The 56,748-nt window shown below is 72.6% G+C and carries 49 protein-coding genes (3 of these 49 running past the window's edge); 26 read left to right on the forward strand and 23 right to left on the reverse strand.

Translation table 11 applies throughout. The features are described 5' to 3' along the window. A protein-coding gene (locus tag Val02_RS06250; RefSeq protein WP_239152462.1) for a type I glutamate--ammonia ligase crosses the window boundary here: on the forward strand, window positions 1–2 show a 2-nt sliver of it. The gene continues 1,345 nt to the left of window position 1, outside the view; only 2 of the gene's 1,347 nt are visible here; the start codon falls outside the window, past its left edge; the stop codon is cut by the window's left edge — 2 of its three bases fall inside, at window positions 1–2. Further along, window positions 1–1,069, forward strand: partial view of an amidohydrolase family protein gene (locus tag Val02_RS06255; RefSeq protein WP_239152464.1) — the 3' portion only. Its footprint begins 11 nt before the window's first position; only the last 1,069 of its 1,080 coding nucleotides appear in the window; the start codon falls outside the window, past its left edge; its stop codon occupies window positions 1,067–1,069. Before Val02_RS06250 ends, Val02_RS06255 begins: the two co-directional genes overlap by 13 nt. A gap of 22 nt (window positions 1,070–1,091) precedes the next feature. Further along, window positions 1,092–2,873, forward strand: coding sequence for a thiamine pyrophosphate-requiring protein (locus Val02_RS06260; RefSeq protein ID WP_203897915.1), 1,782 nt, complete (start codon window positions 1,092–1,094; stop codon window positions 2,871–2,873). Between the two features lie 32 nt (window positions 2,874–2,905). Here Val02_RS06260 and Val02_RS06265 read toward each other — a convergent pair whose 3' ends face one another. Further along, window positions 2,906–3,844: a quinone oxidoreductase family protein gene (locus Val02_RS06265; RefSeq protein WP_203897916.1), complete on the reverse strand. Its 939-nt coding sequence runs from the start codon at window positions 3,842–3,844 to the stop codon at window positions 2,906–2,908. A gap of 106 nt (window positions 3,845–3,950) precedes the next feature. On the opposite strand from Val02_RS06265, the gene Val02_RS06270 reads away from it, so the two are divergent. Further along, window positions 3,951–4,994, forward strand: a complete 1,044-nt coding sequence (locus Val02_RS06270; RefSeq protein WP_203897917.1) for a helix-turn-helix transcriptional regulator — start codon at window positions 3,951–3,953, stop codon at window positions 4,992–4,994. A 37-nt stretch (window positions 4,995–5,031) separates the two neighbouring features. Here the strand turns inward: Val02_RS06270 and Val02_RS06275 are convergent, their stop codons facing one another. From Val02_RS06275 to Val02_RS06295, 5 genes are all read right to left on the reverse strand, one after another. Beyond that, window positions 5,032–5,490, reverse strand: coding sequence for a hypothetical protein (locus Val02_RS06275; RefSeq protein ID WP_203897918.1), 459 nt, complete (start codon window positions 5,488–5,490; stop codon window positions 5,032–5,034). Between the two features lie 2 nt (window positions 5,491–5,492). Beyond that, the gene (locus Val02_RS06280; RefSeq protein ID WP_203897919.1) at window positions 5,493–7,796 is read right to left on the reverse strand and encodes a molybdopterin oxidoreductase family protein; all 2,304 of its coding nucleotides are present in this window, start codon (window positions 7,794–7,796) and stop codon (window positions 5,493–5,495) included. A 40-nt stretch (window positions 7,797–7,836) separates the two neighbouring features. Further along, the gene (locus Val02_RS06285) at window positions 7,837–8,601 is read right to left on the reverse strand and encodes an LppU/SCO3897 family protein (RefSeq protein ID WP_203897920.1); all 765 of its coding nucleotides are present in this window, start codon (window positions 8,599–8,601) and stop codon (window positions 7,837–7,839) included. Window positions 8,602–8,680: 79 nt separating this feature from the next. Continuing rightward, window positions 8,681–9,949: a Na+/H+ antiporter NhaA gene (nhaA, locus tag Val02_RS06290; protein WP_203897921.1), complete on the reverse strand. Its 1,269-nt coding sequence runs from the start codon at window positions 9,947–9,949 to the stop codon at window positions 8,681–8,683. Between the two features lie 68 nt (window positions 9,950–10,017). After that, window positions 10,018–11,997 (reverse strand): SGNH/GDSL hydrolase family protein, encoded by a 1,980-nt coding sequence (locus Val02_RS06295; RefSeq protein WP_203897922.1) that lies wholly within the window; start codon window positions 11,995–11,997, stop codon window positions 10,018–10,020. Window positions 11,998–12,035: 38 nt separating this feature from the next. On the opposite strand from Val02_RS06295, the gene Val02_RS06300 reads away from it, so the two are divergent. The 4 genes from Val02_RS06300 (at window position 12,036) to Val02_RS06315 (ending at window position 15,640) form a co-directional block, all read left to right on the forward strand. Next, window positions 12,036–12,629, forward strand: a complete 594-nt coding sequence (locus Val02_RS06300; RefSeq protein ID WP_203897923.1) for a CG0192-related protein — start codon at window positions 12,036–12,038, stop codon at window positions 12,627–12,629. 102 nt (window positions 12,630–12,731) lie between these two features. Then, window positions 12,732–13,430, forward strand: coding sequence for a hypothetical protein (locus Val02_RS06305; protein WP_203897924.1), 699 nt, complete (start codon window positions 12,732–12,734; stop codon window positions 13,428–13,430). Between the two features lie 11 nt (window positions 13,431–13,441). Continuing rightward, window positions 13,442–13,849, forward strand: coding sequence for a hypothetical protein (locus tag Val02_RS06310; RefSeq protein ID WP_203897925.1), 408 nt, complete (start codon window positions 13,442–13,444; stop codon window positions 13,847–13,849). A 135-nt stretch (window positions 13,850–13,984) separates the two neighbouring features. Continuing rightward, window positions 13,985–15,640: a hypothetical protein gene (locus tag Val02_RS06315; RefSeq protein ID WP_203897926.1), complete on the forward strand. Its 1,656-nt coding sequence runs from the start codon at window positions 13,985–13,987 to the stop codon at window positions 15,638–15,640. 4 nt (window positions 15,641–15,644) lie between these two features. On the opposite strand, the gene Val02_RS06320 is transcribed toward Val02_RS06315, so the two are convergent. Beyond that, window positions 15,645–17,249, reverse strand: a complete 1,605-nt coding sequence (locus tag Val02_RS06320; RefSeq protein ID WP_203897927.1) for a HAMP domain-containing methyl-accepting chemotaxis protein — start codon at window positions 17,247–17,249, stop codon at window positions 15,645–15,647. Window positions 17,250–17,907: 658 nt separating this feature from the next. Between Val02_RS06320 and Val02_RS06325 the strand changes: the two genes are divergently transcribed. Genes Val02_RS06325 through Val02_RS06335 form a run of 3 tightly spaced genes read left to right on the forward strand, consistent with a single transcriptional unit; the run spans window position 17,908 to window position 20,207 of the window. After that, a complete protein-coding gene (locus Val02_RS06325) occupies window positions 17,908–18,393 on the forward strand; it encodes a pyridoxamine 5'-phosphate oxidase family protein (protein WP_203897928.1) in 486 nt (161 codons plus the stop codon). 9 nt (window positions 18,394–18,402) lie between these two features. Further along, complete coding sequence (locus Val02_RS06330) at window positions 18,403–19,257, forward strand: amidohydrolase family protein (RefSeq protein WP_203897929.1); 855 nt, start codon at window positions 18,403–18,405, stop codon at window positions 19,255–19,257. Further along, window positions 19,254–20,207: an aldo/keto reductase gene (locus Val02_RS06335; RefSeq protein WP_203897930.1), complete on the forward strand. Its 954-nt coding sequence runs from the start codon at window positions 19,254–19,256 to the stop codon at window positions 20,205–20,207. Before Val02_RS06330 ends, Val02_RS06335 begins: the two co-directional genes overlap by 4 nt. Window positions 20,208–20,231: 24 nt before the next feature. Here the strand turns inward: Val02_RS06335 and Val02_RS06340 are convergent, their stop codons facing one another. Next, window positions 20,232–20,984: an SDR family NAD(P)-dependent oxidoreductase gene (locus Val02_RS06340; protein WP_203897931.1), complete on the reverse strand. Its 753-nt coding sequence runs from the start codon at window positions 20,982–20,984 to the stop codon at window positions 20,232–20,234. 134 nt (window positions 20,985–21,118) lie between these two features. After that, window positions 21,119–21,601: an RICIN domain-containing protein gene (locus Val02_RS06345; protein ID WP_203897932.1), complete on the reverse strand. Its 483-nt coding sequence runs from the start codon at window positions 21,599–21,601 to the stop codon at window positions 21,119–21,121. Window positions 21,602–21,850: 249 nt separating this feature from the next. On the opposite strand from Val02_RS06345, the gene Val02_RS06350 reads away from it, so the two are divergent. Continuing rightward, entirely contained in the window at window positions 21,851–24,316 is a 2,466-nt protein-coding gene (locus tag Val02_RS06350) for an ATP-binding protein (RefSeq protein ID WP_203897933.1), read from the forward strand. Window positions 24,317–24,388: 72 nt separating this feature from the next. Next, window positions 24,389–27,103 (forward strand): AfsR/SARP family transcriptional regulator, encoded by a 2,715-nt coding sequence (locus tag Val02_RS06355; RefSeq protein ID WP_203897934.1) that lies wholly within the window; start codon window positions 24,389–24,391, stop codon window positions 27,101–27,103. On the opposite strand, the gene Val02_RS06360 is transcribed toward Val02_RS06355, so the two are convergent. Then, window positions 27,092–27,820, reverse strand: a complete 729-nt coding sequence (locus Val02_RS06360; protein WP_203897935.1) for an AfsR/SARP family transcriptional regulator — start codon at window positions 27,818–27,820, stop codon at window positions 27,092–27,094. The genes Val02_RS06355 and Val02_RS06360 overlap by 12 nt on opposite strands. A gap of 134 nt (window positions 27,821–27,954) precedes the next feature. Between Val02_RS06360 and Val02_RS06365 the strand changes: the two genes are divergently transcribed. Genes Val02_RS06365 through Val02_RS06375 form a run of 3 tightly spaced genes read left to right on the forward strand, consistent with a single transcriptional unit; the run spans window position 27,955 to window position 31,110 of the window. Continuing rightward, a complete protein-coding gene (locus tag Val02_RS06365; protein WP_203897936.1) occupies window positions 27,955–30,150 on the forward strand; it encodes an NACHT domain-containing protein in 2,196 nt (731 codons plus the stop codon). Window positions 30,151–30,190: 40 nt separating this feature from the next. After that, window positions 30,191–30,649, forward strand: coding sequence for a hypothetical protein (locus Val02_RS06370; RefSeq protein WP_203897937.1), 459 nt, complete (start codon window positions 30,191–30,193; stop codon window positions 30,647–30,649). 2 nt (window positions 30,650–30,651) lie between these two features. Then, window positions 30,652–31,110, forward strand: coding sequence for a hypothetical protein (locus tag Val02_RS06375; protein WP_203897938.1), 459 nt, complete (start codon window positions 30,652–30,654; stop codon window positions 31,108–31,110). 54 nt (window positions 31,111–31,164) lie between these two features. Here Val02_RS06375 and Val02_RS06380 read toward each other — a convergent pair whose 3' ends face one another. The 6 genes from Val02_RS06380 to Val02_RS06405 form a co-directional block, all read right to left on the reverse strand. Next, on the reverse strand, window positions 31,165–32,499 hold the full coding sequence (locus Val02_RS06380; RefSeq protein WP_203897939.1) for an LLM class flavin-dependent oxidoreductase: 1,335 nt from the start codon (window positions 32,497–32,499) through the stop codon (window positions 31,165–31,167). Beyond that, on the reverse strand, window positions 32,496–33,224 hold the full coding sequence (locus tag Val02_RS06385) for an ABC transporter ATP-binding protein (RefSeq protein WP_203897940.1): 729 nt from the start codon (window positions 33,222–33,224) through the stop codon (window positions 32,496–32,498). Before Val02_RS06385 ends, Val02_RS06380 begins: the two co-directional genes overlap by 4 nt. After that, window positions 33,200–34,018: an ABC transporter permease gene (locus Val02_RS06390; protein WP_203897941.1), complete on the reverse strand. Its 819-nt coding sequence runs from the start codon at window positions 34,016–34,018 to the stop codon at window positions 33,200–33,202. Before Val02_RS06390 ends, Val02_RS06385 begins: the two co-directional genes overlap by 25 nt. Window positions 34,019–34,020: 2 nt before the next feature. Further along, window positions 34,021–35,052: an ABC transporter substrate-binding protein gene (locus Val02_RS06395; protein WP_203897942.1), complete on the reverse strand. Its 1,032-nt coding sequence runs from the start codon at window positions 35,050–35,052 to the stop codon at window positions 34,021–34,023. 105 nt (window positions 35,053–35,157) lie between these two features. Beyond that, window positions 35,158–36,210, reverse strand: a complete 1,053-nt coding sequence (locus Val02_RS06400; protein WP_239152466.1) for a threonine aldolase family protein — start codon at window positions 36,208–36,210, stop codon at window positions 35,158–35,160. Continuing rightward, window positions 36,207–37,421: a sensor histidine kinase gene (locus Val02_RS06405; RefSeq protein ID WP_203897943.1), complete on the reverse strand. Its 1,215-nt coding sequence runs from the start codon at window positions 37,419–37,421 to the stop codon at window positions 36,207–36,209. Before Val02_RS06405 ends, Val02_RS06400 begins: the two co-directional genes overlap by 4 nt. 203 nt (window positions 37,422–37,624) lie before the next feature. On the opposite strand from Val02_RS06405, the gene Val02_RS06410 reads away from it, so the two are divergent. From Val02_RS06410 to Val02_RS06420, 3 genes are all read left to right on the forward strand, one after another. After that, a complete protein-coding gene (locus tag Val02_RS06410; RefSeq protein WP_203897944.1) occupies window positions 37,625–37,780 on the forward strand; it encodes a hypothetical protein in 156 nt (51 codons plus the stop codon). Between the two features lie 103 nt (window positions 37,781–37,883). Further along, window positions 37,884–39,041 carry a sensor histidine kinase gene (locus Val02_RS06415; RefSeq protein WP_203897945.1) on the forward strand — a complete coding sequence of 386 codons (1,158 nt, stop codon included), beginning with the start codon at window positions 37,884–37,886 and terminating at the stop codon, window positions 39,039–39,041. Beyond that, window positions 39,038–39,700: a response regulator transcription factor gene (locus tag Val02_RS06420; RefSeq protein WP_203897946.1), complete on the forward strand. Its 663-nt coding sequence runs from the start codon at window positions 39,038–39,040 to the stop codon at window positions 39,698–39,700. The genes Val02_RS06415 and Val02_RS06420 overlap by 4 nt, the downstream gene beginning before the upstream one ends. 330 nt (window positions 39,701–40,030) lie before the next feature. Here the strand turns inward: Val02_RS06420 and Val02_RS06425 are convergent, their stop codons facing one another. The 3 genes from Val02_RS06425 to Val02_RS06435 form a co-directional block, all read right to left on the reverse strand. Then, a complete protein-coding gene (locus tag Val02_RS06425; RefSeq protein ID WP_203897947.1) occupies window positions 40,031–42,214 on the reverse strand; it encodes an MMPL family transporter in 2,184 nt (727 codons plus the stop codon). Window positions 42,215–42,374: 160 nt separating this feature from the next. After that, entirely contained in the window at window positions 42,375–43,493 is a 1,119-nt protein-coding gene (locus Val02_RS06430) for a 5-methyltetrahydropteroyltriglutamate--homocysteine S-methyltransferase (RefSeq protein ID WP_203897948.1), read from the reverse strand. A gap of 34 nt (window positions 43,494–43,527) precedes the next feature. After that, a complete protein-coding gene (locus tag Val02_RS06435) occupies window positions 43,528–44,658 on the reverse strand; it encodes a hypothetical protein (RefSeq protein WP_203897949.1) in 1,131 nt (376 codons plus the stop codon). A gap of 153 nt (window positions 44,659–44,811) precedes the next feature. On the opposite strand from Val02_RS06435, the gene Val02_RS06440 reads away from it, so the two are divergent. Both Val02_RS06440 and Val02_RS06445 read left to right on the forward strand, forming a co-directional pair. Further along, a complete protein-coding gene (locus Val02_RS06440) occupies window positions 44,812–45,813 on the forward strand; it encodes a hypothetical protein (RefSeq protein WP_203897950.1) in 1,002 nt (333 codons plus the stop codon). A 26-nt stretch (window positions 45,814–45,839) separates the two neighbouring features. Beyond that, entirely contained in the window at window positions 45,840–46,844 is a 1,005-nt protein-coding gene (locus tag Val02_RS06445) for a glutathione S-transferase family protein (protein ID WP_203897951.1), read from the forward strand. Here the strand turns inward: Val02_RS06445 and Val02_RS06450 are convergent. From Val02_RS06450 to Val02_RS06460, 3 genes are read right to left on the reverse strand one after another with little or no spacing between them, the layout of a single operon-like run. Continuing rightward, window positions 46,833–47,660, reverse strand: a complete 828-nt coding sequence (locus tag Val02_RS06450; RefSeq protein WP_203897952.1) for a phosphatidylinositol-specific phospholipase C/glycerophosphodiester phosphodiesterase family protein — start codon at window positions 47,658–47,660, stop codon at window positions 46,833–46,835. The two genes, Val02_RS06445 and Val02_RS06450, sit on opposite strands and share 12 nt — an antisense overlap. A gap of 39 nt (window positions 47,661–47,699) precedes the next feature. Next, window positions 47,700–48,179: a hypothetical protein gene (locus Val02_RS06455; protein ID WP_203897953.1), complete on the reverse strand. Its 480-nt coding sequence runs from the start codon at window positions 48,177–48,179 to the stop codon at window positions 47,700–47,702. Between the two features lie 27 nt (window positions 48,180–48,206). Next, on the reverse strand, window positions 48,207–49,142 hold the full coding sequence (locus tag Val02_RS06460) for a DUF1152 domain-containing protein (RefSeq protein WP_203897954.1): 936 nt from the start codon (window positions 49,140–49,142) through the stop codon (window positions 48,207–48,209). A gap of 95 nt (window positions 49,143–49,237) precedes the next feature. Between Val02_RS06460 and Val02_RS06465 the strand changes: the two genes are divergently transcribed. Continuing rightward, window positions 49,238–50,245 carry an RNA polymerase subunit sigma-70 gene (locus Val02_RS06465; protein ID WP_239152468.1) on the forward strand — a complete coding sequence of 336 codons (1,008 nt, stop codon included), beginning with the start codon at window positions 49,238–49,240 and terminating at the stop codon, window positions 50,243–50,245. Between the two features lie 17 nt (window positions 50,246–50,262). Here the strand turns inward: Val02_RS06465 and Val02_RS06470 are convergent, their stop codons facing one another. After that, window positions 50,263–50,847: a dihydrofolate reductase family protein gene (locus tag Val02_RS06470; protein WP_203897956.1), complete on the reverse strand. Its 585-nt coding sequence runs from the start codon at window positions 50,845–50,847 to the stop codon at window positions 50,263–50,265. 558 nt (window positions 50,848–51,405) lie between these two features. Here Val02_RS06470 and Val02_RS06475 point away from each other — a divergent pair. From Val02_RS06475 to Val02_RS06490, 4 genes are all read left to right on the forward strand, one after another. Next, on the forward strand, window positions 51,406–51,741 hold the full coding sequence (locus tag Val02_RS06475) for a hypothetical protein (RefSeq protein WP_203897957.1): 336 nt from the start codon (window positions 51,406–51,408) through the stop codon (window positions 51,739–51,741). 65 nt (window positions 51,742–51,806) lie between these two features. Beyond that, on the forward strand, window positions 51,807–54,797 hold the full coding sequence (locus Val02_RS06480; RefSeq protein ID WP_203897958.1) for a TIM-barrel domain-containing protein: 2,991 nt from the start codon (window positions 51,807–51,809) through the stop codon (window positions 54,795–54,797). 141 nt (window positions 54,798–54,938) lie between these two features. Continuing rightward, on the forward strand, window positions 54,939–55,706 hold the full coding sequence (locus tag Val02_RS06485) for a nitroreductase family protein (protein ID WP_203897959.1): 768 nt from the start codon (window positions 54,939–54,941) through the stop codon (window positions 55,704–55,706). Further along, window positions 55,699–56,748, forward strand: the 5' portion of a protein-coding gene (locus tag Val02_RS06490) for a family 43 glycosylhydrolase (protein ID WP_203897960.1). It continues 252 nt past the right edge of the window; only the first 1,050 of its 1,302 coding nucleotides appear in the window; the start codon lies at window positions 55,699–55,701; its stop codon lies off the right edge, out of view. Before Val02_RS06485 ends, Val02_RS06490 begins: the two co-directional genes overlap by 8 nt.

A 56,748-nucleotide genomic window follows, 5' to 3' on the forward strand; every position in this document is an offset into this window, starting at 1 on the left:
GATCGACGCGCACTGCCACCGGGTCCTCGCCGGCGACCTCGACCGGGCGGCGTTCGAACGCGCCTGCACCGAGGCCGACCTGCCCGCGCCGGCGGGAGTGTCCTATGTGGACGGCCAGCTCGGCCTGGCGGTGCGGCGCTGGTGCTCCCCGGCGCTGGGCCTGCCCGCGCACGCCCCGGTCAAGGAGTACCTGGAACGCCGCGCCGCGTACGGCTGGCGCGCCGCCACCGGCACGCTCATGCACGCGGCCGGCCTGACCGAACTCCTCGTCGACACCGGCCTGGATCGCGCGGACCTCGTCGACGACCGCACGTTCGCCCAGCTCTGCGGCGCGCGCGTGCGCGAGGTCGTCCGGCTGGAACGGGTGGCCGAGCTGATGGACTGCGGCGCCGGCGACTTCGCGTCCACCCTCGCGGAAACGCTGCACGCCCGCACCCGCGGCGCGGCGGCCGTGAAGTCGATCATCGCCTACCGGCACGGCCTGCACATCCCGCCCGAGCGCCCGTCGGCCGCCGAGGTGACCCGCGCCGCGGGGGAGTGGCTGCGCGGCGGCCGGGGTCGGCTGACCGATCCGGTGCTGCTGCGGCACATCCTCTGGTCGGGTGTGGACCTCGGGCTGCCGCTGCAACTGCACACCGGGTTCGGCGACCGGGTCCTGGCGCTGCGGCACGCCGATCCCGCGCTGCTGCAGCCGTTCCTCGCGGCGCTGGACCCGAACGGCCCGCCGATCGTGCTGCTGCACTGCTACCCGTACCACCGGCAGGCGGGCTGGCTGGCGCAGGTGTTCCCGCGGGTGCACGTCGACCTGGGGCTGACGATCGGCCACCTCGGTGTGCGCGGCGACGCGGTCCTGGGCGAGTTCCTCGAACTGGCACCCTTCGGCAAGGTGCTCTTCTCCACGGACGCGTACCTGCTGCCGGAGCTGTACCTGGTCGGGGTCAAGCAGTTCCGGCACGGGCTGCGCAAGCTGCTCGACGGGTGGCGGGCGGACGACGCGCTGTCCGCGGCCGACGCGGCCCGTCTGGAGGAGCGGCTCACGTCCGGCAACGCGCGCCGGGTGTACGGCTGACGATCGGGGGTAGGTGGCCGCCATGGGCGAGCGGACGGTCTCCGATCTTGTGGTGGAGCGGTTGCGGGAGTGGGGGGTCGACCGCGTCTTCGGGTATTCCGGGGACGGGATCGACGGGGTGATCGGCGCGCTGCGGCGCGCGGGGGAGCCGGCGTTCGTGCAGGCGCGGCACGAGGAGACGGCGGCGTTCATGGCCGTCGGGCACGCCAAGTACACCGGCGGCGTCGGCGTGTGCCTGTCCACCCAGGGGCCCGGCGCGGTGCACCTGCTCAACGGCCTCTACGACGCGAAGCTCGACTCCAAGCCGGTCGTCGCCATCGTCGGCCAGCAGATGCAGTCCGTGCTCGGCAGCGCCTACCAACAGGAGATCGACCTGGTGCGGCTGTTCGGCGACGTGTGCGCGCAGTTCGTCCAGGCGGCGCACGATCCGGCGCAGGTGCCGATGCTGCTGGACCGGGCGTTCCGGGCGGCGCTCGCGACCCGCAGTCCGACCTGTGTGATCCTGCCGCACGACGTGCAGACCGCGCCCGCGCCCGATCCGGGCGCGCACGAGCACGGCGTCGTGGCGACCGCACCCGGGCTCCGGGCCGCCGTCGTGGTCCCGCACACCGACGACGTGCGGTCCGCCGCCGAGCTTCTCTCCTCGGGGGAACGGGTTGCCGTGCTCGTGGGTCAGGGCGGATACGGCGCCGCCGACGAGATCGTCGAGCTGGCCGAACGCCTCGGCGCCGGCGTCGCCGCGTCCCTGCTCGGCAAGCCGGTGCTGGACGAGCGGCTGCCGTTCCACTGCGGAGTGATGGGCCACCTCGGGACGACCGCGTCGGCCGAACTGATGCGCGCCTGCGACACCCTGCTCATCGTCGGCAGCAACGACCCGTGGACGGAGTTCTACCCGGCGCCGGGGCAGGCCCGCGCGGTACAGATCGACATCGACGGACGGCGGCTCGGCATCCGTTACCCCGTCGAGGTGCCGCTGCTCGGCGACGCCGCCACGACGCTGCGGGCGTTGCTGGCGGCGGTGAAGCCCCGCGAGAACGCGCAGTGGCGGGAGAAGGTGACCGGCTGGGTCCGCCGCTGGCACGAGATCGCCGCGGCGCGCGCCACCGCGCCGGCCGAGCCGCTCAACCCCCAGGGCGTCATCCGCGCCCTGAACGACCGCCTGCCCGCCGACGCCCAGGTCTCCGTCGACGTCGGCTCGGTGACCTACTGGTACGCCCGGCACCTGCGGCTCCCGCCCGGCGTGCCGGCGCACCTGTCGAGCACGCTCGCGTCGATGGGTTCGGCGGTGCCGTACGGGCTGGCGGCCAAGCTCGCCCGTCCCGACCGGCCGGTGGTGGCCCTCGCCGGCGACGGTGCGATGCAGATGAACGGCCTCGCCGAACTCATCACGGTCGCCGCGCGCTGGCGGGACTGGGCCGACCCCCGCTTCGTGCTGTGCGTGCTCAACAACCGCGACCTGGCCGAGGTGAGCTGGGAACAGCGCGAGACGGAGGGCGAACCGCGCTTCGCCGCCTCGCAGGACCTGCCCGATGTGCGCTACGCCGAGTGGGCGGCGCTGCTGGGCCTGCGCGGCGCGCGGGTCTCCACAGTGGACGAACTGGAGTGGGCCTGGGACGAGGCGTTCGCGGCGGACCGCCCGATGGTGATCGACGCCTGGGTGGATCCGGCGATCCCGCTGCTGCCCCCGTTGCAGCCGGACGAGAAGATCGCCCCGATGCTCGACGCCCTGCGGTCGGAGCCCGGCCCGCTGGCCGAACGCGCCCTGGCCCACCTCCGCCGCGAACGCGCCGACGAAGGCTTCTGACCCGCGCGGGCTCGGGCGCGACCGCTTCCCGGTCAGGGCACGAGGGCGTGCTTCCCGCCACCCGGATGGCGCCCGCTGAGGAGGTTGAGCACGTCCCCGGCAGCCGACAGGGGATGCGTTCCGGCGATCGGCACCACCAGCGAGCCGGCCGCGGCGAGGGCGATGATGTCGGCTCGCGCCGCACGCTCCCGGGCCGCCGGCCAGGTGCCGATCGAAAACTCCATGTCCTCGTCGAACGCGCGCGGGTACGCCGCGCACGTCATGACCCGCCGCCGGTTTCGCACCAGCGCGAACGAGACGTCCAACGCCTCGTCCGTGCCCGCGCAGTCCAGGGCGACCTGGACTCCGTCCGGCGCCAGTTCCCGCACGCGGGCCTCGAGCCCGTCGCCGTACTCCACCGGCTCGCCACCGAACCGCCGCACCACCTCGACGTTGTCCGCGCCGCAGGTGCCGATGACCCGCGCGCCCAGCATCCGGGCCTGTTGCAGGATGCTGACCCCGATGCCGCCCGACGCGGCGTGCAGGAGCACCGTGTCACCGGCGGCGACCTCCGTGACGCGGAGCATCTTCGCCGCCGACGTTCCGCACAGCAGGAGGTTCGCGGCCTCCGGGAAGTCGATGGTGTCCGGTTTCCGGTAGACGTCATCGGCCCGGATCGTGACCCGTTCGGCGAATCCGCCGACGGTCCGGAAGGCCAGCACGGGATCGCCGACGGCGCCCCCGCCCGAGGCGATGGCGGTGTCGGGGCCGATCGCCGAGATCACTCCGGCGACCTCGTATCCGAGCGGATGCGCCGGGAACAGGGGCGCGTTCGCGAGCGGGCCGAGGCAGGCCAGGAAGTCGGCCTGGTTGACGCCGGCGGCGCGTACGTCGACGGTGACCTCACCCGGCCCGGGAGCCGGTACCTCCACCTCGACGGCTTCTACGGCGACCGGCGCTCCCGGCTTCGTGGCGACGATTGCCACGCTCATGCGCGTTCCTCGATTCCTGGTCGGCGGCCCCGGCTCGGGCACCGGACCAGGCTAGAAAAACGGCAGGCGAAGGGCCCTCCCACAATTGTGGGATAGCGTGCGACGAGTGAGATCATCATCCGTCGAGCGCGAGGCGGTGCGCGACGTCGAGAACCTGTGCCGGATGGACCTCGACTCCGCGCAGTTGCAGCGCCGCATCGGTGCCCGGTTGTCGCGTCGGCTCAATGCCGATGCCTTCTGTTTCGGCACCATGGACCCGTCGACGCTGCTCGTGACCGGCCACGTGACCGAAGGCATCCCGCCGGAGGCGGCCACGGCCGCCGCGCACAACGAGTATCTGGTCGACGACGTTCTCAAGTTCGCCGCGCTGGCCCGCGCCGACGTGCGTGCCGGCGTACTCAGCGTGGCCGTCGGTGGGAATCCGCGGCGCAGCCACCGGTACCGCGCACTGATGCCGCTCATCGACGCCCGGGACGAGCTACGCGCGACGTTCGTGGTCGGCGGGCTGTGCTGGGGCGGCATGTCCCTGTATCGCGGCGGCCGGCGACCCACCTTCTCCGCGGCCGATGCCGCGCTGTTGCAGCGGCTGTCCGCCACGATCGGCGCGGCGCTTCGTACCGCCGCGCACCGTCCGGCGACCGGCGCCGCACGCGGTCCCGCCGACGCGGGCGTGCTCGTCCTCGACCACGATCTCCGGCTCGTCACCGCGAATCCGGCCGCGCAGCGGTGGATCGAGGAACTCGGTTCGTCGGGACTACCCATCGCCGTCCTCGACGTCGCCGCGCGGGCACAGAAGTCCGCGGCCTACGGGCGCGTCCGGGACCGGTCGGGACGGTGGATCTCCGTGCAGGCGTCACCCCTCACCGGCGACCGCCCGGCGTCCATCGCCGTTCTCATCGCCCCGGCGCCGACCGCCGAGGTGATCGAGATCCTGCAACTCGCGTACGCGTTGACCCGCAGCGAGCGGGCCGTCCTGGAACAGGTCATCAGCGGCGCCTCCTCGCGGACGATCGCCGGCCGGCTGTTCATCACCACGGCGACCGTGCAGGACCACCTGAAGGCGATCTTCGCGAAGGTGGGCGTGCGGAGCCGGGGCGAACTGGTGGCGCGCATGCTGGACGGCGGCTTCCGGACCGTTGCCGCGGGATAGGCGCACCTGCCGTACGCGGGGCCGGGTGCCGCGGCCGTCAGTCGGCCACGACGAGTGCCTGCGGGGCGGCCTGCTTCATCCGGCCGCGCAGCCAGGAGAGCTGGATCGCGGTCTCCGGTCCGCACTCGGACGTCACGGCAAGGAGTTCGCGGTCGCGGGCGCCCTGCGCGGCCTGCGCCACGACCGTCCAGCAGATGTCGCACTCGGCGGCCATCAGGTACAGGTCCTGCAGGTCGCGCAGCAGCCCGAGGCCGCCGGTGCGGGTGCCGCGGAACAGCTCGGAGTGGAGGCGTTCGGGCTCGTCGGGGGCGTCCTCGGCGTACCTGCGGGCGAACGGCTCCAGCCGGCCGGCGTGCGCGTCGCAGACCCGTGCCTGGTCGTGGCACAGGTGGAAGATGTCCGGCTCCTCCTTGTGGTCCTCGGCCACCTGACGGAACGCCTCCGCCAGCGCGTTCTGCGAACGGTGCAGCAGGCCGAGATAGTGGGCCAGGTGCACGGCTACCCCTTCCCGATCCGCACGGCCGCCACCTTGAACAGCGGCTGCTTGGACACCGGATCCCACGCGGTGACGGTCAGTTCGTTCGCGGCGACGCGGCCGGGGGCGTCGAAGCAGCCGTAGTGGAACGGCACGAACACCGTGCCGGGGCGCACGTCGGCGATCCGCGCCGGAGCGAACATCTCGCCGCGCGGCGACGTCACGCGCACCCGGTCGCCGTCGCCGATGCCGAGCCGCGCGGCGTCGTCGGCGTGCAGTTCCACCCACACGTCGGGGGCGGCGGCGTTCAGCTCCGGCGCGCGGGCCGTCTTGGTGCGGGTGTGGAAGTGGTATACGGTGCGCCCGGTGGTCAGCATGAACGGGTACTCCTCGTCCGGCACCTCCGGCGCGGGCCGGTAGTGCGCGGCGTGCAGGAAGGCGCGTCCGCGCGGTTCCTTGGCGCGGTACTCCTGCGCGGTGTGCTCGGCCCCGGTCGACAGGTCCTGCCCGTAGGTCTCGCAGTAGTCCGGGTCGGTGTGGAAGATGCCCTCGGTGTAGAGGCGTTCGGTGCCGTGGGGGCGGTCGGCGGTGCACGGCCACTGGATGCCGGTGCCGGCGCGCAGCTTCTCGTAGGTGATGCCGGTGTAGTCGCAGGGCCGTCCGGCCGAGCAGCGCTTCCACGCCTCGAACGCACCCTCGGCGTCCCGCCAGCCGATCAGCGGCCGGCCGTCCCGGTCGCGGAAGTCCATGCGGGCCGCGTAGTCGAGGAAGATGTCGAGGTCGGCGCGGGCCTCGCCGGGCGGCTCGACGGCCTTCTCGCTCAGGTGCACGGTGCGGTCGGCGTTCGTGAAGGTGCCGAGCTTCTCGCCCCAGCCGGCCGCCGGCAGCACGACGTCGGCCAGTTCGGTGGTCTCCGTGCGGTACAGGTCCTGCACCACCACCATCAGGTCCGCCGAGGAGAGCGTGCGCCGGATCCGCGCGAGTTCGGGGAGGGAGACCGCCGGGTTCGTCGCCGATATCCAGAGCAGTCGGATCGAACCCTGTTCGGCGTAGCGGAAGATCTGCATCGCGTGCGTCGGTGGGGCCCAGTGCGGGATGGTCGTCCCGTCGACGTTCCACAGCTCGGCGAGCTGCCTGATGTGGGTGGCGTTGGCCCAGTTGCGCAGCCCGGGCAGGTCCCCGTCGGCGCCGGTCTCGCGGGTGTTCTGTGCGGTCGGCTGGCCGTTCATCTGGTAGAGGCCGGCGCCGGGGCGGCCGAGCATGCCGCGGATCAGGTGCAGGTTGTTGACGGCGCACGCGGCGGCGGTCGCCTGGTTGGACTGGTAGAAGCCCTGCAGCACGGTCGAGAGCAGCCGGTACGCGCCGCCGACCAGCTCCGCGGCGCGTTCCAGGTCAGCGGCGCGCAGGTCGCAGATCTCGGCCACCCGTGCGGGTGTGTAGGAGTCCACGACGCGGCACAGCTCCTCGAACCCGATCGTGTGCGCGCGCACATACGCCGGATCGGACTGTCCATTGTGGATGATGAGCCGCAGTATGCCGTTCACCAGAGCGAGATTGGTGCCGGGACGCGGGGCGAGGTGCACGTCCGCCTCGCGCGCGACGGGCGTGGTGCGCGGGTCGACGGCGAGCATGGCCGGTCTCGCGCCGCCGCGCCTGCGGTCGAGCATCCGCGCCCACAGCACCGTCTGCGTCTCGGCGACGTTGTGCCCCCAGAGCGCGATCGCGTCGCAGTGGTCGACGTCGGTGTACGAACCGGGCTGCCCGTCGGTGCCGAAGCTCGCCTTCAGCGCGGCCGCGGCGGTCGCGGTGCACAGGCGCGTGTTGCCGTCCATGTGCGGCGTGCCGAGGCCGGCCTTGCCGATGACCGCGAGGGTGTAGTACTCCTCGAGGAAGAGCTGGCCGGAGGTGTAGAACCCGAACCGCCCCCAGCCGCCCGGCCTCGCCAGCAGCTGCTTCGAACGTTCGACGATGCGGCCCATCGCCGTGTCCCAGTCTGTCTCGACGAGCCGGTCGCCCTCGCGCACGAGCGGTCGGGTCAGCCGGTCCGGGCTGTGCACGGACCGCCAGCCGTAGAGGTCCTTCGGGCCGAGCCGCCCGCGGTTGACCCGGTCGGTGGCCACGCCCCGCACCCCGACGATCCGCCCGTCCCGAACCCCGATGTCCATGGCGTCGCCGTTGGAGTGCAGGACCGAGGCGGAGCGGAACCAGGCGTCCACGCCGGCCGGGCAGTTCTCGTCGACCCGGATCGGCCACCTCTCGCCCGGGCCGTACGGGGTGCGTTCCCCCCACGGATCGCGGATGCGTTCGGTCCCGTCCGAAACGGCCATAGCGGCCGCCTTACCCGGCGGCCGCCGGCTTACTCGTGGATCAGAGCTTCTTCATGCAGAAGACGTAGGACGAGCTGACCTGCATGATGCCGTTGCGGTAGTACGTGACGGTGTAGTGCGTGTTGTAGCCCGACACGTTCTGGCACGGTGTCGGGTCGATCGTCCCGTACAGGCGCTTGAGCACCTTGTAGTTGCCCTTGACGCAGTCCGCCGGGATCATGTCCGGGTCCTGGTCGCTGCCGTTGTTGTGCAGGCAGCCGCCCTCCTTGACGTCGTCGAGCGACGGCTTGGTGGGCGAGGGCGGCGGCGGGCTGGTCGACGGGCGCGCCGGGGTCGGCGACACCGGCAGCGACGGCGGCGCGTAGCTGAACGTCGGCGATGCCGTCGGGGTGGAGCCGGCGGCGGCCGTGTTCTTCGGCTTGTCGTCGTCGCCACCGCCGAACGAGCGGTATCCGCCGTAGCCGCAGCACGCCACCACGAGCAGCACGACGACGAGGGCGAGCGTCAGGCTCGCCCTGTTGGTGCCGGGCCGCTGCGGCGGCGGCGCGTTGTACGGCGGCCCCGGGAACGCGCCCGGCTGCTGCTGCCCGAACGGGTCGCCCGGCGGCGGGAACTGCCCCGGCTGGCCGCCCGGCGGCGGGAACTGGCCGGTCGGCGGCGGGAACTGCGCCGACTGGTCGCCCGGCGGCGGAAAGTACTGCCCCGGCTGCTGGCTCTGCTGCGGGCCGAAGTAGGTGTGCAGCGAGTCCATCGTGTTGTCGTGCGGCTGATCGTCACGGCCCGGCTGTGACGGCGGAAAAGTCATGGTCGGACACCCCCCGTTGGTCCGCGCAGGAGTGTATCCACACCTGTCGAGCGATGCGCGACCTGGTCCGGGGCCCGCGTCAGGGCTTTTCGGTCTGGTAGACGTCGGGGATGCCGTCGCCGTCGAGATCCAGTTCCTCGACGGCGCACAGGGCGCGGTAGCGGCGGTTGCGCAGCCGCAGGATCACCCCGGCGAGCACGGCCGCGAGCAGCGAGCCGATCAGCACGCCGACCTTCGCCTGCGCGTCGCGCGCGGTGCCGGTGCCGAACGCCAGTTCGCCGATCAGCAGCGACACCGTGAAGCCCATGCCGGCCAGCACCGACACCCCGACCACGTCCCACCAGCCCAGGTCCGGTGACAACTGCGCCCGGGTGAACCGGTGCATCAACCAGGTCGAGCCCAGCACGCCCACCGTCTTGCCCAGGATCAGCGCCAGCACCACCGACACGGTGATCGTGTTGAGCACACCGGTCGACCCGGCACCGACGACCGTCACGCCGGCGGCGAAGAACGCGAACACGGGCACCGCGAAGCCCGCCGACACCGGCCGCCAGAAGTGTTCGAGCCGCTCCGCCCGTTCCATGTCGGACATCGGGACCGCAAACCCGAGGAGGACGCCGGCGATCGTGGCGTGCACACCCGACTCGTGCACGAGCAACCACGCCGCCACCGCGAGCGCCGGCAGCAGCAGGCGCACCGGCCCGCGCCACCGCAGCACCACCGCGAACGCCGCCACCGGCACGAGCGCCAGGAGGAACGCCAGCGGCCGCAGGCCGTCGGTGTAGAAGATGCCGATCACCAGGATGCCGAGCAGGTCGTCGACGATCGCCAGCGTCAACAGGAACGTCCGCAGCGCCGCCGGCAGATGCGTGCTGATCACGCCGAGCACCGCCAGCGCGAACGCCACGTCCGTGGCCGTCGGCACCGCCCAGCCGACCAGCGCGTCGGTGGATCCCCGGGCCAGGTGCACCGCTACGTAGATCCCGGCGGGGCCGGCCATCCCGCCGACGGCCGCGATCACCGGCAGCGCCGCGCGGCGCGGGTCGCGCAGGTCCCCGGCCACGAACTCGCGCTTCAGCTCCAGACCGGCGAGGAAGAAGAAGATCGCGAGCAGCGCGTCGGAGGCCCACGCGGCGAGCGTCAGGTCCAGGTGCCAGGCCGCCGGGCCGACCCGCAGCGCGGCCAGGTCGTGGTACCCGCGCTGCCACGGCGAGTTGGCCCAGCCGAGCGCCAGCACGGCCGCGACCAGCAGGAACACGCCGCCGATCGTCTCGGTGCGCAGGATCTCGCCGATCCGGCTGACCTCGGGCCAGGATCCACGGGTGAGAAGGGGAGTGCGGCGCGGCATCGGGCTCCTCGGGCAGGCAGCGTGAACTCAACCGCCGACCAGACTTCCCGGCACACCTGACCGACAGCCTACCGGGGAGCGGGCCCGTTTTCCCGGTAGGCGACCTTTTCGCGGGCCCCGACCCGGTGCCTGCGGCGCCACGCGAACAGGCCGACCGCGCCGGCGAAGGCGCCCCCGGCGGTGAGCACCCCGAGCACCCCGTACTGCAGCAGCATCTGTCCGACCTGCCGGACCGCCCAGCGCTGCCCCTGCGCCCGGCACCCGTCGCCGGTCAGCGCGAAGAGGCCGCACGGGGTGACGTCGCGCGGCTCCGCCCGGGTGGCCTGCGCGGCGCCCGCCCCGCTGCGGGCCGGCATCGGCTGCGCCGCGTACCAGGTGCGGAAGGCGCGCAGCAGCGCCGCGTGGCCGCGTTCGTTGGGGTGCAGGCTGTTGTTGAGCCAGTTCGCCGGGTTGAACCGCTGCTCGGCGATGCCGCTGACCGAGCGCAGCGCGAGGAAGTTCAGGCCGGGGCGGTTGCGGTTGTCCGGGTCGCACAGCTGCAGATGGGCGTCGCGCAGCGCGTGCCGCATCGGCTCGGCGAAGAAGAAGCCGGCCCGGTCGGCCGCCGCCCGCACGGTGTCGTTGAGGCTCGTCGCGAACCGGCGGATGAAGGCCCGTTCGGACGGGTTCAACGCGACCTGGTCGCAGCGGGGGTTGTCGGCGATCGGCTCCGGATACGGCACCACGACCACCGGCGTGTCGGGGAAGGCGGCGTTCACCGCCCGGTACATCACGTCGAGCCGCGCGCCGAGCTGGGCGAGCGCGTCGGTCCAGAGGCGTTCCTTGTCGGTGCAGGTGCCGGGGGCTATGCACATGAGGCTGATCGTCACGAAGCCCGAGTCGTTGCCGCCGACGCTGAGAACGACCATCCGGGGGGCGGTGAAGCGGGCGGCCTGGTCGAGCTGGGTGCCGTCCTCGCCGGGCTGGGGCTCCGGGTCGGGGTAGACGTCCGACGGGGTGCCGCTCGGCATGATGTTCTCGGTACGGGCGCCGGAGCACGCGAGGAACGCGAGCCGCCAGTCCAGTTCGACCGCGGCGCGGGCCACCCACGACGTGGGCGAGCGGTGGCAGGTGTTGCGGCCGCCCTCGTCTGTGCCGTCGAAGTAGGTCGACGCGCCCTCCCCGGACAGGTACGAGTCGCCCATCGCGATCACCGCCGGGTCCGCCGTTCCCGGGCGCAGTTCCGGGGGAACGTCTTCGTGCGGCGGCGTGATCCCCATCAGCGCCACGACGGCCAGGACGATGGCGATCTCGGCCTGGGTGCTGGAGACCAGCGCGACGACCGACAACCCGAGCACGACCAGCGCGGCCGGCACCCACCACGAGCCGGCGAGCAGGTACGCCACCGTGGCCGCCGCGACGAACACGGCCGCGCCGGTCGGGCCGATCCACGGGCGCGGCCGCTCGCACAGCGCCCGGATCGCCCGCTCGGCGAGCACCGCCAGCCCGGGCGGCAGCAGCACCAGCACCGCCGCGAGGATCAGCAGCGCCCCGACCAGCGGCTGCCCGACGAACCGCAGCGCGAGCACACCGAGCACCAGCAGCACCGCGCCGGCGACCGCGATCCGCGACGCCCACGGCAGCGGCCGCACCCGCAGGCGCCCGACGCGCAGCTCCTCGTGCTGCCGGGCCGCGCTCACGCCCGCGCCGGCCGCGAGATAGAACGCCAGCGCCCCCACCACACCGAGCCCGCCCCGGTGCGTGAACGCGAAGAGGGCGAGGCACACCGCGGCGACGGCGGCGAGCGCCAGACCGGCCGGGGCCGGCACAGTCCACTGTCGATGGTCGTCGAGGCTGTCCACGTACTGGCCGCGCACCCACAGCGTGGCCATCGCGATGAACACCACGAACGCCAGCTGCGTCACCGGCGTCGGCACCCCGGCACGGGCGAGGAACAGCAACACGATGACGGCGACCGCGAAACAGATCGTGCGGCGCAGCGGACCGTACCTGTCGACCATGCCCAGAACGGTCCCACCGCCGCGCGGCCCGACGCGATCCCGTTCCACCGTCCGAGGCTGTCCGGTTGCGGACCTACGATGGGGCGATGGCGTTGTTGCACCGGGCCACGCTGAGCCCGACGAAGCTCGAACTGATGACGGACTGGCTGCCCCGGCAGGACTGGTGGGCCGGTGGTCCGATCGGGCGGGTGGCCTCGTACCGGTTTGACGACCCGGATGGCGAGGTGGGTGTCGAGACGACGCTGACCCGCGGCGGCGACGCCGTCTACCAGGTGCCGCAGACCTACCGGGCGGCGCCGCTGCCGGACGCCGAACGTTGGCTCGTCGGCACCTCCGAGCACTCCGTCCTGGGCAAGCGGTGGATCTACGACGCGGCCGGCGACCCGGTGTACGCGGCGGCGCTGGCCCGTGCCGTGCGCACCGGCGAGGGCCAGGCCCGCGAGTACTTCGAGGAGAACGGCGTGCGCGAGTACCGGCCGTCGTCGCTGGAGATCGCCGTCGGGGAGCCCGGGACGGCGCTTCCGTCCGATGTGGACGGTGTCACCCTCGTGGTCGACGGGCTGGAACTGCTCGTGGTGCGCCGCCTCGATCCGGCCGGCGCGTTGTCCGGTGCGGTGCTCACCGGCACCTGGACGGGGCAGGAGGAGCCGGTCGCGCTGGTCTACGGCCGCCGCCTCTGAGCCCTCCGTCGACCGTCCTCATCGGACGGTGGTTGCACCGTCCGATGTCATCCGGGCCGTCCTTCTCCTGACCGGGCGGCCGCGCCGCTACAGTCCCGCGCTATGACCGCGCCGCACACCGGTTCGCCGCCGGCCGGGGGCCTGTGGGCGCGGGCCGCCCCGCTGGCACCCGACTCGGTGCTGCGCGCCCTCGCGGCCGCGTGCGCGGACACCGAGATCGCCGGCCGGCCGGTCGTTCGGCTGCGCCTCGCCTCGGGACAGGTCGAGACCGGGCGCCTGATCCGGGTCGGCGTCGAGCGCACCGACGAGGTGGTGGTGCTCGGCCTTCCCGCCGAACGCCATCGGCCGCCGGACGAGGCGCTGTACGTGCGCGTGCGTTCGGTCGTGGCGGTCGGGGTGCTCGAGGCGGAGCAGCACCGCGACGTGCTGAGCGGCGGCACGCTCGCCGCACCCGTCACCGGCGAACCCGTCACCCGCCTCGCGCTGCGCCGGCGATACGCGCCGACCGCCGAACTCCCGCTGCGGCCGGACTGGGACACGTGTCCGGACACCCCGGAGGCGCTCGCCAACCTCGCGGCCGTGTTGGAGGCCGTCCGCACGGCCGCCGACGCGGTACGAGCCGACGCGCTCGGCCGGCAGGCGTGGGCGGCGGTCGGGGCCGTTCGGCTGGCGCACCGGCCCGGGGAACCCCTCACCGTCCGGCGCGGGCCGGACGGGCTCACGCTCGCCGTGGACCTGATCGCGGCGCTGCCCCGCCACCTCACGGACGAGGTCACGCGGGGAATCGAATCCGTGCTCTGAAGGGATTTCGCATGGGACTGGCCGAACGTCGGGCGGCGGAGAGGTTCCGCACCGAGGAGTTCCCCGGCTGGAAGAGCAAGCTCGACGAGGCGGCGCACTTCCCGGTGCCGGTCGACGTCGAGTGGTCCGAGCTGGCGAACAACGAGTTCCACGAGCAGTACACCGACCTGTTCGCCCGGGTCTACTTCGGGCCGCTGGTGCGCGCGCTCACCGCGATCACCGTGGACGACCTGGGCATCGAGGCGCTGCGCGAGGGGCTGAGCCGGATCGTCGTGCGCAACACCTACACGTACGCGAGCGAGACCGGGTTCTCGTTCGCCGACGGCGTGCTGACGATCGACCACCGCGGCGACGCGAACATCGACCACGAGGACGACCGGGCCAAGTGGCTGCAGCAGCTCCTGGAGAAAAACCTGTAGCGCCCGTTCCGCGGGACCCGGGGCGCGCATCCCGCGGTGAGTCTTTCGGGTGTTTGTAACCGGAGACATCCCGTCGATCTCCCACGCTGGCGATACTTGGCCGTCGGTTGCCCGGCGCCTCGAGGGGAAGTCGTGATGCGCGTCGACGTACTGATCGTCTCGGCGTTGCCGGTGGAGTTCGAGGAGGCGCGTGCCGCCGGCTCGGCACCGCCGCCGGCGGGCTTCGGCATCGCCGACTGGGTCGAACGCGACCGCGACGGCCCCGCGCCCTACCTCCTCGGCCGGGGAGTGCGAGCGGGCGGCCGGCGGGTGACGGTGGCGCTCGCGCGTCCGGCGCGGATGGGCGGCCGGACGGTCGGCGCGCTGACCGCCGTGCTGGCCGAACGGCTGCGGCCCGCGTGCGTCGCCCTGTGCGGCGTGTGCGCCGGAAACCCGGCGATCGTCGGCCTGGGCGATGTGGTGGTCGCCGAGATCGCCTACGCGTACGACGAGGGCCGGCAGACCGCCGACGGGCTGGTCGCCGACCATCGCCAGACGGCTCTCGACCCGGGCTGGCTACGGGCGGTTCAGGACTTCTCGCCGGCCGGACTGCCGAGCCACGGGCCGGCGGACGACCACGAGGCGACGACTTGGCTGCTGGAGCAGCTCCTGCACGGGAGACAACCCGGTGGGCATCCGGCCCGGGACAGGTTCTTCCCGGGCGGCGCGTGGGCCGGTCGGCTGGCGGCGCTGGCGGAGGAGGGCGTCGTCGCGCGGCGGGATGCGGACTGGGTGCTGACCCCGCACGGTCGCACGGTGGCGGAGCGGGCCCTGCACGACGACGCGCGGGGGCCGGGTCGCCTGCCGTTCGCCGTGGTGGCGGGCCCGATGGCCAGCGGCAGCGCGGTGGTCCGCGACGGCGCCACCTGGGAACGGATCGGCGGCATGGGCGTGCGCACGGTTGCCGGGCTGGAGATGGAGGCGGCCGCCGTCGCGACCGTGGCGCAGCAGCAGCGGATCGGGCACTGGCTGGTGGCCAAGGGCGTGAGCGACCACGCCGACCGGGCCAAGGACGACCGCTACCGGCGGTTCGCCGCCCGGGCCTCCGCCGAGGTGCTCTACGCGCTGCTGGGCCGGTTGATGCCGCAGCCGCAACGGCCGGTCCGGTGGGCCGCGGCGGCGTCGGCCGGTGTGCTGGCCGTCGGGCTGGTCGCCGGCGGGTCGGCCTTCGGCGCACACCTGTCATCCGACGACCGGGGTGGCGCCCCGGCGCCGTTGGTCTCGCGCACGGCGTCGGACGCCGCGCGGTCCGCGCCGTCCGCCTCGTATCCGGCGGTGCCGTCCGCCTCGTCCACGGCGCGCGGCCCGGACCCGGCGCCGGGTGCGCCCACCGCGGGCCCGCCGTCCGGCAGTCGCACGGGCGGTGCCGGGCCGACGGGCGGTGCCGGGCCGACCGGTGGTGCGCCCGCCACGGGCCGGTTCCACGGCGCGATCCTCTTCGACGAGAAATGGTTCGGCTGGACGCTGGCGACCGGACAGTCGATCGACGGCACGGTCACCGGCTGGTCCGCCGGGTTCCAGGTCTGGCTGTTCGCGCGCGCGGAGAACACCGACGAGGTGATCGCGCAGGGCCCGTGCACCGTCGACGGTGGCCGGTGGACCTGCGCGAATCTCCAACTGGACGGCCCGGCGGGCACCCGGGAGCACCTCGACGTCGTCGTCGCCTCCGACGCCGAGGCCGCGAACTACGCGGGCCGCTCGACGGTGCCGCGCACCGCCGCCGGCGACGCCACCCAGATCTACAAGGGCTGAGCGATCACACCCGGAAGGTTTCGACCGCCTTACGGAGTTCCCGCGAAATGTCGGCGAGGTCGACGGCCGCGTCCCGGGTCGCTGTCGCGGCGTCGCGGGCGCTGCCGGTCGCGGCGACCACCTCGCTGATCTCCGCGGAGATCTGGGAGGTACCCATCGCGGCCCGGTTGAGGTCGCCGGACATCGTGCCCGTGGTGGCGCTCTGCTGCTCGACGGCCGAGGCGATGGTGTTCTGGTAGTCGCTGATCCGCGCGATGACCTGGCTGATGCCGGAGATGGAGTGGACGGCGGTGCGGGCGTCCTGCTGGATGGCCTCGATGCGGCGGCCGATCTCCTCGGTCGCCTTGGCGGTCTCCTGCGCCAGGTCCTTGACCTCGCCGGCCACGACAGCGAAGCCGCGGCCGCTCTCGCCGGCGCGGGCCGCCTCGATGGTGGCGTTGAGGGCGAGGAGGTTGGTCTGGGCGGCGATCGCGGTGATCACCTTGACGACGCTGTCGATCTCGGCGGAGGAGTTGCCGAGCTTGACCATCAGGCTCTCGGCGTCGGCGGCCACCCCGACGGCCTGGGTGGCGACCTCGGCGGCCTGGGTGGCGTTCGCGGAGATCTCGCCGATCGAGGCCCCCATCTCCTCGGCGCCGCCGGCCACGGCGTGCACGCCGGCGGTGACGCTGCCCGCGGCGGTGTCGATCGACGCCACCCGCGACGAGGTGTGCTCGACCGTGGCGGTCAGGTCGCGGCTCGCCCCGGCGAGATCCTCCGAACGGGCGGAGAGGCCGGCGCTGGTGGCGGCGAGGGTGCTGACGGTGGCGCGCATCTTCGTGGTCGCCTGGTGCAGCGCCCGGGACATCTCGCCGATCTCGGTCTGTGACGTGTCGGCGGGGCGTTCGGTCAGGTCGCCCTCGGCGACGGCGGTGAGGCGGTCGCGGAGTTCGCGCATGCGACGGGCGAGACTGTGCGCGACACCGAGGGCGAACGCCCCCGCCAGCAGCACGCCGAGCACCAGGAACACGCCGGTGTACAGCCGTGCGCCCGCCGATGCGGCCTTGACGTCCTCGGCGGCCTGCTGCGCGTGGGTGAGCGCCAGTTGCTTGGCCGCCTCCAGGTCCTTGACCGCCTGGTTGGTGGCCGGGTTCAGTTTGGTGGTGCGGAAGTCCTGCCACTCCACCAGCCGTCCCGACTCCTTGATGCCGGCGGACTCCTTGCTCAGCGCGAGGTAGTTCTTCCAGGAGGCCTCGAAGGTGCGCATCGCGTCGCGCTCCGGGCCGGTCACGGCGAGGCTGTTGTACGCGGCGATCTTCTCCGTCACCTCGGCCCGCAGGGCGGTGGTCTCCTTGGCGTAGTCCGCCGCCTTCGCCGGGTCGGCGGCGGTCAGGTTGGACAGGCTGGACCAGCGCTGGTGCCACACGAGTTGGTGGATGTCGTCGATCGTGTGCAACGGCTTGAGCGACTGGTCGTACACCGCCTCCGTGCCGGCCGCGATGCGGTTGATCTGCACGATGCCCACGGTGCCGATCGCGGCGGCGGCCGCCAGAGCGAACCCCGCCGTCATGAGCAGAGTGGTGCGGATGCTGCGCCCGCGCAGCACGCCGGAGACAAGACCGTTCACCATGCGAGAACATTCGGCGGTGTCGGCCGTCACTTGATCGAGGTCAGTTCAAGAGGACGTATCGGTTGGCACCCGCTGCCGCCGACCGGGGGACAGCAGGCCGCATCGCCGGCAGTTCGACGTAGCGGTGCAGCAGTGCCGCACAGCCCAGGCACACCAGCAGGAACGCCAGCACCGCCGCCGGTCCGTGCCGGCCGGTGAAGCCGTTCGGGTGGTCGAGCAGGCGCAGGGCGGCGCCGATGAGCCGGCCACCAGCCAGGTGAACGCGAAGACGCCGGTCGGCGGGTGGCAGGAGTTCCTGCAGCGGCCACCAGCGGATCGACGGGCAACCCCCAGCACAGCAGCGCCACGAGCACCACGGCCCACATGACCGCGTGGCTCCGGAAGATCTTCGCGAGCCGCCGCCATGACCCGCATCGTTCCCACGTGGTATCCGAAGACCAGCATCGCGGCGATCCAGCGCAGACCGGTCAGCGACGGCAGCCGGGCCGGGAGAGCGGACGCGTCCTGCTGGGGCGCGGCGGGGAGCACGGCGGTCATGAGTACGAGACAGTAACGTCCGGCTATCTGCCGGTTCGTCCGGAGTCGCTCGCGGGGTGCCGGGCGCCACAGCCTGTGGCAGAGTCGGGGAGGTGATCTCACCCGACGCGGGCCTCGACCGGTGACGGATCTCCTCGCGCACGCCCGCGACCTGCTGGCGCGCAACCGCTACCTCACCCTCGGGACCGCCGATCCCGACGGCCGTCCGTGGCTGAGCCCCGTCTACTTCGCCGCCGCCGACGAGCGCGAGTTCGTCTGGTGCTCCGAGTCCGACGCCCGCCACTCCCGCAATCTGGTCGAACGCCCCCGGGTCAGCGTCGTCGTCTACGACTCGACGGTGCCGGCCTACCACGGGCGGGCGGTGTACGCGACGGCCACGGCGCGCGAGGTGCCGGACGACGGCCTCGACCGGGCGTTGGACATCTACCCCGGCCCGCCGGAGCGTGGGGGCGTGTCGTTGACGCGGGCGGACGTCACCGGTGCGGAGCCGTACCGGATGTACGTGGCGAGCGTGTCGCGGTTGTGGGTGCTGTGCCCGCGCGAACCCCGGACGCCGTGTGCGTTGCACGGCCTGTCGAAGGATCACCGGGCGCTCGTCGAGCCGTAGCGTGGTGCCATGAGGATTGACGCGCATCACCACGTGTGGGAGTTGGCGAGGCATCCACAGGAGTGGATGAGTGCCGACGAACGTGCCGTCATCGGGCGGGACTTCGCCACCGCCGACTGGGCGGCCGAGGCGGGGCCGTGCGGGATCAACTCGGGCGTTCTCGTGCAGACCGTCGCCGATCCGGCCGAGACGCCGGACCTGCTGGACATCGCCGCCGCCGAGCCGGGCACCGTCGGGGTCGTCGGCTGGGTGGCGTTCGAGGGGGAGCCGGCGAACGCGCTCGACGCGCTGCTCGATCACCCGCACGCGCAGTGGCTGGTCGGCGTGCGCGATCTGACCGACGCGCGGGCCGCGGACGGGTTCCTGATCACCCCCGCCGCGAGCCACGCCGTCGCCGCGGTGGGCCAGCGGTCCCTGACCCTCGATCTCCTTGTCCGGGAACGTCATCTGCCCGCCGTCGCCGTCGCCGCTTACGCCCACCCGGGCACGCGTATGGTCATCGACCACCTCGCCAAGCCCGACCTCGACGTCCTGCCCGCGGGCGAGTGGACGGCACTGATGCGCCCCGCCGCGCACGCGCCGAACGTGGCGGTGAAGTTCTCCGGGTTCGCCACCCAGGTGCGCGAGCTCAAGTCGGCCGGTGCGCAGGTGCGCGACTATCTCGACGCGGCGTTGACGCTGTTCGGGCCGGATCGGGTGATGTTCGGCAGCGACTGGCCGGTGTGCACGGTCGGCGCGCCGTACCCGGAGGTCGTCGCCGCCGTCGAGGACGCGGTCGGCCGGCTCGCCGACGGGGAGCGCGAGGCGTTCTGGTGGGGAACGGCCTCCGACTGGTACCGGCTCGACGCGGGAGGCCGCCGATGAGGACCCGCCCCGGCCCGCACGGGCTCGCCCTCACCGAACTCGGCCTGGGCACCGGCCCGCTGGGCAACCTGTACGAGGCGATCACCGAGGCGCGGGCGGCGGAGACCGTCGCCGCCGCCTGGGACGCCGGGATCCGCCACTTCGACACGGCACCGCACTACGGCATCGGACTCGCCGAACGCCGCCTCGGGCGATGGCTGGCCGGTGTGCCACGCGAGGAGTACGTGCTCTCCACGAAGGCGGGCCGGATCCTGGAGCCCAACCCCGAGCGCGATCCCGGGCCGGACCCGGGCGGCTTCGTGGTCCCCGCGACGCACGTGCGCCGCTACGACCTGAGCCGGGACGGCATCCGACGTTCCCTGGAGGAGAGCCTGCAGCGGCTGGGGGTCGACCGCGTGGATGTGCTGTACCTGCACGATCCGGACGGTCGGGAGGACGAGGCGCTGCGCACGGCGTTCCCCGCGATGGTCGAACTACGCCGAGAGGGCACGGTGCGCGCGATCGGCGCGGGCATGAACCACGTCGGACCCCTCGCGCGTTTCATCCGCGAGTCCGACCTGGACGTGATCCTCTCGGCGGGCCGCCTCACGCTGCTGGACCGCGGCGCCGAGCCCGAACTCCTCCCGCTGGCCCGCGAGCGCGGGGTCTCCGTGGTGATCGGCGGGGCCTACAACTCCGGCATCCTCGCGACGCCGCGACCGCGGCCCGACGCCCGCTTCGGCTACCGGCCGGCCGACGACGCGGTGCTGCGGCGGGCATCGGCGCTGGCGGACGTCTGCGAACAGGCCGGCGTCGACCTGCCGACGGCGGCGCTCGGGTTTCCGCTCGCGCACCCCGAGGTGGCGTCGGTGCTGGTCGGGGCGCGCAGCCCGGCGGAGGTGCGCGAGGCGGTCGACCGCTGGTCCACGCCCGTCCCGCCGGACCTGTACGCGCGGCTCGCTCCGTCCTGAAGCGCGGCCCGGGCGGCGGCGTGGCTACGACCGGGCGGGGACGCGCAGGCCGGTGAAGCCGCCGTCGACCGCGAGCAGCGTGCCCGTCGTCGACGAGGAGAGCGGGCTCGCCAGGTAGGCGATCGCGTGCGCCACCTCCTCGGCGGAGACGAGCCGGCCCATCGGCTGGCGGGCGACCAGGGCCGCGAGGGCGGCGTCGCGGTCGTCGGCCACCTCCAGCAGGCGCTGCACCCACGGCGTGTCGGCGGTGCCGGGCACCACGGCGTTGACCCGGATGCCGTCGTGCAGGTGGTCGGCGGCCATCGCCAGGGTCAGCGCGGCGACCGCGCCCTTGCTGGCGCTGTACAGCGCCCGCTGCGGCACCCCCACCGGCGCCACGATCGAACAGGTGTTGACGATGGCGGCGGCCGGCGAGGTGCGCAGGTGCGGCAGCGCGGCCGTGGTGGTGCGGGCGATGCCGACGACGTTGACATCGAGGACGCGGTGCCACTCCGCGTCGTCGTTCGCGGTCACGTCGCCGGCCGCGCCGATGCCGGCGTTGTTGCACAGGATGTCGATGCGGCCGAGCCGGTCGACGACGGTGGCGATCGCCGTCTCCACCGTGCCGCGGTCCCGCACGTCGCAGGCCACGGCGAGGTCGGCGGTCTTGTCGTCGTCCGGGTTCAGGTCGAGGCTCGCGACCGTGGCGCCCTTCTCCCGCAGGATCGTCGTGGTCGCCGCGCCGATACCGCTCGCGCCACCCGTCACCACGGCCACCAGTCCGTCGAACTCCGCCATCGCGCGCCTCCAGCCTTTTCGGATCAACCTACCTGTTCAGGCGCATCAGGTCAGCGATCTCGATCAGTTGCTGGGCGGTTACCGGGGCCTCCGGTCGGGTAGGCGTCGTAGTCGGTCGGGATGACGCGGTGGGATCAGGTCCTGACGATGACGAAGCGCCAGGTCTGGTAGGGGCTGTCGTAGGCCCGGTCGTTCATCCGTACGCCGTGACTCGCGCTCCCGTCGAGGGCTTTGTCGAAGCCGTAAGCGTCGTTCATCAGTGACGGCATGCCCCCGAAGGACCAGATCTGCCACGGCTTCTTGTTGCACGGCAGCAGGCGCGCGCCCGACGAGACGCTGCCGTCCAGGCACATATCCGAGTAGGCCTCGTTCCTCAGCGCGATCGGTTCGAGGTCGTAGGGGTCGTGAAATGCGGGGGTCCAGCGCTGGTACTTGCTGGTCGTGCTGCACGTCATCATGCGAACGCCCTGCGAGGCGCTGCCGTCGAGGCACAGGTTGCTGCCCCCGTTCTTCAGCCAGTCGCCGCCCGGAACAGCCGCGGCCGGCTGGACGACGGCCAACTGGGTCGCAACGATCGCGACGAAAGCGGCGATCGCGGTGAGGATACTTCTGCGCACGTCGTTCCCTTCAACAGTCGGCCCCGGATGCCGGGTGGCCGATGAGCCGTGCCGCGATCCTGCTGCGGCGGGCGCCGGCGGGACACGGACTCCACACGAATCCAAACGCGGATGACCGAGCGGGATCTCACGCATGGTGACGGCGCCGATGCGGCATCCCGGTGGTTCGCGGCGCCCGGACACGAGAGCGGCAGCACGTCCCGCGCATCGATCCATAAGATCTTGGCGCGACCATGGGGGTGACGTTGTATGGCCGACGGGCCGCATGCCGACCTGCCGGACCCGGGCGCCGCCGGCACGGTGGAGGAGCTGACGTCCTGCCTGCGCGCGTTGAAGGTCTACGCGGGTGACCCGTCGTTCACGGTGATCACCGAGCGGGTCAACCGCGACCGGCGGGCCGACGGCCGGCCGGCCAACGAGGACGCCGCGCGGGGCACCGTGGTGGACTGCTTCAAGGCCGGGCGCAGGCGTCTCGACCCGGAACTCGTCGTCGCCGTCGTCCGGGCGCTGCACGGCGATCCCGGCTACGTCAACCAGTGGCGGCAGGCGCTGCGTGTCGCGGCCGGCCAGAGGGCGGCCGCTTCGCAGGTACGGGTCTTCGACGCGCTGCCACCGGAGCTGGCGGAGTTCACCGGGCGCCGGGCCGAACTCGCCGGCCTGGACACCCTGATCGAAGACCCGGCCGACCTGATCCTGTCGATCGAAGGTATGCCCGGGGTGGGCAAGACCCAGCTCGCCGTGCGGATGGCGCACCGGATCCTGCGGCGCCGGCCGACCACCCGGGTCCTGTACGTCAACCTGCGCGGGTTCCATCCCGATCCGGTGCAGCCTTCGGCCGATCCGGCCGCCGTGCTCGACGCGTTCCTCCGGCTGCTCGGCGTCCCCGGCAACCGGGTCCCGCACGAATCCGCGGAGCGGCACGCACTCTTTCGCGACCGGCTGGCGGACAGGCCGACCCTCCTCGTCCTCGACGACGCCGCCGACGAGGAGCAGGTGCGTCGGCTGCTCGCCGATGTTCCCGGTTGCATCACCCTGATCACCAGCCGGCGCCGCCTGGCACGTCTCACGTCGACGACGGCGGCGGTGCACGCGTTCCCGCTCGACGTGTTCACCGTGGACGAGACCTGGGAGTACCTCGTCCGGGCCGTCCCCCGGATCACCGTCGGCGTCGACCCGTCGGCCGTCGGCCGGCTCGCGCAGCGCTGCGGTGGCCTGCCGCTGGCGCTGCGCCTGGTGACCGGACACATGCGCGGCACACCCGGATGGACGGTGACCGACCACGCCGACCGGCTCGACGAGCGGCACGCGGCGCGGCGTATCGACTCCGGGATCGGCGTCGCTCTCGCGCAGTCCTACCAGAGCCTGCCGCCCGGTCACCGGTCGCTGTTCCGGATGCTCGCTCTCCACCCGGGGCCGGACCTCGACCGCTGTGCCGCCGTGGCGCTCGCCGATCTCGCGCCGGCCCGGGTCGACGCGCTGCTGCATCATCTGGAACGCGAACATCTGGTGCGTCCGGCAGGAGAGGGCCGGTTCGTCATGCACGATCTGGTGCGCGCCTACGCCGCCGAACGCGGTGTCGACGAGGACAGTTCCACGCAGCGTCGGGACGCGTTGGGCCGCCTGCTCGACCACTACACGTCCGCCACGATCGCCGCGATGGACACGTTGCATCCGGCCGACGCGGGCATGCGGCGCCGGCCGGAGACCACGGTCGCCCCGATCGTGGCGTTTCCCGACGCCGCCGCGGCGAAGGACTGGCTCGACACGGAGCTGCCGGTGCTGGTCGCCGTCTCCGACCATGCCGCGGAGCACGGCCTGCGGCGGCACGCCGTCGACCTGTCCGTCACCCTGTTCCGGTATCTCAGCGAACATCCCGACGAGGCGCTGCGGATCCACGGCAACGCACGCGACGCCGCCCGCGCCGCCGCCGACGCCGCAGATGAGGCCGCGGCCCTGGTCGGGCTCGGTGCCGCACGCTGCATCCGCGGCGATCACCGGGCCGGGGCCGGTGAACTGCGCGCGGCGCTCGGCCTGTTCCGTTCCGTCGGTGACCGCCTCGGCGAGGCACGCGCCCTGATGAACCTCGGCAGCGCCACCCTCTGGCAGGGCGACCACGCGATCGCGCTGGAGCACATGACCGCCGCGCGCGCCCTTTTCGAGTGCCTCGGCGCGACCCAGGGTGTCACCCACACCCTGACGAACATCGCGTACATCGAGTCGCTCCTGGGACGCCACACGTCCGCGGTGGAGCACCTCGCACAGGCGATCGTCGGGTACCGCGGCATCGACGACGTCGCGGGGGAGGCGATCGCGCTGACCAACCTCGCAAACGCCGAGAACGCGTTGGGCGAGACCGAACGCGCCGTCACCCACTTCCTCCGCGCCGCGGGCGCCAGCCGGCGGGTCGGCGATCGCACCAACGAGGCCGACGCGCTGGAGGGACTCGCGGGCACCTACCTCCGACTCGGCGATCCCGCGCGCGCCGTCCCGCCCCTACGTCGCGCGCTCGACCTGTGCCGCCGGGTCGGCTACCGGCGCGGCGAGGCCAACTCCCTCACCCTGCTCGGCGACGTGGCGCAGCACACCGGCGACCGGGCCGCCGCCATGGGGTACTACCTCGAATCGCTGGCTGTCGCGGGGATCGACCCCGCCCAACGGGACCGTGCCGAGGCCGGGCTCCGGCGGATCCTCGGCGGCTTCCCGCAAGCCGCCTAGGTGTACTGCCCAGGCAGGTTGCAGAACGATTGCTGACAGCGGCCGCGCAACGGCTGTGCGAGTCTCCCCCCGATGCTGGAGTGTCGGGTCCTCGGCCCGGTGGAGGTGCGCGTCGACGGGCGGCCCGTCGACGTCGGACACGCGCGCCAGTGCTGTGTGCTCGTGGCGCTGCTCGCCGACGCCGGCCGGTGCGTGCCGCCCGAACGGCTGGCGCACCGCGTGTGGGGCGACGAACCGCCGCCACGGGCCCGCAATCTGCTCTCCGGCTACGTGTCGCGGCTGCGCAAGACCACCGGGATCGACGTGGCGCGCGAGGGCACCGGCTACGTCGTGCGGGTCGACGAGTTCGACCTGAGCCGCTTCGACACGCTCCTGGCGCGGGCCCGGGCGGAGGCCGATCTCGCCCGGTACGACGAGGCGCTGGCGCTGTGGCGCGGCGAGCCGTTCGCCGGTCTGGACACCCCGTGGATCCGGGCGTGGCGCGAGGCCCTGACGGCGCGGCGGTTCGCGGCCGAACTGGACCGCACCGACCTGGTCCTCGCCGAGGGCGGCCACGCCGAGGTGGTCGACCGGCTCGCGGCGCGGATCACCGCACACCCGCTGGACGAACGCCTCACCGGCCAGTACATGCTCGCGCTGTACCGCTGCGGCCGGCAGGCCGACGCGCTGCGCGCCTACGAACGGCTGCGCCACGACCTCGCCGAGGAACTGGGCGCCGACCCCGGCCCGGCGCTGCGCCGCCTGCACCGCGGGATGCTGCGGGCCGATCCCGGCGTCGACCCGCACACGCTGCCGGTGCCCCGCCAACTGCCGGCCGCCCCGCGCGGCTTCGCCGGCCGCACCCGCGAACTCGCCGCCCTCGACGCGATAGCGGCCGCCGGTGCCGCCGGGGACGCCGTGGAGACCTCCGGCGGGGTCGTGTGCGTGGTCTCCGGTTCGGCCGGCGTGGGCAAGACGACGCTGGCGGTGCGCTGGGCCCACCGGGTCGCGGACCGGTTCGTCGACGGGCAGCTGCACGTGGACCTGCGGGGGTTCGACACCCGGGAGGCCGTCGCGCCCGACGAGGCGGTGCGCGGGTTTCTGGAGGCGCTCGGTGTCGCCGCCGAACGCATGCCGACCGGCCCGGACGCGCGCGTCGGCCTGTACCGGACCCTGCTGCACGGCCGGCGGATGCTGCTGCTGTTGGACAACGCCCGCGACGCCGCCCAGGTGCGGCCGCTGCTGCCCGCGGCACCCGGCTGTCTGGTGCTGGTGACGAGCCGGCGACGGCTGGCCGACCTGGTGCGCGCCGACGGGGCGTTCCCGCTGACGCTGGAGCTGCTCAGCGGCGCCGAGTCGGAGGACCTGCTGGCCCGCCGGATCGGTGCGGCCCGCGTGGCCGCCGAACGCGACGCCGTCGACCGGATCGTCGAGCGCTGCGCGCGCCTGCCGTTGGCCCTGGCGGTGGTGGCCGCCCGCGCAGCGGCGCACCCGGGCTTCACATTGGCGGCGCTGGCGGCTGAACTCGTTCCCCGGGAAGGGCTCTACGACGTGCGGGACGTCCTCGCGTCCTCCTACCGCGCGCTCGACGAACGCTCGGCCCGGCTCTTCCGGCTCTTCGGCGCGCACCCGGGCCCGGACCTGTCGACGCACGCCGCCGCGAGCCTGGCCGGACTGTCCACAGTGGAGATCCGGCGACTGCTGGCGACGCTCAGCGACGCGCACCTGCTGACCGAATACCTACCCGGTCGCTACACCGCCCACGACCTCCTGCGCGACTACGCCCGCGAGTTGTTGCTGTCCACTGTGGACAGCGAACCGGCGCGCCGGGACGCGACCGCCCGCGTGCTGGATCACTACCTGCACAGCGCCTGCGCCGCCGCGCTGGCCCTGCACCCGCACCGCGACCCGATCCCGTTGCCGCGCAAGGGATCCGGCGTGACGGCCGAGGCGCCCGGCTCCTACGCCGAGGCGACGCGGTGGTTCGCCGCCGAGCACCGCGTGCTGCTCGCCGTCGTCGAACACTGCGTGCGCGCCGGCGCCCACGAGCACACCTGGCGGCTCGCCTGGGCGATGTGGACGTTCCTCGACCGGACCGGCCGCTGGCAGGACCTGTGGGAGCTGGGCCGCGCGGCGGTCGACGCCGGCCGCGCGCTGCACGACCCGCACGCCGAGGCGGTCAGCCATCGCCTCCTGGCGCGCGCCACGATGAACCGCGACGACCTCGACGCCGCCATCGGGCACCTGAGCGCCGCGCTCGCCCTGTACCGGCGCACCGGCGACCTGGCCGGCGAGGCCAACACGCACAACAACCTCGCCGTCGTGCGGGAGGCACAGGGCCGCTACCGAGACGCCGGCGAGGAGAACCTGCGGGCCCTGCGCCTCTACACCGAGACCGGCAACGCGCGCGGCGGCGCCATGGCGCTGAACATGGCCGGCCGCTACGACTCGCTCTGCGGCGACCACGGGTCGGCGGTGGGACGCTGTGAGACGGCGCTGTCGATGTTCACGGCGCTCGGCGACCGGATCGGCGAGGCCATCGCCCGCGCCACGCTCGGGCATGTGCTGCACGGGCTCGGCAAGCACGACCGGGCCGTCGACTGCCTGCTGCCGGCCATCGCCGGCTTCGAGGCGCTGGACGACCGCCACCACGTCGCCGAGTCGCTCGTGGTGCTCGGCGACGCGCACCACGCCATGGGCGACCGGGACGCCGCCGAGCGGGCCTGGCGGCGGGCCCGCGCGATGCTGACCGAGCTGCGCCACCCGGACGCCGAACGGGTCGCGCGGCGGCTGGCCTCAGCCGGCTGAGGGCGACCGGACGCCGACGGGCTCCTCGCGCAGCACCGCCACGTGCAGGCGGCGGGTCGGCGCGGTCGGGACGGTGCCGAGTTCGTCGGCGAGGGCGCGGCGCAGCCGCTCGTAGGCGCGCAGCGCGCCGGCCGGGTCGCCGCCGGCGAGGCAGGCGCGCATGAGCGCGCGGGTGGCCCGTTCGTCCAACGGGTCCGTCGCGAGGACCGCGTCGGCGGCCGCGCGCGCGGTCCGCGCGGCACCGGCCGCCAGCGCGGCGTCGGCCGTCCCGAGCAGGGCGTCGCGCAGCAGCGCCGCGTGCCGGTCGCGGGCGCGCGCCAGCCAGTCCACATCGGACACCCACGGCAGCAGCGGCCCGCGCCCCAGCAGTTCGGCCGCCTCCCGGGCGCCGCCGCGCTCCAGCAGCGCCACCGCCTCGTCGAGATCGGTGCCGACCGCGGTCGACAGCCGGTACCCGTGCCGGTCCCCGAGGACGGCGTCCGTGCCGATCGCCGCCCGCAGCCGGCTCACGAGAGTCGCCACGTTCGCCCGCGGATCCCGTGGAACGTCATCGGCCCACAGACTGTCCACAATGGAGTCACCCGGCACCAGCACGCCCCGCCGCACGGCCAGCATCGCCAGCAGCACCCGCGCCTTCCGGCTCCCGAGCGCCGTCTCGACGGCCGACCCGTCCCGCCACACCTCGAACGTCCCCACCAACCGCAGCCACGTCGCCATGCCGCCACGGTGCCCCGCATCGATGGGACGGCTGTGGAATGCCGATGGAACGGGCCCCGACTGTCGTTGATCGTCCCGCCGAACTGCCGCAACGGGTGGTGCGTGAGCCGGCCGCCGCTGGCGATGATGCACGCATGGCGATCCGCTGGCGACGGCGCGCGCTGCTGGCCGGCGTGGCGCTGCTCATCGCCGTTCCCACGATGCTGTTGTGGACCGAGGACGGCCAGAACGTCGCGGCAGCCGCCGGACTGTCGGTGGCGGTCGCGAGCGTCGTCGTCAGCTGGGCGGCGTGGCGCCATCCGCGGACGGCGTCGGCGGAACCGCTCGACGCGGCCGCGACCGCCCTTGCCGGCGCGCAACTGCGGCAGTGGACCGCCGAACAGCGCGCCCGGCAGGTCCTCGACCCGTATCCGCTGCCGGTGCGGTGGAGCGTCTCGGCGCGGGCGCGTGAGGTGATGGCCAGTTGGTCCTCGATCCGCGGCGCACCCGGTGCCGCCCCGATGGCGCTCGACGGCTCGTACGACACGATCGCCGATCTGTTCGCCGGCGCCGACGCACCCCGCCGGCTGGTCGTCCTCGGCGAACCGGGCGCCGGCAAGTCGATGCTCGTCCTGCACCTCACCGTCGAACTGCTGCGCCGGCGCACCCCCGACGCGCCGGTGCCGGTGCTGCTGACGGTCGCCGGCTGGGATCCCGCGACCCCGTTGGAGGAGTGGATCGCCGAACGGGTCGCCGCCGACCACCGCTCGCTGGCGCGGCCGATGCGGGCACCCGACGGCACCGAACGCAGCACCGCCCGCGAACTGCTCGCGACCGGCCGGATCCTGCCCGTTCTCGACGGGCTCGACGAGATCGCCGCCGGCCGGCACGAGGCCGCGCTCGCCGGGATGGCCGCCGCCGGCACGCACGTCGTCGTCACCTGCCGAACGGCCGCCTACGAGGCGGCGGTCGACGCCCACGGACCGCTGCCCGCCGCCGCCGTGATCGAACTGCTGCCACTGCGCCCCTCCGACGTCGCCCGGTATCTCGTCGACGGGACCGACCGGCCGGTGCCGCGCTGGAACCCGGTGCTCGCCCACCTGGCCGACGGCGCCGCTACGCCGCTCACGCACGCGCTCACGACGCCGCTGACGGCCTGGCTGGCCCGCGCCGCGTACCGGCACCGCGGCACCGACCCGGCGCACCTGCTGCACGCCGGCGCGACCCGCCACGACCTCGAACGCCACCTGCTCGGCCTGTTGATCCCGGCGGTGTACGGGATCGGCACGGCGTCGTGGCCGGCGCGCACCCCGGAGGAGATCGTGGTGATCCGGCGCCGGCTCGCCTGGCTCGCCCGCCACCTCCAGGAACGCCGCACCTACGACCTGGCGTGGTGGGAGCTGCACCGGGTCTTTCCGCGTCCGGTCGCGGCCCTGATCACCGGCGTCGCCTTCGGCTCGGCGGTCGGCGCGCTGGGCCTGCTCGGGCTGGTGATCGCCGGCTCCTCGAACCAGCCGCTGATCGGCATGCTGGCGCTGCTCATGGCGGGGCACGGGAGCGGCCGGCTGATGCGCTGGACGGTGATCGTCTACCTGGGTGTGCTCCTGGTGTCGTTCGACTTCGTGATCGTCGCGACGCAGGGCGAGCACACCCCGTTCGTGGCGGTGGTGGAGTTCGCGGTCGGCTGCGTCGCGGGTGTCGCGGTCGGCTTCTCCGTCTCCGCGCCCCGCCGGATCGTGCTCACCCCGCGCGGTGCGGCGCAGGGCCTCGGCCTGCTGCTCGGCGGGGTGGCGGTCGTCCTGGCCGGCTTCGCGCTGGCCGAGCGGGTCACCGGGTTGCTCGGCGAGGAGCGGACCTTCGTCGGCTTCGTCCTGCGCGGCTTGTCGGGCCTGGTGCTGAGCTATCTGCCCTTCGTGCTGCTGATGTCGCGGTTCGCCCGCGGGCTGGTCCGCGCGGCGGACGACGGACAGCGGGCGGTCACCCCGGCGCGGCTGCTCGCGGAGGACCGCGCGGCCGGGCTCCTGCTGACGGTCGCGGTGGCGTCGGTCTTCGCCGTGCTGATGGCCGGTCAGGTGCAGCTGTCCACGTCCTCATACTGGATCTACGCGGTGCTCCTCGCGGCGACCAGGTGGGTGGTGGTCGCGGTGGTGTTCTGGCTGGCGGTGGCGACGCTGAGTCCGTGGGGGCGGTTCACCGTGCTGCGGGTGCTGCTCGCCGCGCGGGGCCGCACGCCGCTGCGGCTGATGGCGTTCCTGCGGGAGGCGCACGATCGCGGCGTGCTGCGCCAGTCCGGCGGGGTGTACCAGTTCCGGCACAGCCGCATCCAGGATCACCTCGCCGGCGACCCGTGAGGGGCGGAAAACTGTCGGACCCCTTCGATAGCTTCCGGCCATGGGGATTCTGACCGATTACTTCGTGGCCACGCCCGAGGTGGCCGCCACCCTCGCCGATGCCGGCCCGCACGAGGCCGACCTGCCCAAGCTGGAGCTGAAGGGCGTGGATCCGGCCGTTCTGGGCAGCACGCTGTGGGCGGTCATCGAGGGCGTGCCGGTCGTGGCGCCCTACAGCGCGCCGTTCGACCTCGACCGGTACGACGCGATCGACGAGTGGCTCAACGACTCCGACGACGACACGCACGCGCTCGTGCAGCTCGACGACGGCTTCGTGCGGGCGCTCGCCACGCTGCCGGACGAGCGGGTCGCGCCGGTCGCCGCGCTGTGGGGGACCGCAGAGGAGTGGGGCGGGCCGGTCGAGCCGGGCGAGCTGGACGGGCTGGTGCTCGAGCTGCGCGACCTCGCCCGGGAGGTGCGTTCCGAGGAGCAGCACCTGTACGTCTGGTGGTCGCTGTAGCCATGGGCATGTTCACGGACTACTTCGTGGCCACGCCCGAGCGGGCCATGACCCTCGCCGACGCGGGGCCGGGCGGCCAGGACGTGCCGAAGCTGGAGCTGAAGTGGGTCGAGCCGGGCGTTCTGGGCAGCACGCTGTGGGCGATCATCGAGGACGCCCCGGTGCCCGAGGGCTACGGGCTGCCGTTCGACATCCGGCGCTTCAGCGCGGACGGCCCGATGCTGTTCGCGTGCGAGGAGTACACGCACGGGCTGAGCCAGATCTCGGACGGCTTCGTGCGGGCGCTCGCGGCGCTGCCGGACGAGCGGATCGCGCCCGTCGCGGCCCGGTGGGCGACGGCGGAGGAGTGGGGCGTCGAGTGGGCGCCGGGGGAGTTGGACGACACGGTGCGCGGGCTGCGCGATCTCGCCCGCGAGGTGCGCTTTCCCGAGCAGCACATGTACCTGTGGTGGTGCATGTAGCGGGGGAGGCGGCCCCGGCCGGCGGCGCTGGCGGACGGGACCGGGCCGGGTGTCTCAGCGCGCCGCCGCCAGGCCGCGCGCCGGCGCGGGACGTGGGAGACCGTAGTGCTCGCGCAGGGTCGTTCCCTCGTAGTCGGTGCGGAAGAGGCCGCGCCGCTGCAGGATCGGCACCACGTGGTCGACGAAGTCCTCCAGCCCGCGCGGCAGTACCGGCGGCATGATGTTGAAGCCGTCGGCCGCGCCGTTGTCGGCCCAGTGCTGGATCGCGTCGGCCACCTGCTCGGGCGTGCCGGCGAAGGTGCGGTGCCCGCGGCCGCCGCCGAGCCGGCCGATGAGCTGGCGGACGGTGAGGCGTTCGCGGCGGGCGAGCGTGACGATGAGCGTGTACCGGCTCTTGGCGCCCTGGATGCTGTCCTCGTCGGGCAGGTCGGCCGGCAGTTCGCGGTCGAGGTGCAGGTCCTCGGGCGACACGCGGAGGTGCTCGGCGAGCTGCGCCTTGGCGTACTCCGGCCGGATCAGCCGGTCGAGTTCCTCCTCCAGGGCGAGGGCCTCCCGTTCGGTGGCGCCGATCGCGGGCACGATCCCGGGCAGGATCTTCACCGTCTCCGGGTCCCGTCCGAGCGCCGCGGCCCGTCCCTTCAGATCCCGGTAGAACGCCTGCGCGTCCGCCAGCGTCTGCTGCGCGGTGAAGACCGCCTCGGCGTACCGGGCGGCGAAGTCCTTCCCGCTCTCCGACGAGCCGGCCTGCACCAGCAGCGGCCGCCCCTGCGGCGAACGGGAGACGTTCAGCGGGCCGGCGACCCGATAGAAGTCGCCGGTGTGCGAAGCCGGGTGCAGCCGGGCGTCGTCGCCCCACACGCCGGCCGTCTTGTCGGCCAGGACCGCCTCGTCGTCCCAGCTGTCCCAGAGCTTCAGCGACACCTCGACGAACTCGGCCGCCCGCGCGTAGCGGTCCCGGTGCGCCGGCAGGGCGGTGAGATTGAAGTTGCGCGCGGCGTCGAGACCGGCCGTGGTGACGATGTTCCAGCCGGCGCGGCCGCCGCTGATGTGGTCCAGCGAGGCGAAGCGGCGGGCCAGGTTGAACGGCTCGTTGTAGGTGGTGGAGGCCGTCGCGATGAGGCCGATGTGCCGCGTGGCGCCGGCGAGCGCGGTGAGCAGGAGCGTGGGTTCGAGCGCCGCGGCGGGTCGGCGGGCGATGCTGCCGCCCCACACCACCGGGCTGTCGGCGAGGAAGAGCGAGTCGAGCTTCCCGCGTTCGGCGACGCGCGCCAGGTGCTGCCAGTGCGCCACATCGGTGGCGGCGTGCGGGTCGCTCTCCGGCAGCCGCCAGGCCGCCTCGTGGTGCCCGTTGTCCATCAGGAACGCGTTCAGGTGCAGCCGTCCGGTCATTCGGCGTCGACCCCCAGGGCGGTCAGCAGTTCGTAGCGGTACGACAGGAACGCCGGATCGCGGTGCGAGCGCGGCTGTGCCAGTTCGATCGGACGGTCCACCGCGATGGCGCCGTCGACCAGGACGACCACGCGGTCGGCGAGCACGATGGCCTCGTCCACGTCGTGGGTGACCAGCAACACGGCCGGCCCGTGGCGCTGGCACAGCTCGCGCAGCAGGGCGTGCATGCGGATGCGGGTCAGCGCGTCCAGCGCACCGAACGGCTCGTCGGCCAGCAGCAGGGCCGGTTCGCGCACGAGCGAGCGGGCGAGTGCGACGCGCTGCTGTTCGCCGCCGGACAGTTCGCGCGGCCAGGCGCGTTCCCGGCCGGCCAGGCCGACCTCGGCGAGCGCGTCGCGCCCGAGCCGGTCGGCGTTCGGCCCGTCGAGCCCGATGACGACGTTGGGCAGGACCCGTTGCCAGGGCAGCAGTCGCGAGTCCTGGAAGACGACGGCCACCTGGTCCGGCACGTCGATCTCGCCCGTTCCCGCCACGCCGCGGTCGAGCCCGGCGAGGGCGCGCAGCAGGGTGCTCTTGCCGGAGCCGCTGCGCCCGAGCAGCGCCACGAACTGGCCGGGCGCGATGTCGAGGTCGAGTCCGCGCAGGACGGCGGTGCTCCCGAAGCCGCGCACCAGGTCCCGCACCCGCACCGCGGGGGTGGTTACCCGCTGAGTGTCGAGCGCCATGCCAGCACCTTCCTTTCCACGAGGCGCAGCAGCCCGTCGGAGACGAACCCGAAGAGGCCGTAGACGACGATCACCTCGGTCTGCGCGTAGTTCTGGGCCTGGAACATGAGATAGCCGATCCCGCTGGTGGCGTTGATCTGTTCGAGCACGACCAGGGAGAGCCACGAACCGGTGACGGCGAGCCGCAGCCCGACGAAGAGCCCGGGCAGTGCGCCCGGCAGGACGACGAGCCGGATGAAGCGCGCCCGGCTCAGGTCCACGGTCTCGGCCAGTTCGACGTAGCGGCTGTCGATGCCGGTAAGGCCGGCGTAGGTCTGGATGTAGATGATGATGGCCACCACGATGGCGATGATCACCACCTTGAACGTCTCCCCGATGCCGAGCCACAGGATCATCAGCGGGATGAGCCCGAGCGTCGGCACCGAGCGCTGCACCTGCATCCACCCGTCGACGACGGCTTCACCGGAGCGGCTGAGCCCGGCGAGGAGGGCCAGCACGATGCCGACCGTGGCGCCGATGGAGAAGCCGATGCCGGCCCGTTGCAGGGACACGAGCAGGCTGTCCTGCAGCGTGCCGCGTTCGATCAGATCGAGGGCGGCGGCGAGAACGGTGTCCGGGGCCGGCAGCAGGCGGGGGTCGAAGAGGCCGCCGGCGGAGGCGCCCCACCAGGCGGCGAGCACCACGACGGGCCCGAGGACCCGGCCGTAGGGGATGGCCCGCCCGGGCCCGAGCCGCGGCCGCGTCGGCCGAACGTCCACAGTGGACTTCTTCGCGGAATCCAGCAGAAGGGTCATGGCTACTCCCGGTAGCTCGCCGGCGCGGCGTCGGAGGCGAACTTCTCGAACCGCCGGTCGAAGAGGTCGGCCGCGCGGACGCGAGGCACGAAGCCGCCGTCGGCCAGCAGGTCGGCGGTCTCCTGCTCCCAGGCGACGGCCTTGTCCCAGGAGGTGGGGAAGACGGGCTTCGGCGCCACCTGCAGGATGCGCTCCCCGTCGGCCTTGGTGACCTGCTGGTCCTTCACGTAGTAGGCGTCGATGTAGGAGGCCTGGTTCTCCCAGCCCCACACGGCACCGCGCACCCAGAACGGGATGAACGAGCGCACCGCCGCCGCCTTGGCCGGGTCGCTGAGCACGGCGACCGGCGACCACAGCACCGACAGGTAGTCGACGGCCTTCATGGCGACGCCCTTGGCCCCGTCGCGCTCGAACTGGGTCAGGTACTTGGTGAGGTTCGGCTCGCCGAGCGGTGCCGCGTCGACCTGTTTGCTCTGCAGCGCGGTGAAGAACTGGTTGCTGGTCAACGGGACCAGCGTCACGTCGCTGTTCTTGAGGCCGAGTTCCTTGAGGGTGCGCAGCACCACCACGCCCTGCGCCTGCCCCTGGGAGAAGGCGATCTTCTTGCCCTTGAGGTCGGCGAGGGAGTTGATGCCGGAGCCCGGCGCCGTGGCGAACGTGTAGATCGGGATCGGCACCGTCTGCACGGCCACGATCTTCGCCTCGAAGTTGATGGCGCGGGCCTGGATGGGTGGGATCCCCGCGTTGTTGGCGATGTCGATCGAACGGGCGCGGAAGCCCTGGATGATGTCCGGCCCGGCGCCGAGGTTGACCCACTCCTTGACCTGGAACGGCAGCTGGGAGATGAGTCCGGAGGCCTCCAGTTGCTTCTGGGTCGGCCGGATCGCGATGGACAGCGCGGTCTTCGGGTCGACGGCCTCGGGCAGCGCGGCGGTCCCGCTCAGCCCGCCGGAGGACTCCTCGCCGGCGCAGGCGGTCAACAAGGAGGCCCCGGCGGCGCCCAGCAGCGCACGCCGGGAAAGCGTGTATCTCAAGACGGAACTCCCTCGGAAGGCGTGCATACGTCCACAGTGGACAGAGCTTTGGGGGCCACCCGAGGGAGAATCTATCTCCCCTTATTCCTACGGGTCAAGTAGGGATTAGCGCGAGAGTTCCTCGCGTACCACCGCCGCGAACGCGTCCACGTCGGCCTCGGTCGTGTCCCACGCCGTCATCCAGCGGACCAACCCGGCGTCGCGATCCCAGTCGTAGAACCGCACCCGCTTGCGAATCCGCTCCGCCACGGCGGCGTCCACCAGGGCGAAGACGCCGTTGGCCTCGGTGGGGTGGCCGAATTTCACCCCGTCGCGTTCCAGAACGGTGCGCAGCCGGGTCGCCATGGCGTTCGCGTGGGCCGCCGTGCGCAGTCCGAGCCCGCCGTCGAAGAGGGCCAGCAGCTGCGCGCTCAGGAACCGCATCTTCGACGCGAGCTGCATGTTCATCTTGCGCAGGTACTCCAGGCCGGGTGCGCGGGACGGGTCGACGACCACGATCGCCTCCGCGCCGAGCAGGCCGTTCTTGGTGCCGCCGAGGCTGATCACGTCCACGCCCACGTCCGAGGTGAACGCCCGCAGCGGCAGGTCCAGCGCGGCCGCCGCGTTCCAGATCCGGGCGCCGTCCAGGTGCACCGCCATGCCGTGCCCGTGCGCGAACTCCGCCACCGCGCGCACCTCCTCCGGCGTGTAGAGCGTGCCGACCTCCGTCGCCTGGGTGATGCTCACGGCGAGCGGCTGCGGCCGGTGCGGGTCGCCCCAGCCCCACGCCTCGCGGCTCGCCAGTTCCGGGGTCAGCTTGCCGTCGGGCGTGGGCACGGTCAGCAGCTTGAGGCCGCTGACCCGTTCCGGGGCGCCGGCCTCGTCGGTGTGCAGGTGCGCGCCGGAGGTGGTGATCACCGAACCCCAGCGGGGCATCACCGCGGTTAGCCCGATGACGTTCGCGCCGGTGCCGTTGAACACCGGGAACACCTGGGCCGCCGCACCGAACTCCGCCCGCACCACCTCCGCCAGCCGCGCGGTGTAGGCGTCACCGCCGTAGGCGACCTGGTGGCCGCCGTTGGCGGCGGCGATGGCGGCCATCGCCTCGGGGTGCACCCCGGCCGTGTTGTCGCTGGCGAAGGTGCGGATGTCGGGGTCGTGCAGGCGTTCGATCGTCACGCAGCGAGTGTGCCATTCCCGCCGGTCGGAAGGTCCGCTCTCACGGCGAAGCCGCCGTCCTCCCGCGGGCCGGCCGTGAGCGTGCCGCCGAGGGCCGCCGCCCGTTCGCGCATGCCGCGCACCCCGTGCCCGGAGCCCTTGCCCGCCTCGGGTACCCGCCCGGGCGGGTCGTTCTCCACCCGGATCCCCAGCGTGCGCGGGCCGTACTCCAGGGCCACCCGCACCGGTGCGCCGGGCGCGTGGCGCCGCGCGTTGCTCAGCGACTCCTGCACGATCCGGTACGCGGCGGCCCCCACCTCGGGAGGCAGGTCCCGGCGCTCGCCGTGGGTCGCCGTGGTCACCTCCGTTCCGGCCGCGCGCACCGCGTCGATCATCCGGTCGAACTGGTCCAGTGTCGGCACCGCCGCCCCGTCGGCCGCGCCGTCGCCGCGCAGGACACCGAGCAGGCGCCGCAGGTCGGTCAGCGCCTCGACGGCCCCCTTGCGGATGGTGACCAGGGTGTCGGCCGCCTCCGGCGACAGGTCGGGGATGCGGTACGGCGCCGTCTCGGCGTGGATCGCGATGAGCGACATGTGGTGCGCCACGATGTCGTGCAGCTCCCGGGCGATGCGGGTGCGCTCCTCCAGGATCGAACGGCGCACCCGCTCCTCCTCGTTGGCCCGTTCGAGGGCGGCGATGCGGGCCGTCGTGCGCCCACGCCCCCGCACGGCCGCCGCGGCGACCAGCACGACCGCCGAGAAGACCGTCATGATCGGCAGCTCCTCCGAGGCGTTCACCCCGGGCATCCGCTGGACCAGCACCGCGCCCGCGAGCAGGGTGACCAGCCACAGCACCACCGAGGTGAGCGGCCGTACCCGCAGGCCCACGACGGCCAGCACCACCAGGTGCACCAGCACGCTCGCCTCGGCCCACACCGGGGTGGCGGCGCCCTGACGGAGAAGTTCGCTGACGAAGGGACCGGCGACCACCGACAACCAGAAGCCGCCGACCGGGCGCACCAGCGCGACCATCAGGGGGACGGCCTGGGCCAGCCCGACCGCGGCCGCGGCCCCCGAACCCTCCGGCAACGACCCGGCGGTCACGCCCCACACCAGCACGGCGAACGCCAGCACGGCGACGTGCGGCAGGCGGCGCACCCGGCCCTCGAACCGGCCCCACGGCGGCACCGGTTCACCGGCGGTCGGGTTCAACTCCCGCAGCAGTTCCTTCACGCTGCGCATGGTAGGGAAAGGCCCGGACATCCGCGTCACACCGGGGGACCAGGCCACCTGTCAAACCCTGGTAGCAGGGAAAACGACGTACCGGCCCGCGTCGGCCTGATTAGATGAATGAGTGCCCGGCATCGTTAGTGAATCCGTTGGCGCCCACTAGAATTTGCGGACAGACCCGCGTCAGCGAGAACGAGGTCGATGTCATGAAGAAGTTCGCCAAGCCAGTCGCGATCCTACTTCTCGTGTTCATGATCGCATTCCGCCCGGGGGAGAGCGCAGACGCCGTGAAGAACATCGTCGGGGTCTTCGGCGACATGGCCGACGGCGCCGGGACGTTCCTCACGAGCCTGCTGCAGTAGGGCGCCTAGCCCCACACCTCCTGCGCGGTACGTGCGTCACCGGGCGCGCTGCCGCCGGTGCACGGATTGAGCTCGCGTTGATCAACCGGGTAATGTCGGTCCGATGAACGTGCTGGCAGCGCTGGTCGCGTTCGTTTTCGCTGCCCTTGGTGTCAGTCTCAGCACCGAGGGCATCTTCCGGCCGTCGGAGCTCCTTCCCGGTGCGGTGCTGAGCCTGGTGGCGAGTCTCGCCCTGCTGGCGGCCGTTCGCTATCCACGCGCCGCGACCGTCGTCGCGATCTGCTGCGAGACCGCCGCCTGCGCGGCCGGTTACCTGCCGACGCCCTTGCTGCTGGCCCCCCTGATCGGATGCCTGTACCGGCTGACGGTTCTCGGCGGCCCCGGGGCGGCCGGCTGGTGGACCGGCGTCGCGGTGATCGCGGTGATCGTGGGCGGGATGACGAGCGACCCGAAACCGACGGGCGGGTCGCTGCTCCTGCGCACCGTCGGTGTCGCCTTCTGGCTGTTGCCGGCGGTGTTCGCCGGGAGAATGACCCACGCCCAACGGGCGTACCTCCAGATGGTCCAGGCCCGTGCCGAGGATGCCGAACGCAGCCGGGACGGCGACATGCGCCGCCGGTTGAGCGAGGAACGGCTGCGCATCGCCCGCGACCTGCACGATGTGGTCGCGCATCACATCGCCGTCGCGAACGCCCAGGCCGGGACCGCCGCTCATCTGCTGGCGAAGCGTCCCGAGCAGGCACACGAGTTGCTTGCCGGGCTGGGCGGCTCGACCGCGGCCGCGTTGCGGGAACTCAAGGCGACCGTAGGACTGCTCCGCAATCCCGGCGACGACTCCCCGACGGGCACCGCGCCGGCGCCCGGACTCGACCGGCTCCCGGGGGTGATCGAGGCGTGCCGGGCGGCCGGGCTTGACGTCTCCGTGGTCAGCAACGGAACGGCGCGGCGCCTGCCGCCGCTGGTCGAGCTCACCGCGTTCAGGATCATCCAGGAAGCGTTGACCAACGTCACCAAGCACGCGGTGCGCCCGGTCGTCACGATCTCCCTGGAGTATGGGGAGGACACCTTCTCCGCCGAGGTGCGCAACACCTCTGCCCTCCCCGCCCCGGCGGGAGCGGGAGGTTATGGACTCATCGGCATGCGCGAACGGGTTCACGCGGTCGGCGGGTCCGTCCGGGCGGGGCCGGCCGGCCCGGATCAGTACGCGGTCTCCTTCACCATCCCTCTGGCCCCGTGGCAGGAAGATCAGGAAGCCCGATGATTCAGATCCTTCTCGCCGACGACCAGGCGCTGCTGCGCTCGACGTTCCGCATGCTGATCGACTCCTGCGACGACATGACGGTCGTCGCCGAGGCCGCGAACGGCGAGGAGGCGGTCGACCTCGCCCGGCGGCACCGGCCGGAGCTGGTCCTGATGGACATCCGGATGCCCGTCTCCGACGGACTGATCGCGACGCAGCGCATTTGTTCCACGCCCGACCTGGCACACACGCGCGTACTGATCCTCACCACGTTCGAGACCGACGAGTACGTGGCCCGCGCGCTCGAAGCCGGCGCCAGCGGCTTTCTCGGCAAGGACGTCACGCCCGAGGTCCTGCTCGCCGGGATCCGGACCGTGGTCGGCGGCGAGGCGCTGCTCTCGCCGTTGGCCACCCGCGCGTTGATCGACCGCTTCCTGTCCGCCCCCGGCAGCAGCCGCGAGCCGCTGCGGGGATCGCTGGCCACGCTGACCGAGAGGGAGCGTGAGATCACTGCACTTGCCGCTCATGGCCTGTCGAACCAGGAGATCGCCGAGCGGCTGGTCCTGAGCCCGCTGACGGTCCGGACGCACATCCACCGGGCGATGATGAAGGTGCAGGCCCGCGACCGCGCCCAGTTGGTCGTCGCTGCCTACCAGCAAGGGCTGGTGCAGGTGCGCTAGGGCCGTCGCGGCATGTTCGGCGGGTGCGCCTCAGGGCCGCGCCGGGGGCGCGGCCCTGAGGTAGGTCACCCGCGAGAGGTGCCGGATCGATCTAGTGACAACCGGCCGCCGGCCCGCAGCCCGGCTTGGTCGTGGTGGTGCGGGCGACCGGTGTGTGCGGGTCGCACGTGAGACAGATGTACGTCGTGCTCCGGATCAACTGAAGGGTGCAATTGAACCCGGTATAGATGTGGGCTACGAGCGTCGTCTGGCACGTGGCGCACCGGCGTGGCCCGCGCTCCTCCACGACGTCTCGGTGCACCGCGGTCGGCGCGGGCGAATCGCGCTCGGTCATCGGCCGATGCTCACTCGAGCCGGCCGCGGCCGCTGTTCGCTCAGCGACTCGCCCTCCACGTCGACGTGCGGCAGCGCCCGGTCGAGTCGTCGTGGCAGCCACCAGGCCCGTTCCCCGAGCAGCCGCAGGACGGCGGGCACCAGCGTCAGGCGGACCACGAACGCATCGAAGAAGACCGCGCACGCGAGCCCGAGGCCCACCATCTTGATCAGCGGCTCGTGAGCGGCAGCAAACCCACCGAACACCGCAATCATGATGACGGCGGCCGCGACGACGACCTTCGCGCTCTGCTCGAAACCGGTGACGATCGCTTCGTCAGCCGGCCTGCCGTGGGCGTGGGCCTCGCGCATCCGCGACACCAGGAAGACTTCGTAGTCCATCGCCAGGCCGAACACGATGCCCACCAGAAGAATCGGCATCAGGCTCATCACCGGCCCGGTCTGCTCGACGCCGAGCAGGTCCGCCGCCCAGCCCCACTGGAACACCGCGACGATCACTCCGAGCGCGGCGAAGAGCGACAGCAGGAAGCCGAGGGCCGCCTTGACCGGCACCCAGACGGAACGGAACACCACCAGCAGAAGCAGTACGGCCAGACCGATCACGATCGCCACGTACGGCACGAGCGCCGACCGTGTCTTGCGCGCCATGTCGATGTCCAGCGCGGTGCTGCCAGTGATTTCGTACCGAACGTGCTGGGCGGCCTCCACGTCCGGGCGTACGGTGCGCAGCCGCTCCACCAGATCTTCGGTGCGTTCGTCGGTCGGACCGGTCGAGGGCACGGCGGTGAGGATCGCCGTGTCGCCCTTCTGGTTGAAGGTCGCCTTCGACACCGACACCACGCCGTTGACCTTTCTGATGCTGTCCGCCACGGTCTCCACCGCGGCCTGCGGTTCCTCCGCGCCGCGCGCGTCGACCACCACCGTCAGCGGACCGTTGAACCCGGGCCCGAACGCCGCGGCCCGCAGGTCGAACGCGCGTCGCTGGGTTTGCGTCACCGGCAGCGACGCATCCCCCGGGGTGCCGAGTCGCAGCGACAGGGCCGGAACGGCGATCGTGGCCAGCACCGCGACACCTGCCAGCGTGATCGCAAGCGGACGGCGCAGCACCAGCCCCATCCAGCGGCGCGCCACCGGGTGGATGACAGAGCTGTGGACGCCGCCACGGCGTTGCGCTCGCGCCAGGACCATGTTCGGCGCGAAGCCCAACAACGCCGGAACCAGGGTCAGCGCTACCAGGACGGCCACCACCACCGCGCCGGCGGCGGCAAGACCCATCTTCGCCAGCGACGGGATCCCCACCACGCAGAGCCCGGCGAGCGCGATCACCACGGTCGTCCCGGCGAAGGCCACCGCCGAGCCGGCCGTTCCCGCCGCACGACGGGCCGCCTGCTCGGCGTCGTGTGTGCTGTGGCGCTCCTCCCGGTAACGCGAGACGACGAACATCGCGTAGTCGATGCCTACCGCCAGCCCCAGCATCAGTGCGAGCATGCCGCTGGTGATCGCCATGTTTAGCGGACCGGCCACCGCCCAGACGCCGAGGAACGATATGGCGACCCCGATGATCGCCGTGATCAGCGGCAGGCCCGCCGCCACCATCGAGCCGAAGGTCATCAGCAGCACGACCGCGGCGATCGCCACCCCGGCGAGTTCCATGGCACTCATCTTGGTGCCGGTCTTGAGCGCCGAGCCGGACATCTCGGCCGTCAATCCGGCGCTGCGTGCCTGCGACACCGCCTTCTCCAACGCGGCGCGTGACTCCGCCGTGACCTCGGACGACGGCACCCCGTACGACACCGACGCGAAGCCGGTCGAACCGTCGATACTGATGCTCCCGCCGGGTGAGGGCGCGACGACCCGCACCACCTGTGGACCGCCGGAGACCGCCGCGAGCGCCGCTTCGATGGCCTTCGCGTTCTCCGCGGACGTCACTACCTCACCCGGCGGCGCAACGAACACCATGGTCGCCGACGCACCGTCCGCGGCGGTACCGGGAAAGCGCTCCGCGATGAGGTCGGACGCCTCCTGCGACTCGATTCCCGGCATGGTCGCCCTGGTACTGACCGGGCCATCCGACTTGACGGCGACCGCCACCGCCGCGCCGAGCGCGATCAGCCACAGTGCAACGACCAACCACCGCCGGCGATAGGAAAAACCACCAAGACGACTGAGCATGCCTGCCATGGCACGACACTCCATTTCTTTCTCGAAGGTCGCCCACAGCCTCCTTTCCCGGCCCCACCCACGTCGTCGTGCAGGTGCAGGCTCCGAATACGAAGATCGCAGTACGAAGGTCGCCCGGCGACGGCAGTACCTTCGTGCATACTTCGGCCCGAGGGCTGTCTCAGCCCCACACCTCCTGCGCCGTCTCGACGATGAGCCGCAGCTTCGCGACCTGCTCGTCGTAGCTGAGGTTGTTGCCCTCCACCGTGGACGAGAAGCCGCACTGCGGCGACAGGCACAGCTGCTCCAGCGGCACGTAGCGGCTCGCCTCGTCGATGCGCCGCTTGAGCGTGTCCTTGTCCTCCAGCGCGCCGCTCTTCGTGGTCACCAGCCCCAGCACCACCTGCTTGCCCGGTGGCACGAAGCGCAGCGGGGCGAACCCGCCGGAGCGCTCGTCGTCGTACTCCAGGAAGAAGCCGTCGACGGCGAGCTCGCTGAAGAGCGCCTCGGCCACGAAGTCGTAGCCGCCGCTCGCGGCCCACGCCGAGCGGAAGTTGCCCCGGCACATGTGCGTGGTGACGGCCATGTCGGCGGGCCGGCCGGCGAGCGCGGCGTTGATCTGGCGGATGTAGCGCTCGTGCTGGTGCTCGGCGTCGTCGCCGCGCTTGTTGATCATGTCGCGCTGGGCGGGGTCGTTGAGGTACGCCAGGCTGGTGTCGTCGAACTGCAGGTACGTGCAGCCCAGCTCGCCCAGCCGCCGCACCTGCTCGGCGTACGCGGCCGACAGGTCGGCCCAGAACTGCTCCATGTCGGGGTAGATCGCCGGGTCGATCGCGGCGGGACCGCCCCGGTAGTGGACCATGCTCGGCGACGGGACGGTCAGTTTGGGCGTTCCCGAGGAGGCTGTTTCCCTGAGGAACGTGAACGCGTCACCGAAGATCGTCTCCTCGACCCGGATCGGGCCGTCGACCCGCAGTGCGGCGGAGGTGAAGCTGAGGTCGTCGTCCTTGGTGTGGAACTGGACCTCGATCTTCTCGTCGGTGGGGCGGATGCCACCGAGCTGGTAGATGAAGTCCATGTGCCACGAGGTGCGGCGGAACTCGCCGTCGGTCCTCGTCTGCAGGCCCACCTCCTCCTGCATCCGGACGACCTCGCGGATCGCGTCGTCCTCGACGGCGCGCAGCTCCTCGGCGGGCAGCCGGCCCTCGGCGTGCGCGGCGCGCGCCTCCAGCAGGCGTGGCGGTCTGAGCAGGGATCCGACGTGGTCGGCGCGGAACGGCGGTCGGGTGCGTGCGGTCATCGACGACTCCTCACGACGGCGGTTGGCCCTTACCTTATGCCGGTTTCGGCCCCGTGCCGCGCAGTGACGCCAGTCGTTGCAACGCGTCGAACCAGAACGGCGCGCCGAAGCTCACGGCGAGCGCGGTGAGCAGCCAGCCGACCACCTTCACCAGCCAGCCCGTCCAGCCGTCGACGTCCACCTGCGACCAGCCCATCGGCAGCGAGGACGCCTTGAGGTCGGTGATCTCGCGCTGCACGCACGCGGCGCGCTGGGCCGGATCGGTCACCTCCTGGCAGAGCGTCCCCTCGCTCACCTGCGCCAGCACCGCCGTGCGGATCGGCTGGTCCGCGTAGAGGCTGTGCGCCACGTGCAGCGTGTCGATGTTGGCGGCGATCGCGATGGCCAGCCCGACGCAGGCGAGCACCGCCTTGCTCCAGCGCTTGTACCAGCCGGAGACCCGGGCCATGTGCTCGTCGTACCACTGCTCGACGAGGCGTTCGAACTCCTGCAGCTCGCCGTCGGCCCGCCGGACCAGCGCGAGGAGGCTCTTCTTCGCGGGGAGCCCCTCGGGCAGCTGGGTGACGGTGCGTTCGATGCGGCTGAGGTTGGTGCTGCCGGCGCTGTCCGGCACGAGCGTGTCGATGAGCACCCGCGCGAACATCTTCGCCGACAGGTACGGTGGATTGCGCTTGCTGAACCGGCCGATCGAGATGCGCTTGGTCTGCATGGACTGGATCAGCGGATGGCCGAACAGGGCGATCGTCAACCCGCCCGGCGTGGTCCACAGCGCCTCCTGCGCCGCGTCGACCTTTCCCTGGGTGTCGACCGCGGCGGTGCTCGGCCCGGCCGGCGGGTTCGCCGCGACGGCCAGGTCGTTGACCACCTTGGCCGCGTGCGCGGCGGTGTCCGGGTCGAGCGCGGCGGTGTGCAGGCCGCGCAGGTCCTTCTCCTGGGCGACCGCCGGGTTGGGCAGCCCGTGCCCGTCCCCGGGAACGTCCCCGTAGACCGGCGTGCTCTTGCCGGTGACGGTGCTGTCGAGCATCGTGCGCAGGCCGCGCAGCAGGTAGCGGGCGCGCATCTGGAGCAGGTTGGAGACCACCTCGACGACGGCGGAGCACAGCAGCGACACCAGCCCGAACATCAGCAACAGACCGGCGGCCGCCCCGAGGATCACCGACGCCATCGACACTCCCTTGTGGACCGTTGACGTTGCCCCCGACACCGTAGCGGCACGGCCGGAAGCGGCCAACCCGCAAATCGACACGGGCGACTCCTTCAATGGATCTCGCGGAGCGTGCACGCTGGGCCACGGGACGTTCCACACGGGGGAGAACACATGAGAACTCAACGTGCCGTGGTCGGTGCCGCCGTCGTCGCCGGGATGGCCGCCACGCTGCTCATCCAGGCCAACACCGCCAGCGCCGGCGACGACGTGGCCGTCTGTTTCGTGCCGCGCGGCGCCACCGTCGAACAGGACCGGCAGGTGCCGGCGGGCAAGGTCGACCGGCTGCTGCGCGAGACGCGTTCGTACCTCGGGCCGTGTGCGCTCTACGGCGACACCGTCACGATCGGCGGCGGCCGGATCACCGCCTACACGCAGGCGACGAAGCGCGACGTGCCGGTGTCGATCGGCATGGTGATACCGCTGGCGACGCTCGGCACGCTGCCGCCGGAGCCGCCCAACGACGGTTCCACCTGCTTCGACAAGAACGCCGACGGCACCGTGGACCCGCACACCGAGTGCGCCGGTGGGCACAGCGCGCCGCTGCGCCCGCACCCGCGCTTCCTGTCCACAGTGGACACCCGGTTCACGTTCCTGACCATCAACTGGAACCCGTCCGGGCACATCCCGATCGGTGTCTACAACGTGCCGCACTTCGACGCCCACTTCTACCTGGTGCCCGACGCCGAACGCCTGGCGATCGACCCCGGGCCGTGCCCGCAGTTGGTCGCCTGCGACGACTACGAGGTCGCCAAGCGGCCGGCCGCCGAGCGGTACGTCGCCCCGGGGCACGTCGACGTCGACGCCGTCGAGCCGCGCATGGGCAACCACCTCATCAACACCTCCGGGCCGGAGTTCACCGGGCAGCCGTTCACGCACACGTTCATCTACGGGCTCAACGACGCGCGGATCATGTTCTACGAGCCGATGATCACGCTGGCCTGGCTCCAGGGGCTGGTGTCGGGGACGACCGCCGACGGGTGTGTGCGGCCGGCGCAGCCGGCGGCGTGGCAGCGTTCCGGGTGGTACCCGCTGACGTACTGCATGCGCTACCGGGAGAACCGCAACGAGATCACCGTCTCGCTGGAGAACTTCGTCTACCGCCGGGCCGGTTGACGTTCCCGGCCGTAGTGTCTGAACGTATGGGCGACGACTCCGGTGAGTACAGGCGCGACCAGCACTACATCACCACCCGCATCACCGCCGACGGCCGCGACGGCTATCCCGTCGCGGCCGGCCGGTACCGGCTGGTGGCCGCCCGGGCCTGCCCCTGGGCCAACCGCGCGGTGATCGTGCGGCGGCTGCTCGGCCTCGAGGACGCCCTCTCGCTCGGGCTGTGCGGTCCCACGCACGACGAGCGGAGCTGGACGTTCGACCTCGATCCGGGTGGGCGCGACCCGGTGCTCGGCATCGAACGCCTCAAGGACGCCTACGAGGCACGCTTCCCCGGCTACCCGCGGGGCATCACCGTGCCGGCGATCGTCGACGTGCCGAGCGGTCACGTCGTCACGAACGACTTCGCGCAGATCACGCTCGACCTGTCGACCGAGTGGACGGCGTTCCACCGGGACGGCGCACCCGACCTCTACCCGGAACGTCTGCGCGACGAGATCGACGCGATCAACGAGAAGGTCTTCAAGGACGTCAACAACGGCGTGTACCGCGCCGGCTTCGCGTCGTCCCAGGAGGCCTACGAGGCGGCGTACCGGCGGCTGTTCGCGCGGCTCGACGAGCTGTCGCACCACCTCGCCGGGCAGCGCTACCTGGTCGGCGACACGATCACCGAGGCCGACGTGCGGCTGTTCACCACGCTGGTGCGCTTCGACGCGGTCTACCACGGCCACTTCAAGTGCAACCGCCACAAGCTCAGCGAGCTGCCGGTGCTGTGGGCGTACGCGCGGGACCTGTTCCAGACGCCGGGGTTCGGCGACACGGTCGACTTCGCGCAGATCAAGGAGCACTACTACATGGTGCACACGACGATCAATCCGACCCGGATCGTGCCGGTCGGGCCCGACCTCTACGGCTGGACGAGCCCGCACGGGCGGGAGGCGCTGGGCGGGCGGCCGTTCGGCGACGGGACCCCGCCCGGGCCGGTGCGCCCGGGCGAGGAGGTGCCGGTGGAGCACACGCCGCTACCGGGCTAGGAACGCCCGCAGTCCGGCCAGGTCATCGGTGTTGATGTGGTCGACGCCGGCGGCGCGCAGTTCGGACCAGACGGCCGTGCGCTGTGGGCCGGGCGTGTCGGGCGTGGCCCAGAAGCGCACCCGCTGACGGTCCCGGTGCGCGGTCGACACGATGGTGCGCAGGCGCTCCCGTTCGGCGGCCGGCATCTCGCCGTCGCCCCGCCAGGTGAAGACGTTCGTCCAGTTGTCGCTGATCAGCGGCAGGAACGACGCCGGAACCCCGGTGCCGAGGTCACCCAGCCGCCCGTCGTAGAACGCGTACCGGACCGGCTGCGCCAGCATCAGGTCGCGCGGCCGGTCGCCGCTGATCACGACCGTGACCGCGCGTTCGTGGACGCGGCCGCCGGCGTAGCCGGTCAGCATCGAACGGTAGCGGGCGAGCACCTCGTGCAGGCGGGTGTACGTGGCGGCGCCGGTGTTCTTGATGTCGACGAGCAGTTGCAGCGGCTGGCGATGGCCGCGGTACACCGAGCCGTGGTGGGCGCGCACCCGGGTGGCGAGCGGTTCCAGGTACAGCTTCTCCAGCGTGCGGCCGGGCACCAGGTCCTCGGGGTCGTGCGCCACCAGCAGTTCGCCGTCGACCAGGTAGATGTCGGCCTCGACGCTGGTGAACCCGTGCGCGAGGGCGTCGTGCAGCGGGCGTTCGTGCTCGTAGTCGTTGTGCGCATGGGCCTGGGCGAGCGGGCGGACCCGGCTGCCGTGCGCGGACGCGGGTGCGGCCACCGAGAGCAGGGCGGCCACCGCGACGCCCAGGGCGAGAATTCGACGCGTGTGCATGCCGGGCAGCCTCTCAGGGCCGGGTGACATCGACGCGAATCACAGATGATCGATGGCGATCACCAGCAGCCCGCCGGCCGCGGCGGCGCGGACGGCCGACTCCAGCGCGGCGAGCGCCGGCACCAGATCCGGCTCCATCGGATGAACGGCCGACGCCGCCACCACCGCCGCCGTGCGCGCCTCGGTCGGGTCGAGGCGGGTGACCCGCCACGGCGCGCCGAACGTCAGCCCGGCCAGCGTCATCCGCTCGGGCGTGTGGGTGACGAGCAGGTCCACGATCGGCCCGTAGCGGGCGAGGACCCGCGCCGACAGCTTGCCGCGCGCGGCCGGGAAGACGTCCGGATCGACCTCGCCGTGGTATGTGCCGAGCGCCTCCACGACACGCACCGCCCGGGTCGCCCGCGCCCCGTCGACCGGCCCGCCGCCGGTGGCCGGGATGCCGGCGAGGTCCTCGGACGGGGACCGGGCGCGCAGTGCCGCCGTCAGGTGGGCGTTGTCGACGGTGTAGAGCCGCGGCATCGCCCCATCATCGGCCACCCCCACCGTTCAGTGCGGGTACGACATTCTCGGCCGGGTCGCGATCCCGTCCCGGAACCGGTCGATCAGCTGCGCCGTCTCCAGGAACTCCTCCGTGGCGCGGATCCGCGGAAGATACAGCGACGCGGCGGCCAGCCCCGGCAGGTCCACGGTGAAGTACATGGCCATCAGCGGATTGACGAACAGCGGCGCCGGGAACGTCCGGCCGGCGATCGGCACGTCGCCCACGGCGCCGGTGAGCGCGGCGGCGATCTGCCCGTTGACGATGCTCGCACGGCCGGGCGTCTCGGCCTCGGCGTGCGCCACGGCGTCCCGGTACAGCGCCGCCGCGCGCCCCCGCGACGGCACGCTGAACGCCCCCAGGTACGCACCCGCCCGGTCCAACGCGGCGAGGTTCTCCAGCACCTGTACGTGGTTGACGCCGTGGTACGCGTCGACGCCGAAGCCGATGGCGGCCACGAGGCGGGTCGGAACGGGCGTGCCGGCGACGGCCGCGAGGCTGGTGGCGTCCTCGACGGGTGTGCCGAGGGCCGCCTCGTCGCCGCGCAGGAGGATGTCGGTGCCGCCGTCGACGAGCACGATCGCGTCGAGCTCCAGCCGCTTCGCCAGTTTGCGGTACGCCGCGCGCAACGGCCGCACCCCGGTGCGCGGGAACGCGAACACGGTCGAGGGCAGGCGGTGGCGCTCGAGCCAGCGGGCGAGTGTGCGTTCCGGAAAATAATCGCCGATCGGGGGAGTCTCCGGGGTGACGGCCGCGACCCCGTCGACCAGCGCGAGGCTGTAGAGATTGACCAGGGAGAGGCTGCCGAGGTGCACGGTGCGCCCGGCCTCGCGCAGGGCCAGCGCGAGCGGCAGACCGGCGTACACGTCGAACCCGCCGCCGGCACCGGCGATCAGGATCCGCTCGGCCCGGTCGAGCGCGTCGAAGAAGGGCATCCGCCACATCCGGGCGATCCTCGCGCGACGGGTCGGGCCGGCGCACCCGGTTTACGGCGCGGCGCCGTTGCGGGTGCGCCGGCGTTCGGTACAGGATGATGACCATGGCCGACGCGGGACCGCTGGGTGCCGACGAGGCCGCGTTCATCGCGGCGGCCCGCTCGGACGACACGGCGCCGTTCGCGCTCGTCGCGGAGCGCCACCGGCGTGAGCTTCAGGTGCACTGCTACCGGATGCTCGCCAACTACGAGGACGCCCGGGACCTGACGCAGGAGACGTTCCTGCGGGCGTGGCACAAGCGGGCGTCGTTCAAGGGCAACGCCGCTCTGCGCACCTGGCTGTACCGGATCGCGACGAACGCCTGCCTCGACTTCCTGGACAAGCGCAACGACCGCACACCCGTGCCGTCCGAACCGGCGGACCTCGACTCCGAGCTGCTGTACCTGCAGCCGTACCCCGACCGGATGCTCCCCGAGGACCCGCAGGAGTCCGCGGTGGCGCGGGAAACGATCGAGCTGGCGTTCATCGTCGCCGTCCAGCACCTGCCGCCGCGGCAGCGGGCCGTGTTCATCCTGCGCGACGTCCTCGGCTGGCCGGCGGCCACCGCCGCGGACGCCCTCGAGCTGACCGTCGCGTCGGTGACCAGCGCGCTGCAGCGGGCCCGGGTGACGATGCGCGAGCGGCTGCCCGACCGCCGCCTGGACTGGCGCAGGCCCGCCACCCACGAACTGTCGAACGACGAGCGCACCGTCGTGGCGTCGTACATCGGCGCCCACGAGCGCAACGACCTCGACGGGCTGGTCTCCCTCCTGCGCGACGACCTGCGTTTCGTGATGCTGCCCGAGGCGGGCACCTCGGTCGCCACGGCCAAGGAGGCGGTGGAGGGCTGGCTCACCGGCGGGCTCTTCGGGCCCGGTTACGACGACTGGCGCTGCATCACCACGACGGTCAACCGCATGCCCGCCGCCGCGCTGTACCTGCGCGCCGCCGACGGCCCGGAGTACCGGTTGTTCACCCTCGCGGTGCTGCGCATCGTCGACGGGAAGATCGCCGAGCTCACCGGCTTCGACGCCAGAGACAAACCGTGGTTGGACCTGCCGCCGACGCTGTGATCACACCCGGTGCGTGCTCATCGCCTCGTCTCGTACCGGGTCAGCAGCACGCCGCCGGGGAACGTCCGCGTCTCCACCAGGGTCAGGTACACCCAGCTGTCCAGGGCGGTGAAGAACGGCGTTCCGCCGCCCACCAGAACGGGCACGGTGACCAGGACGTACTCGTCGATCAACCCGGCCCGCATGGCCGCCGCGGCGAGCGTCGCGCCGCAGATGTCCATCGGGCCGCCGTCCCCGGCCCTGAGCCGGGCGATCTCGGCGACCGCGTCGCCGCTGACCGAGCGGGCGTTCCAGTCGACCCGGTCGATCGTCGAGGAGAACACCACCTTCGGCATGTCCCGCCAGCGGCGGGCGTACTCGATCTCGGCCGGTGTGGCACCGGGCCGCTGGTCGGCGGTCGGCCAGTGGGAGCTCATCACCTCCCACAGCTTGCGCCCGTAGAGCGCCAGGCCCGTCGCCGCCACCCGGTCGGACCACCACCCGAACAGCTCGCCGCTCGGTCCCGAGTCCGGGCCTTCACCCCCGCTCCAGCCGAGGTCGTCGCCGGGCGCGGCGATGTAGCCGTCCAGGGTCACGTTCATGGCAAAGCTCAGTTTCCGCATGGCGTAGGCCTCCTGTGAGTCGATCTGACAGGTACAGACGGGTGCGGCGGGAGAATCTCATCGGTGCCTCATCCGCGTCCGCCGAACGGGCCTTTCGGCACTAAGTGACAAGCATCAGTCGGGTGCCGGATGGCGAGACCGGTGAGCGCGATCGGTGGATCGTGCACATCGTCGAGGGGCTACGCGCCCATCCGGATCTCGACCTCAGCCGGGAGGGCCGGTGGACCGACTACGCCGACCTCGTGCGGCTGCGGGTGCGGCGTGGGCACGCGTTGAGCGGCGACACGATCGACCTCGGCCACGCGGCCGCGTTCCGGGAGAGCTATCCGACCTACCGGCGGCTGCGCGGCCAGGCCCAGACCGGGTTCCAGGTCGGCCTGCCGGGCGATTTCGACCTGGCGATGTTCGGCCGTTGCGGGCGCCGGTCGCGCGGCTGGCGGGCCGTGGCGTCGCGCGTCTCGCCGCGGCGGCCCGGACGGCAGCCGGTTCGGCCTGCATCTGTGTCGCGGCGACCTCAACCACCGTGCGCTCGGCAGTCCCGGGGACGCCGGCCCGATCGTGCGGCTGGTCAACGCGATCGTCGCGGCGTGGCCGGCCGGTCGGCCGCTGGAGTACGTGCACGCGCCCTTCGCCGCGGCCGAGCGGCCGCCGTCCACCGACCCGCGGTGGTACGCGCCGCTGCGGCGACTGCGCCTGCCGGACGGGACCCGGTTCGTCGCCGGCGTGGCACACGAGGACCAGCCCCTGGACGTTCAGCGGCGGCTGGTCCGGCGGATCGACGAACTGGTCGGTGCGCGCGTCGGCGTGTCGACCAGCTGCGGCCTCGGCCGGCGCACCCCGGAGGCCGCGGAACGGGCGCTGGCGCGCATCCGGGACCTGACGTGTGACGCGTAGGTACGCCCGCGCGAGGCGCCGGCGGCGGGTGTGAAACATATTCACGTTTATGTATGGTGTGACGCATGACATCGCGGCGCGACTTTCTCAGGACGGCCGGATTCGCGGCGGTGGGCGTGGCGGCCGGAGCGCCCCCGACCGTGCGGGCGACGGAGTCCCTCACGGACTACGCGAGCCATGTCGCCGACGGCCGAAGCGTGACCGTCACCAGCACGACCGGGCAGCGGATCCGGATCACCGCCTACGGCGGGCACATCGTGCGGGTGCGTTACGTCCGCGCCGGCGAGTCGTTCTTCGCCGACAACCGCTACGAGATGGTCGACCCGGTCAACCACGCCCGGATGGACGGTGCGCTGACCGCGCTCGACGGCGCGGACGCCCTGACCCTGACCACCGGGCCGGCCGACGGCATCAAGGTCGTGCTCACCAAGAACCCGCTGCGGATCGCGTTCCACCACAAGAGCGACGGCACCCTGATGGTCGGCGAGGACGCGACGCACAGCATGAGCTGGGGCGGCGACAACAACAGCGTCGTCCGGCAGAGCTTCGCCGCACCAGCGGCCGACGAGCGCTTCGTCAAGGCCGGGCACGGGTTCTTCGGGCGCGCACCCCGGGTCGAGCGCACCGGCGAGATCGTCGCGCACAACTACGGCACCCAGCTCGAGGAACAGGCACCGGCGATCGTGCAGCTGTACCTCTCGTCGCGTGGCTACGCCGTCTTCGTCAACACGACCTTCGACACCACGTTCAACTTCGGCAACGGCGGCGTGTACGAGTTCTGGTCGGACGAGCACAACACCCCGGGCGTGCGGCCGCAGATGGACTACTTCGTCATCGAGGGGCCGAAGTTCGCCGCACTGCTGGACCGCTACACCCAACTCACCGGGCGGCCCCGCTTCCCGCGCCTGGCCGTCTTCGGGCTGCAACTGTCGGACAAGAGCCATCCCGGGATCAGCGACCAGAGCTGGTGGGTCAACAAGATCACCGAACTGCGCGCGGCCGGCTATCCGCTCGACGTCCAGGTGAACGACAACCGGTGGCGCGAGGGCACCGGCGCCTGGAGCGGATCGTGGTTCGAGTTCAGCGATGAACGGTGGCCCGACCCGGCCGGCTTCAAGCGCTGGGCCGACGAGCGGGGCATCCTGACCGTCCTCGACTACAACCGCAACAACTCCAGCCTGATGGCCGGCTGGACCGGCGGCCCTCCGCCCGGCTTCAGCTTCGCGCCGGCCGACCTGAGCGCGGTGCCGCAGAACAACGCCGTTCCCGACTGGTCCAACCCGGCCACGCGCGCGTGGGTCTGGAGCGTGTTCTGGTCCAAGGCGCTCGACCCCGCACTCGGCTTCCCGTGCGACGCACTGTGGCTCGACGAGCCCGACGACCTGGGCCTCATCCCGTACTCGGCGGTCGCCGCAAACGGCCAACGCTGGTCCGAACTGCGCAACGCCTACTTCCTCTACCTGCTCAAGGCGGTCGGCCAGGAGGGGTGGGACCCGGGGACGGCGGGCCACATCGGCTCGGCGAAACGCCCGTGGATCTTCAGCCGTGGCGCGACGGCCGGACAGCAGCGCTACGGCCACCCCTGGACCGGCGACGTGCAGTCGACCTACGACGAGATGCGCGCCCAGGTGCGCGGGATGCTCAACGCCGGCTTCGGCGGGTTCCCGTACACGAACGTCGACGGCGGCGGCCACCGCGGCCCGGTGATCACCGGCGACATGTACCGCAATTGGGTGGCGGCCTGGGGCTGCCTCAGTCCGATCTGGCGGCCGCACTCCGACGAGGACACCGCGACGTCCGGGGCGCGGGCGTCCCGTTGGCCGACCGACCAGGCCGCCCCGGAGAGCACCGAGTTCCTCCGGTACAGCCGCCTGCGGTACACGCTGCTGCCGTACATCTACACCGTCGCGCACACCGCGCACGCCACCGGCGTGCCGATGGCCCGTGCGATGATCATCGACCATCAGGACCGGCCGTGGGCCTACACCCATGACCTGCAGTACATGTGGGGCCCGTCGATCCTGGTGATGCCGGTGACCACCGCCGTCGAGGGCGCGACGCAACAGGTCTGGCTGCCCGCGGGGGAGACCTGGTACAACTTCTGGAGCGACGCCCGCAGCGAGGGTTCGGACACGACCGAGAAGTCGTACGTGACCCGCACCGGCGAGATCATCATGTACGTCAAGGCGGGCGCGATCCTGCCCCGGTACCGGTACGCCCAGAGCACCGCCGCCCTCGACCGCACGCACCTGGAGGCGGAGGTCTACGTCGGCAAGGACGGGACGTTCGCCCTGTACGAGGACGACGGCGTCACCGAGGACTTCCGCACCGGTGCGGCGCACAGCGTCACCGAACTGCGGTTCACCCACGCGACGCGGACGGTCGTCGTCCACCACCCGGTCGGCACGTACCGCGGCGCCCCGACCGCGCGCCGCTACGTCGTGCGGCTGCACGGCCTCGGGGAGCCGGTCGACATGCAGGTCGACGGAGCGGCGGCGCTGCCCGCGTACACCAGCGAGACGGCGGCGGTCCTCGCCGGCAGCGGCCAGGCGTGGGATCCCGGCCGCAAGGTCCTGTCGGTGGTCACCCCGATGATCGCCGTTGGCACCAGCGGCATCGCCGCCACGGTCCGGCCCAGCGGCCGCGCGTTCCCGGCGGCGTCGGGTCCGACGGTCCACGCGGCCGAGGACGCCGCCCGCAACGGCGTCGCCATCGACACCCGGCACCCCGGCTACACCGGCAACGGCTACGCCGACTACACGAACGCCACCGGCGACCACGTCGAGTGGACGGTGAACGTCACGAGCGCCGGCAACCACACGCTGGCGTTCCGGTACGCCAACGGCGGGACGGCCGACCGCCCGCTGGCGATCGCGATCAACGGCACGACCGTCGCCGCCGCACTCTCGTTCCCCGGCACCGGCAGTTGGTCGACGTGGCGCGACGCGCAGCTGACGGCGAGCCTGCCGGCGGGTGCGGTCCGCATCCGGGCCACCGCCACCGGGGCGAGCGGCGCGAACATCGACTGCCTGTCCGTCCGGGGACCCGGCGCATAGGCCCGTCTGCCGCGCGCAGGCGGCCGTCATCGCGGGCCGAACGACGTGGCACGTACTGACTCCTGGTTGGAGGGCCCCCGGCCCGGTGGAACGGGACCGTCGGCCCTGCCGGTGCGGCGGCGCGCGGACGAGGCTGGCGGCATGGAGACCGCCACGTTCGAGACCCTCGTCGGTGAGGCGGTGCGGGCACCGTCGCTGAACAATAGCCAGCCGTGGCGGTTCCGCCGTCTCGGTGACACGGTCGAGGTGCTGCTCGACCTCGACCGGGTGCCGCCGGACGCCGATCCGGCCGGGCGGTTGTCCCGGGTGGCGTGCGGCGCGGCGGCGTTCAATCTGAGTCTGGGAATGGCCGTGCGCGGCCGCAGCGTCACGATCCGCCCGACCACCGAGGACCTGGTCGTGGCCCGGCTCGTCGCGGCGCCGCACCGGCCGGCGACCCCGGTGCAGCGACGCCTGTACCGGGTGCTGCCGGCGCGGCACAGCAACCGGTCGGAGTTCGACGACACGCCGGTGCCGGCCGCGATCCGCGACGAACTGGTGCGCGCCGCGCGGGACGAGGGGTGCCGGCTGGACCTGCTCGCCGATCCGTCCACTGTGGACACGGTGGCCGCGATCGCCCTCCTGCCGCGCGCCACCGACCCGGTGCTCGGGGTGTTGAGCGGGCCGGGGGACCGGCGGGACGACGCGGTGCGCGCGGGTGTCGCGCTGCAGCGGGTGCTGCTGACCGCGACGGCCGAACGCCTCGCCGTGTCGGTCTTCTCCGGCCCGGTCGTGGAGCCCGGGATCCGCGAACGGCTGCGCACGGCGGTCGGCCACGGGCATCCGCCGCAGCTGGTGCTGCGCTTCGGTTACGCGCCGGCCCTGGCGCCGACCGCGCGCCGGAATATATCGTCATTCGTCTATGAGTAGGCGTATCGCTCTCGCGCTCTTCGTGGTCGCCGCCGTGCTGGCACCGGCGGTCCCCGCGCACGCGGTCACGGTCGCCCCGGCCCTGGTCATCGGCGGCAACTTCCCGGATCCGGACCTGCTCACCGTCGACGGCCGCTGGTACGCCTACGCGACCAACACCGGCGGTGCCAACGTGCCCGTGGCGGTCGCGTCGAGCCTGCGCGGCGCGTGGACCCGTTCGGGGGACGCCCTGCCGCGCCTCGGCGCCTGGGCGCGCACCGGACTCACCTGGGCGCCCGACGTCTCGCGCCGCGCCGACGGCCGGTATCTCATGTACTACACGGCCCGCAGCACCGCGATCGAACGCCAGTGCATCGGCGCCGCGCTCGCCGACTCCCCGACGGGCCCGTTCACCCCGGTCGGCGGCGCTGCACTCGTCTGCAACGCCGCCGAGGCCGGCGACATCGACCCGGCGTCCTATGTGGACACCGACGGCCGGCGGTACCTGCTGTACAAGAGCGACGGCAACGCCATCGGCGTCCCCACCGTCCTGTACCTGCAGGAGGTGGCCGCCGACGGGGTGACGTTCGTGGGCGGGCGCACCGAACTCCTGCGCAGCGGCCGCGCCGACGAGGCGGGCGTGATCGAGGCGCCGGTGCTGCGTCGCGACGGCGGGCGGTACGTGCTCTTCTACTCCCAGGGCGGCTACGGCGGGGACGGCTACGCCGTCGGCTACGCCACGTCGGGCGCACTGCGTGGGCCGTACACCAAGGCCGCCCGGCCGCTGATCAGCACCGCGAGCGTCAACAACACCGTGCGCGGCCCCGGCGGGCAGGACGTCGTCGACGGCGCCGTCGTCTTCCACGGCTGGGTCAACAACAACACCGCCCGCAGCGTGTACGTGGCCGACCTCGGCTGGGACAACGGGCTGCCGGTCGTGCGCGGCAGCCGCGCGCGGTACGAGGCCGAGGCGGGAGTGCTCGTCAACTGCCGCGTGCGCAGCGGCGCGGCCGGCGCCAGCAACGGTCAGGTCGCCGCGTACATCGACACCGCCGCGAGCTAC

The organism is Virgisporangium aliadipatigenens (genome assembly GCF_016863615.1).
GTDB lineage: Bacteria > Actinomycetota > Actinomycetes > Mycobacteriales > Micromonosporaceae > Virgisporangium > Virgisporangium aliadipatigenens.

What these genes read in the sequence shown, in the direction of transcription:
- Val02_RS06260 (WP_203897915.1), top strand. Translation starts at nt 1,092, where the DNA reads ATGGGCGAGCGGACGGTCTCCGATCTTGTGGTGGAGCGGTTGCGGGAG.
- Val02_RS06265 (WP_203897916.1), bottom strand. Translation starts at nt 3,844, where the DNA reads ATGAGCGTGGCAATCGTCGCCACGAAGCCGGGAGCGCCGGTCGCCGTA.
- Val02_RS06280 (WP_203897919.1), bottom strand. Translation starts at nt 7,796, where the DNA reads ATGGCCGTTTCGGACGGGACCGAACGCATCCGCGATCCGTGGGGGGAA.
- Val02_RS06285 (WP_203897920.1), bottom strand. Translation starts at nt 8,601, where the DNA reads ATGACTTTTCCGCCGTCACAGCCGGGCCGTGACGATCAGCCGCACGAC.
- nhaA (WP_203897921.1), bottom strand. Translation starts at nt 9,949, where the DNA reads ATGCCGCGCCGCACTCCCCTTCTCACCCGTGGATCCTGGCCCGAGGTC.
- Val02_RS06300 (WP_203897923.1), top strand. Translation starts at nt 12,036, where the DNA reads ATGGCGTTGTTGCACCGGGCCACGCTGAGCCCGACGAAGCTCGAACTG.
- Val02_RS06305 (WP_203897924.1), top strand. Translation starts at nt 12,732, where the DNA reads ATGACCGCGCCGCACACCGGTTCGCCGCCGGCCGGGGGCCTGTGGGCG.
- Val02_RS06310 (WP_203897925.1), top strand. Translation starts at nt 13,442, where the DNA reads ATGGGACTGGCCGAACGTCGGGCGGCGGAGAGGTTCCGCACCGAGGAG.
- Val02_RS06315 (WP_203897926.1), top strand. Translation starts at nt 13,985, where the DNA reads ATGCGCGTCGACGTACTGATCGTCTCGGCGTTGCCGGTGGAGTTCGAG.
- Val02_RS06320 (WP_203897927.1), bottom strand. Translation starts at nt 17,249, where the DNA reads ATGGTGAACGGTCTTGTCTCCGGCGTGCTGCGCGGGCGCAGCATCCGC.
- Val02_RS06330 (WP_203897929.1), top strand. Translation starts at nt 18,403, where the DNA reads ATGAGGATTGACGCGCATCACCACGTGTGGGAGTTGGCGAGGCATCCA.
- Val02_RS06335 (WP_203897930.1), top strand. Translation starts at nt 19,254, where the DNA reads ATGAGGACCCGCCCCGGCCCGCACGGGCTCGCCCTCACCGAACTCGGC.
- Val02_RS06340 (WP_203897931.1), bottom strand. Translation starts at nt 20,984, where the DNA reads ATGGCGGAGTTCGACGGACTGGTGGCCGTGGTGACGGGTGGCGCGAGC.
- Val02_RS06350 (WP_203897933.1), top strand. Translation starts at nt 21,851, where the DNA reads ATGGCCGACGGGCCGCATGCCGACCTGCCGGACCCGGGCGCCGCCGGC.
- Val02_RS06355 (WP_203897934.1), top strand. Translation starts at nt 24,389, where the DNA reads ATGCTGGAGTGTCGGGTCCTCGGCCCGGTGGAGGTGCGCGTCGACGGG.
- Val02_RS06360 (WP_203897935.1), bottom strand. Translation starts at nt 27,820, where the DNA reads ATGGCGACGTGGCTGCGGTTGGTGGGGACGTTCGAGGTGTGGCGGGAC.
- Val02_RS06365 (WP_203897936.1), top strand. Translation starts at nt 27,955, where the DNA reads ATGGCGATCCGCTGGCGACGGCGCGCGCTGCTGGCCGGCGTGGCGCTG.
- Val02_RS06370 (WP_203897937.1), top strand. Translation starts at nt 30,191, where the DNA reads ATGGGGATTCTGACCGATTACTTCGTGGCCACGCCCGAGGTGGCCGCC.
- Val02_RS06375 (WP_203897938.1), top strand. Translation starts at nt 30,652, where the DNA reads ATGGGCATGTTCACGGACTACTTCGTGGCCACGCCCGAGCGGGCCATG.
- Val02_RS06380 (WP_203897939.1), bottom strand. Translation starts at nt 32,499, where the DNA reads ATGACCGGACGGCTGCACCTGAACGCGTTCCTGATGGACAACGGGCAC.
- Val02_RS06385 (WP_203897940.1), bottom strand. Translation starts at nt 33,224, where the DNA reads ATGGCGCTCGACACTCAGCGGGTAACCACCCCCGCGGTGCGGGTGCGG.
- Val02_RS06390 (WP_203897941.1), bottom strand. Translation starts at nt 34,018, where the DNA reads ATGACCCTTCTGCTGGATTCCGCGAAGAAGTCCACTGTGGACGTTCGG.
- Val02_RS06410 (WP_203897944.1), top strand. Translation starts at nt 37,625, where the DNA reads ATGAAGAAGTTCGCCAAGCCAGTCGCGATCCTACTTCTCGTGTTCATG.
- Val02_RS06415 (WP_203897945.1), top strand. Translation starts at nt 37,884, where the DNA reads ATGAACGTGCTGGCAGCGCTGGTCGCGTTCGTTTTCGCTGCCCTTGGT.
- Val02_RS06420 (WP_203897946.1), top strand. Translation starts at nt 39,038, where the DNA reads ATGATTCAGATCCTTCTCGCCGACGACCAGGCGCTGCTGCGCTCGACG.
- Val02_RS06425 (WP_203897947.1), bottom strand. Translation starts at nt 42,214, where the DNA reads ATGGCAGGCATGCTCAGTCGTCTTGGTGGTTTTTCCTATCGCCGGCGG.
- Val02_RS06430 (WP_203897948.1), bottom strand. Translation starts at nt 43,493, where the DNA reads ATGACCGCACGCACCCGACCGCCGTTCCGCGCCGACCACGTCGGATCC.
- Val02_RS06435 (WP_203897949.1), bottom strand. Translation starts at nt 44,658, where the DNA reads ATGGCGTCGGTGATCCTCGGGGCGGCCGCCGGTCTGTTGCTGATGTTC.
- Val02_RS06440 (WP_203897950.1), top strand. Translation starts at nt 44,812, where the DNA reads ATGAGAACTCAACGTGCCGTGGTCGGTGCCGCCGTCGTCGCCGGGATG.
- Val02_RS06445 (WP_203897951.1), top strand. Translation starts at nt 45,840, where the DNA reads ATGGGCGACGACTCCGGTGAGTACAGGCGCGACCAGCACTACATCACC.
- Val02_RS06450 (WP_203897952.1), bottom strand. Translation starts at nt 47,660, where the DNA reads ATGCACACGCGTCGAATTCTCGCCCTGGGCGTCGCGGTGGCCGCCCTG.
- Val02_RS06455 (WP_203897953.1), bottom strand. Translation starts at nt 48,179, where the DNA reads ATGCCGCGGCTCTACACCGTCGACAACGCCCACCTGACGGCGGCACTG.
- Val02_RS06460 (WP_203897954.1), bottom strand. Translation starts at nt 49,142, where the DNA reads ATGTGGCGGATGCCCTTCTTCGACGCGCTCGACCGGGCCGAGCGGATC.
- Val02_RS06465 (WP_239152468.1), top strand. Translation starts at nt 49,238, where the DNA reads ATGGCCGACGCGGGACCGCTGGGTGCCGACGAGGCCGCGTTCATCGCG.
- Val02_RS06470 (WP_203897956.1), bottom strand. Translation starts at nt 50,847, where the DNA reads ATGCGGAAACTGAGCTTTGCCATGAACGTGACCCTGGACGGCTACATC.
- Val02_RS06480 (WP_203897958.1), top strand. Translation starts at nt 51,807, where the DNA reads ATGACATCGCGGCGCGACTTTCTCAGGACGGCCGGATTCGCGGCGGTG.
- Val02_RS06485 (WP_203897959.1), top strand. Translation starts at nt 54,939, where the DNA reads ATGGAGACCGCCACGTTCGAGACCCTCGTCGGTGAGGCGGTGCGGGCA.